The organism is Pseudoxanthomonas sp. J35 (assembly GCF_000513995.1).
Classification (GTDB): Bacteria; Pseudomonadota; Gammaproteobacteria; order Xanthomonadales; family Xanthomonadaceae; genus Pseudoxanthomonas.
Genome location: NZ_AZVB01000009.1, coordinates 55,469 through 112,300, shown reverse-complemented (window position 1 = coordinate 112,300; position 56,832 = coordinate 55,469). Strand labels below are relative to the sequence as shown.

Here is a 56,832-nt window from a genome sequence, read left to right as displayed (position 1 = left end):
GAAGGTCGGGTCGAGCTGGATGCCGGCGTCGGCGTCGAAGATCGAGGTGCGGGTGTCGCCGCGGAAGTCGGTCGCGACGACCTTGTCCTCGGTGTAACCGAGGATGCCCTTCAGCGCGCCTTCGCTCTGCGCCTTGATCTCGGCCTTGATCTCCTCGTAGGTCGCCGGGTTCTCGAGTTCGGCGGTCAGGTCGACCACCGACACGTCGGAGGTCGGCACGCGGAACGACATGCCGGTCAGCTTCTTGTTCAGCGACGGGATCACCACGCCCACGGCCTTCGCCGCGCCGGTGCTGGACGGGATGATGTTCTCGAGGATGCCGCGGCCACCGCGCCAGTCCTTGTTGGACGGGCCGTCGACGGTCTTCTGGGTGGCGGTGGCGGCGTGCACGGTGGTCATCAGGCCGCGCTTGATGCCCCACTTGTCGTGGATCACCTTGGCCAGCGGGGCCAGGCAGTTGGTGGTGCACGAGGCGTTGGAGATGATCGCCTGGCCGGCGTAGGTGTCGTGGTTGACGCCGTAGACGAACATCGGCGTGTCGTCCTTCGAGGGGGCCGACAGGATCACCTTCTTCGCACCGGCGTCCAGATGCTTCTGCGCGCTGGTCTTGTCGAGGAACAGGCCGGTGGATTCGATGACCACGTCGGCGCCGACCTCGTCCCACTTCAGGTTGGCCGGATCGCGCTCCTGGGTGAGGCGGATGCGCTTGCCGTTCACGACCAGGGTGTTGCCTTCGACCTTGACGTCGCCCTTGAAGCGGCCGTGCACCGAGTCGTACTGCAGCATGTAGGCCAGGTAGTCCGGCTCGAGCAGGTCGTTGATCGCGACGATCTCGATGTCGTCGCCGAAATTCTGCACGGCCGAACGCAGGACGTTGCGGCCGATGCGGCCGAACCCGTTGATGCCAACCTTGATCGCCATTGCGCGTGACTCCTGGCGGCCGCGCCGCTGCACGGCCATTGGTGGTGGAAAGGGGCGGCCATTCTAGCAGCCGGGCCCGCCGGAGGCTTCCGCCTTGACTGTGATCAAGGCGGGGCGCCGGGCAGGGGCGGAGACTGGCCGCAACCCCAAGCAGAGAGCACTGCACATGACGAACAAGCTGGTCCCCGCCCTCCTGGCCGCCGCCCTCGCCGCCGCCGCGCTGCCCGCCGCCGCCCAGTCGGCCGGCGACTGGACCGTCGCCATCGGCGTCCACCAGGTCGACCCGAAGTCGGACAACGGCAAGCTGGCCAATGGCACCCTGCCGCTGGCGATCGACAGCGACGCCAAGCCGAGCATCGCCTTCGAATACTTCCTCAAGGACAACCTGGGCCTGGAGGTGCTGGGCGCGCTGCCGTTCAAGCACGACATCGCGGTCAAGGGCGTGGGCAAGGTGGGCGACACCAAGCACCTGCCGCCGACCTTCACCCTGCAGTACCACTTCAACAGCAAGGGCAAGGTTTCGCCGCTGCTGGGCGTGGGCCTGAACTACACCACCTTCTTCAGCGAGAACACCACCGGCGCGCTCGAGGACGCCAGGCTGAAGCTGGGTGATTCGTGGGGCCTGTCGGCGCACGCCGGCCTGGACTTCAAGGTCAGCGACAAGTCGTCGATCCGCGTCGACGTGCGCTGGGCCGACATCGACACCAAGGTCAAGGTCGACGGCGCCAAGCTCGGCACCGCCAACATCGACCCGCTGGTGTACGGCGCGGCTTATGTCATGAAGTTCTGATGCGGTTTTCCCGGGAAAATTGACCCGGGCACGGGAGCGGCGGCGTCGAACCGGTTAAAGTGCCGGCATGACTGCCACCGCTCCCGTTCCGTTTTCCGCACCACGCGGGCGCCGCCTCGCGCTGCTGTGCCTGCCGCTCGCATTCGCCCTGACCCTTCCCGCGCACGCGTGGGGTCCGCTCGGCCACCGCCTGGTCGCGCGCCTGGCCGAGCCCGGACTCGATCCGCAGGCCCGCGCCGAAGTGGAACGGCTGCTGCAGGGCGAAGCCGACCCGAGCCTCGCCGGCATCGCCAACTGGGCCGACAACCTGCGTGGCTCGGACCCGGGCCTGGGCAAGCGCTCCGCGCGCTGGCACTACGTCAACATCGCCGATCCGGACTGCCGTTACGACGCCGCGCGCGACTGCCCCGGCGGCAACTGCGCGGTGGAGGCGCTTGAAGTGCACACCGCCATCCTTGCCGACCGCACGCAGGACGACGCCGCGCGCCGCCAGGCGCTGAAGTTCGTCGTCCACCTTGTCGGCGACCTGCACCAGCCGCTGCACGCCGGCCGTGGCGAGGACCGCGGTGGCAACGACTACCAGGTCAACTGGCGCGGCAAGGGCAGCAACATGCATTCGCTGTGGGACAGCGGCATGCTCAACAGCCGGCGCCTGGACGAGGAACGCTGGCTGGAACGGCTGCGGGCGCTTCCGGCCACGGCAGCGTCGCCGCTGCCGGACGGCGCGCCACGGCTGTGGGCGGAGCAGTCCTGCCGCATCGCCGCCGCGCCGGGGTTCTATCCGCCGGGCCATGCGGTCGACGATGCCTATGTGGAGCAGCACCTGCCCACCGCCGAACAGCAGCTGCGCCTGGGCGGCGAGCGCCTGGCGGCCACCCTCAACGCCGCGCTCGGCGGCAAGGACTGACCTTCGGGTCAACACGTGCGCGCCCAGCCCGGATCAAGCAGCATGTACCTGTCCCGGCCCCGCGTGGCCGCCCGACCGGGGAGCCCCATGCCAATCCTGGCCACCCTGCTCCGATTGCCGGTGCTGCTGTTTGCCGCGGTGACGGCATCCGTGCCCGTGGTCGCCCATGCCTCCGGGCCCGAACAGGTGACGGTGTTCGCCGCCGCCAGCCTCAAGGAATCGCTCGACGAGGCGGCGGCCGCCTACGGCAAGGCCAGCGGCACGCAGGTGCGCGTGTCCTACGCGGCCAGCTCGGCGCTGGCCAGGCAGATCGAGCAGGGTGCGCCGGCGCAGGTATTCGTGTCGGCGGACCGCGAGTGGATGGACTACCTGCAGCAGCGCGGCCGCGTCGACGCGGCCAGTCGCCGCGAGCTGCTCGGCAACCAGCTGGTGCTGGTGGCCCCTGCCGCGAGCACCGCGAAGATCGACCTCGCGCGCCCCGGCTCGGTCGCCGCCGCGCTCGGCGATCGCCGCCTCGCCGTGGGCCAGGTCGCGACCGTGCCCGCCGGCAGGTACGCGCGCGCCGCGCTGCAGTCGCTGGGCCAGTGGGATGCGGTGAAGCCGCGCCTGGCCGAGGCGGAAAGCGTGCGCGCGGCACTGATGCTGGTGGCGCGCGGCGAGGCGCCGCTGGGCATCGTCTACGCCTCTGACGCGAAGGCCGAGCCACGCGTGCGCGTGCTCGCCACCTTCCCCGCCTCCAGCCATCCGCCGATCGTGTATCCGGTGGCGGCGCTGCGCGGCTCCCCCGCCGCCGCGCGCGACTTCGTGCGCTGGCTGTCCTCGCCCGAGGCGCGCGCGATCTTCGTCCGCCGCGGCTTCAAAGCGCGCGACTGAGGTAGCTGCTTGGCCGCCTGGTTCACGCCCGAGGAACTGACCGCCATCGCCCTGAGCCTGAAGGTGGCCCTGGTCGCCGCCATGGGCAGCCTGCCGGTCGGCGTGGCCGTGGCCTGGCTGCTGGCGCGCCGGCGCTTCCCCGGCAAGGCCCTGCTCGACGCGCTGGTGCACCTGCCGCTGGTGCTGCCGCCGGTGGTGATGGGTTATGCCCTGCTGGTGATGCTGGGCACCGAGGGCCCGGTCGGACGCTGGCTGCACGACGTGCTGGGCATCACCCTCGCCTTCCGCTGGACCGGCGCGGCGCTGGCCTGCGCGGTGATGGGCTTCCCGTTGATGGTGCGCGCGATCCGGCTGTCGATCGAGAACGTCGACCGCCGCCTCGAGCAGGCCGCGGCGACGCTGGGCGCGGCGCCGTGGCGGGTGTTCCTCACCGTGACCCTGCCGCTGGCCTGGCCAGGCCTGGTCGCCGGCGCGGCGCTGGCCTTCGCCAAGGCGCTGGGCGAGTTCGGCGCCACCATCACCTTCGTCTCCGCGATCCCCGGCGAAACCCAGACCCTGTCCTCGGCGATCTACGGGCTGATGCAGGTGCCCGGCGGCGAGGCCGGGATCTGGCGCCTGGCGCTGGTGTCGCTGGCGATCTCGCTGGGCGCGCTGCTGCTGTCCGAATGGCTGGTGCGGCGGCCGCGCCGCGCGGAGGAGGACTGAGCCGTGCTCGACGTCGACGTGCAGCTGCGCCGCGGCGCCTTCCACCGCCACGTGCGGATCGGGGAGCAGGCGCGCGTGGTCGCGCTGGCCGGTCCGTCGGGCGCCGGCAAGACCACTGTGCTCAACGCGATCGCCGGGCTGGTGCGCCCGGAATCCGGGCATATCCGCATCGACGACCGCGTGCTGTACGACAGCGCGCGCGGCATCGACGTGCCCACCCATCGCCGCCGCATCGGCTACGTGTTCCAGGACGCGCGCCTGTTCCCGCACCTGGACGTGCGCCGCAACCTGCTCTACGGGCGCCATGGCGGCGCCGGCGCGCGCTTCGGCTTCGATTCCGTGGTCGGTCTGCTCGGCATCGACCACCTGCTCGGACGGCGTACCGCCAACCTCTCCGGCGGCGAGGCGCAGCGCGTGGCGATCGGCCGCGCCCTGCTCTCGCAGCCGGCCATCCTGCTGTTCGACGAACCGCTCAGCGCGCTGGACCAGGCGCGGCGCGAAGAACTCATCCCCTACCTGCAGCGGGTGCGCGACAAGGTGCGGCTGCCGATGCTCTACGTCAGCCACCACCCCGACGAGGTGCGGCGGCTGGCCGACGCGGTGCACGTGCTGGATTGACGGATCCTTGCCGCGGGTGCGCACAGGCTGGCGCCAGGCGCGCACCGGAACCGGCCATGGCCTTGCCCCGCAGGACCGCATTCCCCGTCGAACACACCCGGCGCTTGCTGGAGCCTGGCCCGCTGGTGCTGATCAGCACCGCATGGAAGGAGCGGCGCGCGATCATGACCTGCGGCTGGCACATGATGCTCGGCTACGACCTCGTCGGAACGTATATCTGGGAGGCCAACACCAGCCACGCGCTGGCGCGACGCAGCCGGCAATGCGTGATCAACCTGCCCACCGAACCGCTGCTGGACACCGTGGCTCGGATCGGCAACTGCAGCAGCGCCGAGGTCGACAAGTTCGAGCGCTTCGGCCTGACCGCGCAGCCGGCCGACGAGGTCGAGGCGCCACTGGTCGGCGAGTGCCATGCCAGCTTCGAATGCCGGCTGCGCCGCACCCATATCAACGACGACTACCCGCTGTTCGTGTGGCAGGTGGTGCGTGCGCACGTCGCGTCGCGGCCGAAGTGGCCGCGCACCGTGCACTACCGCGGCGAAGGCCGGTTCATGGCGTCCGGCGACGAGACCAGCCGCCGGCGGCTGTTCCGCCCGGAGATGCTCGAGTCCTGATCAGTTCGCCACGGCGCGGTTGCGGGTCACCCGCGCCTGTCCATCGCGCAGCTCGAAGGTGAACGCCCACGACAGGGTCACCGGGACAGGCCTGGCCTCGAGCACCGGCCCGGCGCAACCGTCGCCGGTCCAGGAGCGGTTGCGGGTGGCGGCATCCGCGTATTCGCACATCAGCGCCGGCCGGAACTGCCAGCTCGCCATCGCCCCGCGCACCGCTTCGGCCAGCGGCTCCGGCGCCTCGCTGGCAGGCACGCAGCCTGGCGCGTCGACCAGGCGCACGTCGCGTACCGCGCCGTCGTCGGAAACCACCAGCGATGCGCACACGGTGAGGTCGAACGGGCTGGCGGGCCGGTAATGCGCCGGGAACTCCGGCGCATCGGTGGCCAGGAACTGCGGCAGCGAGAAGCCCTGGTGCGGGGCGAGTTCATAGCGCGATGCACCTGCCGGCATGATCATGTGCTGGCCCACGCCGGTGCTGATGTCATCGGGAGAGGCGCCGGTATCGGCGGTGCTGGCGCAGCCCGCGAGGGACAGCGCCAGCAGGCATCCCCGCCATCCACGGAAGCCCGCCTCGCCCTTCCGGGCCAGGCCCCGCGCAGCGCGCGGGCCGTGCACCGGGATCACGCCTGGCCGCCCTCTTCGGCCGCCGGCTTGTCCAGCTCGAAGCTGATCGGCACCCGCACGCGGCTGGGCAGGACGACCCCATCCCTGCTCCCCGGATTGAAGCGCCACTGCAGCACCGCCTCCATCGCCGCCGCCTCGAACACGCCCGCGGGCTTGGCATCCTCCACTTCCACCCCGGTCACGCGGCCCTCGGCGTCAACGTCGAGCAGCAGCACCACCAGGCCGGCGACGCGGGCATCCGCGGCGTCCTTGGGATAGCGCGGGGCTGGCATGTGCGTGGACGGCAGCGGCGACGATTCATGGGGTACTTGCGCCTGCTGCTGCGCCGCGTTGCCGGCGGAAACGGAGGCTCGTGCGGGCTGCGCCGCCCAGGCCATGCAGGCGGTACCGAGGGCCAGCAGGGACACGGACAGCACGGCGGCGATGCGCTGCCGCGATGATTGGACCGGATGCTTCAGCATTTCGATGCGCTCCTTCAGTGGATGCTGGAACGGCCAGTGGCAGCCCAGCGGGACGGGGGACGACTGCAGCAACTGCGCCTTGAGCATGGCCTCGCCATAGACACGCCTCTGGCCGGGATGGCGCGCGACCACGCCGGCGTCGCAGGCCAGCTCCTGGTCGTGGCGGAAGCGCCGCAGCGCCAGCGGCAGCAGCGGGTGGAACCAGAACAGGCAGTGCAGCAGCGCGGCGAAGGCGTTGGCCAGCAGGTCGCCGCGCCGCACGTGCAGGTGTTCGTGCTGCAGGATCAGCGCGCGCTCGGATTCGCTGTAGCGCTGCTCGAAATCGGCCGGCAACAGGATCCGCGGCCGCAGCACGCCGACCACCGCCGGCAGCGCGGCCCCGTCGCCGCTGGCCTGGAACACGCCGGGCCGCCACTCCTGCAGCCGCCCCAGCGCACGCCGGAAACGCCACTGCTGCCACGCCATCAGCAGCGCGGTGGCGAGCGCGCCGGCCAGCCACGCCGGCAGCAGCCACGCCTGCCACGCCGACGCATTGGTCCCGGCGGCGACAACGCTGGCCTGCAGCGGCACCAGCCATGCGTCGGCCACCGGCAGCTGGATCGCAACGCCGCCCCGGGGCAGCAGGGCCGCGACGAGCACGACCGGGACGCAGGCCCATAGCAGGTAGGCGCCCTGCGCGCCCCACAGGCTGCGGGCGGGGCGGCGCAGGCACAGCACCAGCGCGCAGGCTGCGGTGAGGGCCAGGGTCGCGCGCAACAGCATCGAAAGCTCAGCGTCCATCGCCTTGTCCTTCGTCCAGCCGGGATACCAGCCGCTTGAGTTCGGCGATGTCCGCCGCCGAGAGCCGGCCGCGCTCGCTGAAATGCGCCACCAGCGGCGCCACCCGGCCGCCGAACAGGCGCGCCAGCAGGCCCTCGCTCTGCTGCTGCACCCAGGCCTCACGCGCCAGCACGGGCGAGTAGAGGTAGCGCCGGCCCTCGCGCTCGGCACTGATCGCGCCCTTGTTGAGCAGGCGGTTGAGCAGGGTCTTGATCGTGGGCTCGGCCCAGCCGGTGGCCGGCGCCAGCGCGGCCACGACCTCTTCCGAGCTGCGCGGGCTGGACTGCCACAACACCTCCATGACCGCGGCCTCGGCTTCGGTGACAGGAATCGGTTCGGACATGGGAGCTCCGTTTACACACGTAATCCAAATTGGATTACAAGCGTAAACGGAGGTCGCGTCAAGTCCCCTGGCGCAGCTGGCATGATCCGCACTTCCCGGGACTGGAGATGCGCATGCGCTGGAACCCCTGGCGGACCCTTCTGCCCGGCCTGCTCCTGCTTGCCTCGCATGGCAGCGCGGCAGCCGGTGCGTTCGTTTCCGCGGCGGAGAACGACGGTGGCGGTTGCCCGGTCGTCGCGCCCGCGGCGGGCCACAGTGCTGGACTGCCGGACCCGCTTCTCCTTCCGGACGGCATGCGCGCGACCGACCCGGCGCAGTGGCGCTGCCTGCGCCAGCAGACCCTGCGTGCGCTGCAAGCACAGGTATACGGGACGAAGGGACCAGCACCCGCCGCCGTGACCGGCACGGTCGGCACCGACCGCATCGAGGTGGAAGTACGGCACGCCGGACGCAGCGAGCGCTTCAGCGCGCGGCTGCACCTGCCGGAAGGCGCCGGGCCGTTCCCGGCAATGCTGGTGATGGCCGGGGTGGCCGGGGTGAGCCCGGAACTGCTGGCGGCCGAAGGCGTGGCCTGGATCGAGTTTCCCGGCACGGTGCTCGGTGCGGAGACCGGCGAAGGACGGCGCAAGGAAGGGGCCTTCTACCGGCTGTACGGCGAACAGGTGGCCGGCACCGGCACGCTGATGGCCTGGGCCTGGGGCGTGAGCCGGATCATCGACGTGATCGCCGCGTCGGACGGCCGCTTGTTGCGCGCGGATGCGGTCGGCGTCAGCGGCTGCTCGCGGCATGGCAAGGGCGCGCTCGCGGCTGGCGCCTTCGACCAGCGCGTGGCGCTGACCGTGCCTATCGAATCCGGCGCCGGCGGCGTGCCGACGTGGCGCGGCGCCCCCGAAGGCGCACAGCCGGCGTCCAGCGCCTTCGGCGAGCAACCGTGGCTGGGCGATGCCTTCGGCCGGTACATCGACGATCCGCGGCGTCTCGCGGTGGACCAGCACCAGGTCCTGGCCCTGGTCGCCCCCCGTGGCCTGCTGGTGCTGGACAACCCGCACGTGGCCTGGCTCGGCGCGCCAGCCGGCCATGCCAGTGCTCGCGCCGCCGTGCCGGTCTACGCGGCGCTGGGCGTCCCCGGCAACCTGGGCTACCACGCCGACGTCGCCGATCCCCGGCATTGCGCCTGGCGTCCGGAGTGGGACGCACCGGCGCGGGCGGCCATCCGCCGCCACCTGCTGCGCCAGCCGGCAGACGACCCGGGCTTCAGTGTCCCCGCGAACTGGCCAGGGCACTGATCGATCCGGCGTGGCGGCTTGAAGCCCGCCGTTGCGCCATCATCTCTGTCGTACGCCCCCACCCCGGATTGCCATGACCACCCGCGCCGACCAGATCCACCAGGCGATCTCCACCGCCCTGCAGCCGTCCCACCTGGAGGTGCTGGACGAAAGCCACATGCACAGCCGCGGGCTGGAGACACACTACAAGGCGGTGATCGTCAGTGATGCCTTCGAAGGCCGGCGCCTGATCCAGCGGCACCAGGCGGTGTACGCCGCCGTGGGCCCGCTCATGCAGCAGATCCACGCCCTCACCATGCACACGTACACGCCGGCCGAGTGGGGCGACGGCGCGCAGGTGCCGGATTCGCCACATTGCCGCGGCGGCAGCAAGCACGACCTCTGAGCCGGCCGGCTCCGGCCGCCGCAACGCGGCTCCCACTTCGCTGAACGACGACGGCGCGCCTTCACGCGCGGCGTGCACGGGCATCCGCAGCCTGACGGGCAACCCAGGAACGGACCTGCCCATGCCTCGCCCGCCATTCACGTGCCTCGCCCTTGCCATGCTGCTGGCCGCGTCCGCAGCCGCTTCCGCTGAAGACGCTCCGGGGTTGGTTGCCGCCACCGAAGACCGCGCCGTCCGCGAAGGCGAAGCCGCCCTGCTGCGCCTGCAGATACTGCTGGATCGGGCGCGGTTCTCGCCTGGCGAGATCGATGGCCTGGCCGGTTCCAACCAGGCCCGTGCACTCCGCGGCTACCAGGAGGCGCATGGACTGGCGGTCACCGGCGAGCCGGACGGGGCGACGTGGGAAGCGCTCGAGCGCGACGCTTCCCCGGTACTGGCCGACTACACCCTCACCGCGGCGGACATCGACGGTCCTTATGTCGAGCTGCCCGAGGACGCGATGGACAAGGCGAAGCTCGAGGCCCTCGGCTACACCTCGCTGGCGGAGGCCCTCGGCGAGCGCTTCCACGCCAGCCCGGCGCTGCTGCGCCGCCTCAACCCCGGACTCGGGACGGCGCGAGCGGGCGATGCGATCAAGGTCCCGGCCGTCGCCACAGGGACCGGATTGCCAGGGAAGCCCGCGCGCATCGTCGTCGACCGCAGCGAATCGGTGCTGCGCGTGGTCGATGGCGCAGAGCGCACGCTTGCGCAGTTCCCGGCCTCCACCGGCAGCGAGCACGATCCGCTGCCGATCGGCGACTGGAAGATCGTCGCCGTGGTCGAGGACCCGGTGTTCCACTACAACCCGGACCTGTTCTGGGACGCGGACCCTTCGCACAGCAAGGCGAAGCTCGCGCCCGGGCCGAACAATCCGGTAGGCACGGTGTGGATCGACCTGTCCAAGCCGCACTACGGCATCCACGGCACGCCGGAGCCGGCGACCGTCGGCAAGCACCAGTCGCATGGCTGCATCCGCCTGACCAACTGGGATGCGAAGGCGCTGGCGGCGCTGGTCGATGTCAGCGTGCCAGTGACGCTGCAGGAATGAGCCGGGACCGTAACGGACGCTGCCGATGAGAACGATGCTCGCATTGCTGGCCGGAGCGCTGCTGATCGCCCTGGTGCTCTTCCTGCTGGTGCGCCTGGATGGCGCCAGCGGCTCGCTGGTGGAGGTCAATCCGACCCGCACGCCGGCCCCCATGGCGGATGTCGCCAGTGCGCCGGCGCCCACCCCCGGCTACCCGCCGCAACCGGCCACGCCCCCGGTGACGCTCTCGCCGCGGTCCGTGCCGCCAGCTTCGCCATCGCCGCTGCTGGTGCCGGTGCAGGGCATCGAGGCCAGCGCGCTGCAGGACACCTTCGCCGGTGCGCGCAGCGCCGGTCGCCAGCATGATGCGATCGACATCATGGCGCCAGCCGGCACGCCGGTACTGGCGGTGGCCGACGGCACCGTCGAGAAGCTGTTCGACAGCAGGCAGGGCGGACTGACCCTGTACCAGTTCGAGCCCAGCGGGCGCCTGGCCTATTACTACGCGCACCTGCAGGGCTACGCCGATGGCATCGCCGAAGGCCAGGCCCTCCGCCGCGGCCAGGTCATCGGCTATGTCGGCTCCACCGGGAATGCCTCGCCCGATGCGCCGCACCTGCACTTCGCCATCTTCGTGCTCGGCCCGGAACGGCGCTGGTGGGAAGGCACGGCGGTGAACCCGTATCCGGTGCTGCGCGGCGAGGCGCCGCTGCCCTGAGCCGCATCGCGCGATCGCGCCACGCGGCGCGGAAAAGAAAAGGGACGCCTGCGCGTCCCCTTTTCCGTTGCAGCCATCGCGGTCGCGTCAGAGCGACTTCGCCGCCTCGACCACCGCCTCGGCGGTAATGCCGAAGTACTTGAACAGCTCGCCGGCCGGAGCGGAGGCGCCGAAGCGGTCCAGGCCCACGACCGCGCCGTCCAGGCCCACGTACTTGCGCCAGTAGTCGGTCACACCCGCCTCGACCGCCACGCGCTTGCGCACGGACTTCGGCAGCACCGACTCGCGGTAGGCCGCATCCTGGCGGTCGAACACCTCGGTCGACGGCATCGAGACCACGCGGGTCTTCAGGCCCGCCGCGTCCAGCGCCTTCTTCGCTTCCACCGCCAGGCCCACTTCCGAACCGGTGCCGATCAGGATCACGTCCGGGGCGCCGCCCTCGGCATCGGCCAGCACGTAGCCGCCACGCTCGATCAGCTTCACCTGGGCCTCGTCGCGCGGCTGGTGCGGCAGGTTCTGGCGGCTGAAGACCAGCACGCTCGGGCCGTCCTGGCGCAGGATCGCGGCCTTCCACGCCGCCGCCGACTCGACCGCGTCGCACGGACGCCACACGTCGTTGTTCGGGATGTAGCGCAGCGAAGCCAGGTGCTCGACCGGCTGGTGGGTCGGGCCGTCCTCGCCCAGGCCGATCGAGTCGTGGGTATAGACGTGGATCACGTGCGCCGGGATCAACGCGCTCATGCGCAGCGCATTGCGTGCGTAGTCGCTGAACACCAGGAAGGTGGCGTCGAACGGCAGGAAGCCGCCGTGCAAGGCGATGCCGTTGGCGATCGCGCTCATGCCGAACTCGCGCACGCCGTAGTGCACGTAGTTGGCGTCCGGATCGGCCCCGGTCACCGACTTGCTGGCCTTCCACTGGGTCAGGTTGGACGGGGTCAGGTCGGCCGAGCCGCCGATCAGTTCCGGCAGCAGCGGGGCGAAGGCGCCGATCGCGTTCTGCGAGGCCTTGCGCGAGGCGATGGTCGGGCCCTCGGCCTGCACCGCGGCGATGTAGGCGTCGGCCTTGCCGGCGAAGTCTTCCGGCAGCCTGCCCTGCATGCGGCGGGCGAACTCGGCGGCCGCCTCCGGGTCCTGCGCGGCATAGCGCTCGAACAGCGCCTGCCACTGCGCCTGACGCTGCGCGCCGTCGCCGCGGCGCCAGCCGGCATAGATCTCTTCCGGCACCTCGAACGGCGCATACGGCCAGTCCAGCGCCTTGCGTGCGCCTTCGATCTCGTCCTTGCCCAGCGGCGCGCCGTGCGACTCTTCCTTGCCGGCCTTGTTCGGGGCGCCGAAGCCGATCACGGTCTTGCAGCAGACCAGGCTGGGCCTGTCGGTGACCGCGATCGCGGCCTCGATCGCCGCCTTGATCGCCTCCGGGTCGTGGCCATCGACGCCGCGGACCACGTGCCAGCCGTAGGCCTCGAAGCGCGCCGGGGTGTCGTCGGTGAACCAGTCGTGGACTTCGCCGTCGATGGAGATGCCGTTGTCGTCCCAGAACGCAGTCAGCTTGCCCAAACCCCAGGTGCCGGCCAGCGAGGCGGCCTCGTGGGACACGCCTTCCATCATGCAGCCGTCGCCCATGAACACCCAGGTGCGGTGGTCGACCAGGTCCAGGCCGGGCTTGTTGTAGCGCTGCGCCAGCAGCTTCTCGGCCAGGGCGAAGCCGACGGCGTTGGCGAAGCCCTGCCCCAGCGGACCGGTGGTGGTCTCGACGCCGGGGGTCTCGTGGCGTTCGGGGTGGCCGGCGGTCCTGCTGTGCAGCTGGCGGAAGCGCTTGAGCTCTTCCAGCGGCAGGTCGTAGCCGCTCAGGTGCAGCAGCGCGTAGTGGAGCATCGAGCCGTGGCCGTTGGACAGCACGAAGCGGTCGCGATCGGCCCAATGCGGGTCGGCCGGGTTGTGCCGCAGGTAGTCGTTCCACAGCACTTCGGCGATGTCGGCCATGCCCATGGGCATGCCCGGATGGCCGGACTTGGCGGCCTCGACCGCGTCGGCGGCGAGGAAACGGATGGCGTTGGCGAGCTGTCGGCGGGTCGGCGTCGTCATGTCGGGGGCTGGAAGGGTCGGAGGCGCCCGCGGCGCTGCGGGCAGCCTATTGTCCCATCCTTGTCCACGCCTGTCCTGCACTGCAGCGAAGAACGCCGTCCCGCGGCCCTCCCGGGCACGGTTGGCCGCGAAACTATCGTGGGCCTGCGCGGCCGCGGCGTCTCATCCGGCGCTGCGGGTGCCCTCCACCGGCGCGGGATCGTCCTGCTCGCCGCGCGACACCAGGGTCGCCAGGGTCAGGTCGCCGCTGACGTTGAGCGTGGTCCGGCACATGTCGAGGAAGTGGTTCACGCCGAGGATCAGGCCGATGCCGATCGGATCCACGCCGGCCATCGCGCAGATCAGCGCCACCACCGGCAGCGAGCCGGAGGGCACGCCGGCGGTGCCGATGCCGCCGAGGATGCACACCAGCATCACCATGAACTGCTGGCCCACGCTCAGGTCCACGGCGAAGAACTGCGCCAGGAAGATCACCGTCACGCCCTCGAACAGGGCCGTGCCGTTCTGGTTGGCAGTGGCGCCGACGGTCAGCACGAAGCGCGAGACCTTGTGCGGCAGGCCCATCTGGTCGGCCACGCGCAGCGCGGTCGGCAGGGTGGCGTTGCTCGAGGCGGTGGAGAAGGCCATCACCGCCGCTTCCTGGATGTCGCGGAAGAAGGCCAGCGGCGAGCGCCCGGCCATCCGCACGGCGATACCGTAGGTCACGAACATGTGGATGGCCAGCGCCACCACCACCACGCCGACGTAGGCGCCCAACCGCACCAGCAGCTCGAAGCCGAAGATCGCCGCCAGGTTGAACATGAAGCAGAACACCGCGTACGGCGCCAGGCGGATGACCAGGCCGATCAGGGTCATCGACACCTCGAACACGCCCTCGATGCCGCGGCGCAGGGTGGCGACCTTGTCGTCGTCGGTCAGGACCATGCCCACGCCGAACATCACCGCGAAGAACATCAGCGCCAGGATCGAGCCGTTGTCCGAGGCGGCCTGGATCACGTTGCTCGGCACGATCGACAGGAGCACGTCCATGCCGCGCGGCTGGGTGTCGATGCTGGCCACGATCTCGCGGCTGCGCTCGACGTTCTGTGCCAGCAGCTGCTGCGCCAGCGCCGGATCCACGCCCGCGCCGGGCTTGAGCAGGTTGACCAGCACCAGGCCCAGCAGCACCGCCACGCCGGACAGCAGGATGGTGTAGGCCATCGTCTTCCAGCCGATCCGCCCCAGCGTGCGGATGTCGCCCATGTCGGCGATGCCCATGACCAGCGCCGAGAACAGCAGCGGCACGATCAGCATGAAGATCAGGTTGAGGAACAGCCGCGAAGCCGGTGTGGTCACGTAGTTCGTGAACGCCTGCACCCAGCCGGCATCGGCGCCGACGGCCACGTGTACGAGCAGGCCGAGCACCAGGCCCAGGCCGAAGCCCAGTCCCATCTTCCACGGCATCGGCCAGCTCTTGCGCGGCTTGTCGGACATCCGGTGTTCCCCCCTGAGAAACGAAATCCCGATCCTAGCAAACCGCCGTGCCCGGCTTCACCGCTCCGGATACAGGGGCGGCAGGGGTTCGCGCGCCGCCGCCGGCGTCGCCTTCCAGCGGGGGCCCTCGCGGAACGCCGAGCGCAGCGCGACGCGTGCGGCGGAGGCATCGCCATCGCCGGCCCACAGCGCCCGCCGCATCGCCTCCAGTGCCTCGCGCTGGCGTGGATCGTCCAGCCGCGCCAGCAGCGCATCGAGGTCCGCCGCCGGCGGGTCGGCCATGCGCTGCAGCATGCGCACCACCTCGTCGAAGCTGCCGGCATCGAGGAGGCGTCGAAGGTCCATCAGCACGGGCCGGGACCGGTACGCGCCAGCGGTCGCATCTTCGCTGGCCGCGCCACGCGCATGCCGGCGCCGCAGCGACCAGGCCCAGGCCAGCGTGGCCAGCCACAGCACCGCCAGCACCGCCGCGAGCCAGGGCCACAGCCGGTTGCCCGCGGAAGCCGGAGACGATGGCACGGCGTTCCCCGCCATCGCGTCGGACGGGGACGGCGCCACCGTGCCGCCACCCGCGGACGTGGCATCCGGGTTGCCGGGCGCCACTTCGAGCGCCAGGTCCGGAAGCGTCGCCGCCTCCGCGCGCCGCTCGCGCACGTTCCACCAGTCGATGCGCGGCCCGGCCACGCGCAATCGGCCCGGCGCCAATGGCACCACCGCGTAGCGGCGCACGACGGTCAGCTGCGGGCCGCCGTCGATGAAGCGCTCGGTGGTCTCGGCACGTTCGGGGAACACCTGGGCCCCGTCCACCCGCGGCACCGGGATGTCCGGAAACTGCGCCGCGGTGACCCCGCGCGCCACCGCTTCCACCGCGATCTCGACGGCTTCGCCGGCACGTCCGGCCGCCGGCGCCGCCAGGTAGCGCAGGCGCAGCTCGCGCAACGGCAGCCACGGCTGCGGCGCGTTGGCCGGTTGCGCGCGCACCTGCAAGGTCTGCGGGGGCGACTGCGCCGACAGTTCGCGGCGGCCGCCGCCACCACCGAAGAAATCCTCGAAGAACCCCGCCGCCGCGCGGCCACGGAAACGCGCCGGCGGCAGCAGCAGCGGGCCGCTGCGCTCGGGCACCAGCAGGTAGCGGCGCTCGACCACGTGGTAGCGGCGGCCGCCGACCTCACGGCTGCTCTGCACGTCGTCGCCGACGCGCTGCAGCGATGCCCCGTCCGGGGCATCCTGGACCAGTTCGCCGGACAGCAGCGGCGTGGCGTAGTGCAGCCGCACCACCAGGCCGACGCCCTGCTGCACATAGGGCGCCGGATCGTCGACCACGACCTCGACGAAGGCGTCGCCGCGCGGTACCTGCGCGCGCGCTTCGCTCACCTGCAGGCGCAGCGGCGCGGTGCGCTCGGCTCCGACCGCCAGCGCCGGCACGTCCAGCGCCCCGCTGCGCCGCGGCGTCAGGGCGATGCCGAACAGCGTGCGTCCATTGCGGTCGCTGCGGTAGGGCTGGCCAAGTTCGAATCCCGCCGCCAGCGGCCGGTAATCGGGCGCCACGCCGGCCTGGTCGGTCTCGATGTTGAGGGTCACCGCATCGCCCATCGCGGCGGTTTCGCGATCCAGCCACGCGCGCGTTTCGCCCAGCGCGGCGAACGCGGGCAGGCAGGCGAAGACCAGCACCGCGAGCCACGCCAGGCCGCGCCGCGCGGGCGGGCACGGCGCACCCGGGATGGCGGGTCGATAGCGCGACGGCTCATGCATTGTCATCGTCCCTCCCGCAGGCGGCGTTCGTATTCGAGGCGGAACCTGGCCCGGAGCAGTCCACCGGGATCGTCGGGAATGCGCCGCAGCCAGGCCTCGCGGGCCTGGCGCTCCTCGCGCGTCTGCGCGTCCTCCTGCGCCTCCGCCGGGACCTGTTCCTGCGGCTCTTCGCCACCCTGCTGCAGCGCCTCCTGCATGCGCTCGCGCTGCTCGCGGTCGGCCTGTTCCTGGCGCTGGCGCGCCTGTCCGTCTTCCGCCTGCGGCTCGGGGCCTTCGTCGGGCTTCCCGGCATCGCCACGATCCTGCGGCTGGCCGGGATCATCCGGAGGACGCTGCTGGCCCTGGGAATCCTGCGACGGGTCGTCGCCCTGTTCCGGTTCGCCGTCCTGCGCCGGCTGCGGTTCGCCACCCTGCCGTTTCCCGGACCGGCCCTGCCCTTCCTGCTGCTGGCGCCGCGCGGCTTCGACCACGCGCCGGTTGGCGATTGCATCCTCCATGCCCGGCGACCGCGCGAGGGCGCGGTCGTAGGCGGCAATGGCCTCGTCGTAGCGGCCCTGGCGCGCCAGCGCGTTGCCGAGGTTGTAATCGGCATCGGCGCCGCGTGCGCTGGCGCCGGCGAAAGCCTCTCCTGCCGTGGCGTAGTCACCCTGGCGGTAGGCCTCGACCCCGCGCTCGATGCGCTGCTGCGCCTGCTGGTCGGCGCGCCGCCACCAGCCGCCCTCGTCCTCCGCGCCGGCGGCGCGCGCCGGGCCCGGCATCGCCAGCAGCACGGCCAGCGGCAGCGCGGCCAGCACCCCGGCGCCGCGACGGAACACCAGCAGCGCCACCAGCACCAGCAGCGGCGGCAGCAGCCAATAGCCCTGGTCGAGCCAGACGCGCTGGCCGTCGCCACGCAGGCTTTCCTGCTCGGCGCGGGGCACCAGCACGCCCAGCGCGCGCAGGTCGGAATCGTCCGCGGCGAGCCTGGCGTAGCCGCCACCGCCCGCGGCGGCGAGGGCGCGCAGCGCGGCCTCGTCCAGCCGCGCCGGCCGCGTCGCGCCGGCACCGTCGCGGTACATCGCGCCGGCCGGCGTGCCCAGGCCGATGACCGATATCCGGTAGCCCTGCGTCGCGATCGCGCCCGCGATGGCCTGCGCCTCCGCTTCGGCCTCGCCGGTGAGCAGCAGGATGTCGCCATGCTCGAAGCCGGCCTGCCGCAGCAAGGTGGCGGCGTGGGTCAACGCGCGTTCGACGCGGTGCCCGTCGACCGGCATCAGGTCGGGGGCCAGCGCTTCGAGGAACAGCGCGACGTTGCCGGCATCGGCGGTCAGCGGCGCCACCGGGTACGCGTCCTCGGCCCAGGCCACCAGCCCGACCTCGCCGCCCTCGCGCTCCCGCAGCAGGGTCTCGATCTTGGCCCGCGCCTGCGCCAGGCGCGTCGGCGGCAGGTCGGGCGCGAGCATCGAAGCGGAGAGGTCCAGGGCGACGACCAGCGGCGTGCGCGATTCCTGGCGCGGCTGCGCCTCCTGGCGCCAACCCGGACCGGCCAGGGCGAGCACGGACAGGACCCACGCCAGCGAGATGCCGGCCAGCCGCCAGCCGCTGCGCCCGCGACCGGGTTCGATGAGGTGCGCGAGCAGGTGCGGGTCCACCGCGTCCCGCCAGGCCTCGCGGCGGTGGCGATGCCACAGCAGCCACAGCAGCGGCAGCGCGCACAGCGCCCACAGCCACAGCGGGCGCTGCAGGTGCACGGCGGGCAGCTGCTGCAGCCAGGCGATGCTCATGCGGCACGCCTCCGCAGCGGTACGGCGACGACCATCAGCAGCAGCGCTGCACCCAGCGGCCACGGATACAGCTCGATGCGCGGACGCACCGGCGCGGCGGCCACGTCCACCGGCTCGAGCCGGTCGAGCTCGGCATAGATGTCCGCCAGCTGGCCGGTATCGCGGGCGCGGAAGAAGCGGCCCCCGGTCATCGCCGCGATCTGGCGCAAGGTGTCCTCGTCGACTTCCTCGCCCTGCACCGGCAACGGCACGCCGAACAGCGAACGCATGCCGCCGCCTCCGAAGGCGATGGTGTACACGCGCACGCCTTCGGCCTGGGCCAGCGCGGCGGCGCGCAGCGGTTCGATCACGCCGGCGGTGTTGACGCCGTCGGTGAGCAGCACCAGCACGCGCTGGCCTTCGGGCTGCTCGCGCAGGCGCTTCACCCCCAGGCCGATGGCGTCGCCCAGCGCGGTCTCGCGACCGGCCAGGCCGGCGACACTGTCGCGCAGCTGCAGGCGCACCGATTCACGGTCGAGGGTGAGCGGGGCGAGCATGTAGGCGCGCTGGCCGAACACGAGCAGGCCGACGCGGTCGCCCGCGCGCCGTTCGAGGAAATCGGCGATCACCGCCTTGGCCGCGGTCAGGCGGTCGACCACCTGACCGCCCAGTTCCATGTCCGGATCGCTCATGCTGCCGGACAGGTCGACCGCCAGCAGCATCTGCCGCGCCTGGTGCGGCGGCAGCTGCGCCTCGCCCAGCTGCTGCGGGCGCGCGGCGGCGGCGCACAGCAGCAGCCAGGCCAGCAGCGGCAGCAGCCAGGCGACGGCGGCACTGCCCGCCTCGGCGCCCGCCACTTCCTCGAGCCGCGCGCCCCACGGGACGCGCAACGCGGCAACCGCAGGCTGCCGGGGCGGCAGCATCCAGGCCAGCAGCGGCAGCGCCAGCAGCGCCCAGGCCCACGGCCAGGCGAAGCCCGCGAACCCCTGCTGCCATGCAGGCCACCAGGCGCTCACCGGCGACCTTCCATCAGTTCGAGGAAACGCGCGCGGGCCAGCGCCCGCGCGGCGGCGAATGCATCGGCGTCGACGTCGCGGCGGAAACCGCCTTCAAGGAACAGGCGCCCCGGGCCGGCACTGAAACCGGTGCCGTCCGCCCCATCGAGGAAGCGCAGCCAGGCTTCGCCCTGCAGCAGTTCCGCACCGGGCTGGCGGCGTCGGGCGGCGCGGCGCAGCAGGGCGGACATGGCCGCCAGGCGTCCGGGCAGCGTGCCGGGTCCGGCGCTGGCGTGCTCGAACCAGCGCAGCCAGCGGCGCCGGCGCGCGCGTCGCCACGCCAGCCATCCGGCCCAGGCCAGCAGTGCCAGGGCGATCGCCGCGCCCAGCAGCCACCACCCCGGCGCCGGCGGCCACCACGATGGCGACCCGGGCAGGTGTACGTCGCGCAACGGGAGGTTGGCCGGATCCACTCAGCGCTCCCCGCCTGCCGCCGCGGACGCGTCCGCCGCGGCATCACCACGAGCCTCGCCTGCCGACCACAGCCAGTCGGCGCTGCCGGCGTCGCTCGACAGCGTACGCACCCGCCAGCCGAGCCCCGGCAGCGTGCCCGCCAGTTCGCGCGCGGGTGCGGTGAAGGCCTGTTCCCAGCGCTGGCGCACGCCGCCACGGTCCAGGGCCAGCTGCAGGCGCCGCACGCCGGCGAGGAAGACCAGCGGCCGGCGCGGCGGCGCGGTTTCCAGCGGATCCTGCAGCAGCACCAGGATGGCCTGGTGGTGGCGCGCCAGCGCGGTCCAGCGCAGCGCCGGCACTTGCGCGGCGCTGGCCGGGTCGGCCAGCACCACCAGCTGCGCGCCGGGGCGCAACAGGCGCTGGGCGTGTTCGAGGGCCAGGGCCAGGCCGACGTCGTCTTCCGGCGGGCGTTCGTACCAGCGCACCAGCGCATCGAGCACGCGCATCGCCCCGCGCAGGCCGGTGGCCGGCGGGATCGCCGGTTCGCCGGCGCGCAAGGCGGCGATGCGGTCGCCGGCCTGCAGCGCCGCCCACACCGCCACCGCGCCGGCACGTGCGGCCTGCACCGACTTGAAGCGGGTGCGGGTGCCGAAGTACAACGCCGGCGCGGTATCGGCGACCAGCAGGGTCAGGCGCTCGCGTTCGGCCTGGAACAGCTTGGTATGGGCGCGGCCGCTGCGCGCGGTGAGGCGCCAGTCCATGCGCCGCACGTCGTCGCCGGCCACGTATTCGCGCGATTCGGCGTATTCCATGCCGCGCCCGCGCAGGCTGGACGGCGCCGGGCCATGCACGCCATGGCGACCCTGGCGCGGCGGCGGCACGCGCAGGGCCTGCGCGCGCAGCGCGACCAGTTCGGCCAGCGTCGGCACGATGCCCGCGGCCGTGGCCTCGGCCACGGCCGGCGCCGGGCCGGGCGCGTTCACGGCGGCGGCACCTTCTCGAGCAGCGCCGCCACCAGGCGGTCGCCATCCCAGCCTTCGGCCAGGGCTTCGTAGCTGGGCAGCACGCGGTGACGCAGCACGTCCGGAGCCACAGCGCGCACGTCATCGGGTGTCACGTAGTCGCGCCCGGCCAGCCAGGCGCGGGCGCGGGCGCAGCGTTCCAGCGCGATAGAACCGCGCGGGCTGGCGCCCCAGGCGATGCGGCGGGCCAGCGCGGCGTCGTAGCGGCCGGCGTCGCGCGAGGCCAGCACCAGTTCGACCAGGTAGCGTTCCAGCGCCGGGGCCACGTGCAGGTCCAGCACCTGCTCGCGCGCGGCGAACACCTGCGCCTGCGGCATGCGCCGCACCGGCGCCGGCGGCACCTGCAGGTTCTGCTGCCGCGCGCGCTCGCGCGCCAGGCGCAGGATCTCCGTTTCCACGTCCGCGTCCGGATAGCCGATGCGCACGTGCATCAGGAAGCGGTCCAGCTGCGCCTCCGGCAGCGGGAAGGTGCCTTCCTGCTCGATCGGGTTCTGCGTGGCCATCACCAGGAACAGCGGCGGCAACGGGTAGGTGTGGCGGCCGACGGTGACCTGGCGTTCGCCCATCGCCTCCAGCAGCGCCGACTGCACCTTGGCCGGGGCACGGTTGATCTCGTCGGCCAGCAGCAGCGGATGGAACACCGGCCCGGGCTGGAACTCGAAACTGCCCTGCTGCGGGCGCCAGACCTCGGTGCCGGTGAGGTCGGCCGGCAGCAGGTCCGGGGTGAACTGGACGCGGGCGAAGTCCGCCTCCAGGTGCGCGGCCAGGGTGCGGATGGCGGTGGTCTTGGCCAGGCCGGGCGCGCCTTCGACCAGCAGGTGACCGTCGGCCAGCAGGGCGATCAGCAGGCGTTCGACCAGCGCCGACTGACCGACGATCGCGGCCGACAGGCGGTCGCGCAGGTGGGCGAAGGCGGCGTGCAGGCCGGCGTGGGAGAGCTGGTCGGGGGCGTTGTCCATGGTCGCATTGTGACCCAGCGCCGCGCGGCGAGTTCCCGCGGCAGGTGAACGGAAAAAGCGACGGGGCCCGCAGGCCCCGTCGTCGTCAGCTTCACCTGGCGGCCTTCCGGCCGGCCCGTCAGGCGCGCTTCTCGACGCGCATCACCTTCGGGGTCAGGAAGATCAGCAGCTCGGCCTTGTCCTTGCTGCGGCTCTTCTTCTTGAACAGGTTGCCGAGGAAGGGCACGTCGCCCAGGAACGGCACCTTGGCCACGCTGTTGGCGTCGGTGAACTCGTAGACGCCGCCGATGACCACGGTCTGGCCGTCGTCGACCAGCACCGCGGTGTTGATCTCGCGGGTGGCGATTTCCGGCACCTGGCCGATGCTGGTGTCGATGTAGCGCAGGACCTCGTCCTTGGTCACGTGCACGTCCATGAACACGCGGTCGTCGCTGGTGATGGTCGGGGTGACCTTCAGCTCGAGCACGACGTCCTTGAACTGCACGTTCGGGGTCACCGCACCGGTGGTGCCGCCGCCGGTCAGGGTCACGTAACCGACCTCGCGGCCCTGGCGGATCACCGCCTCGCGCTGGTTGGAGGTGACCACGCGCGGGTTGGACAGCACCTCGCCGCGGCCTTCCTGCTGCAGCGCCGACAGCTCGATGTCGATGGCGAAGTTGGCGCCCAGCAGGGTGTAGGCCAGCGCGCCCGGCGGCAGGCCGGTCGAGGTGGTCGCCGGCAGGTCGAAGTTCAGGCTGCCGGGCAGCTCGGTGACGCCGTTCTGGACGATCGTGGCGGTGTCCTCCAGCGAGCCGCTGATCGCGCCGGTGTTGTTGCCGGTGCGGCGGCCGACCACGCCGAAGCGGGCGCCGAGGTCGCGGGCGAAGGTGTCGGTGGCGATGACGATGCGGCTTTCGATCAGCACCTGGTCGACCGGGCGGTCGATCACGTCGATCAGCTCGCGCATCTGCGCGACCTTCTTCGGGATGTCGCTGATCATCAGGGTGTTGGTGCGCTCGTCGGCGACGATGCGGCCACGCTGCGACAGGAACCCGCTCTCCTGGTTGTTGCCGCCGCTACCCTGGTTGCCCACGCCCTTGGCCTCGGTCAGCGCCTTGAAGATGGCGGCGGCCGAGTGGTAGTTGACCTGGATGTAGTCGGTGACCAGGTCGACGCGGTTTTCCAGCTCGATGCGCGCGTCTTCCTTGGCCTTCTCGAACGAGGCCAGTTCCGGCTGCGGCGCGACCCAGATGACGTTGCCGTCGCGGCGCTTGTCCAGGCCCTTGGCGCGCAGGACGATGTCCATCGCCTGGTCCCACGGCACCTCGACCAGGCGCAGGGTCACGTTGCCCTGCACGGTGTCCGAGGCGACGATGTTGAGGTTCGATTCCTCGGCGATCAGCTGCAGGACGGTGCGCACCGGCACGTCCTGGAAGTTGAAGGTCACCGGGCGGCCGGAGTACGCCGGCTTGGCGACCTTGGCCTGGGCGCTGCTCACCGCCGCGCCGCTGACCGCGCCCACCGCCGCCGCGCCGCTGCGCGGGGCGATCTCGACCACGTACTCGCCGGCGGTCTGGTAGGCCAGCGAGGTGTAGTCGCCGCGGGTGCTCAGCACCACCTGGGTGCCGCCGGCGTATGGACGGGCCTCGATGCGCTGCACCGGGGTCGCGAAGTCGGTCACGTTGAGCGGCCGCTGCAGCTCCGCCGGCAGGGTGGCGTTGGCCACGTCCACCACGACGTTGCCGTCCTGCTTGCGCAGGTCCGGGGCCACCCCGTCGCCGTCGAAGCGCAGGATCAGGCGGCCTGCGCCCCCATCCCCGCGCTTGAAGTCGATCTGCGCCACCTTGGACTTGGCCGTCGCTGGCTGCTCCGCCGTGACGCCGGCAGTCGCGGCCATCGCCGGGACCGTCAGGGCCAGCGCGAGGCCCAGGCCGCAGGCCCGGAAGATCGCCGGGCACCGGCTGCTCAGGCGCTGGGCATTGGAAAAGGTCATCGTGCTATCCCCCAATCATTAGTCTTCAAGCGCGATGGCAGCCGGACGTTCCAGCCAACCGCCCGCTCCATCCGGCACCAGTTCAACCAGCTCGATCCTGTCTTCACGCACTGCGGTGACGCGGCCGTCGCTCTGCCCCAGATAGGCTCCCGGACGGATCCGGTGGGTCACCCGGTCCGGCGCCATGACCAGGGCCACCAGTCCGGCGCCCTCGCCGATGGACCCGACCATGTCGAGGCTGTCCAGCGGGTACTGCTCGAGCGGTTCCTTGGGCCGGTTCGGGTCCGGGCGCAGGCCCGCGCCACCGTCCGGATTGCTCCAGGCATCGCTGAAGGGATCGCGCAGGTCCTGCGCGGCGTATTCGAAGGTCTCGAACTGCTGCATCACCGGCAACGGTTCCAGCGGCGGCGCCGGGCGGGCGCGCACGTCGGCGACCCAGCGCTCCAGGTTCGGCGCGTCGCCGGGCGTGCTGGTGACGCCGCGACCGCAGGCGCCCAGCGCCAGGACCAGCATCGACGCACCCAGCCAGCGCAGCGCGACGGCGTTACGGTTCATGGCCATCATGCGCCGCCCCCCTTGTTCGCGCTGCCGGGCTGTGCCTGTTCCTGGATTTCCATTTCGTCGAGGTAACGGTAGGTCTTGACCGTGCCGGACAGCTCCAGCTGGCTGCCGCGGCCGATCGACTTGCCGCCCTTCGGCTGCAGCTGGATGTCGTGCATGGTCAGGATGACCACGCGCGGCAGCGAGGCCACGCCGCTGACGAAGGCGCCGAACTGGTGGTAGTTGCCGACCATGCGCAGCGCGATCGGCTTCTCCGCGTAGAACTCGCGGGGCGTCTCGGCGCCGGGCTTGAACAGCTCGCTGGTCAGGCCGCTGGACAGCGCGGTCTGCGAGATGTCGATGATCAGGTCCGGCATCTCGGTCTTGCTCGGCAGCTGCCGCAGCATCTGCTGCAGGACCTGCTCCATCTGCGCCAGCTGCTGGCGCAGCGGCTCCAGGTTGGCGGCCTTGCCCTGCTCGTCCTCGAACTGGCGGCGCAGGGTCGCTTCCTGGCTCTCCAGGCCTTCGAGTTCGTCAACCTTGCCGCGGATCAGCAGCAGGTAGGACATCACCAGGATGAAGGCCGCCAGCAGGATGCAGAACACCACCTTGGCCTGCTGCGGCCAGCCACCGATGTTGCTGAAATCGAGTTCGCTGACCTTGATCTTCTTCTTCTGGCTCATGACGCCGGCCTCCCCTGGGTCTGCGCGGCCGGTTGTTCGACGGGCTGGTTCGGAGCCGGCGCGGCCGTGGCATCCGCCGGGGCGCTGGCCGGGACCGGATCAGTCGCGGGCGCCGCGGCATCCACCGGCGCGGCGGCCGCGGCCGGGTCTTCCACCGGAGGCAGCGCGCCCTCGCCCTCGGCGGTCGCGTTGGGGTTGGCCAGCAGCACCTTCAGCGAGAACGCGTAAGGCAGGGCCGGGGCGCCGGCCACCGCCGGGCCGCCGTTCTTCTTGACCTCGATGACCGAAAGGTCCGGCTTGGTCATCCAGCCCGACACCTCGAGGTTGCGCATGTAGGCGCTGACCCGGGCGTTGGACTGGGCGCTGCCCTCGAGGGTCAGCAGGTCCCCTTCCTGCTTGATCGAGGTCAGGGTGACGCCGTCGGGAATGGTGCGCACCAGCGAATCGAACAGGTGGACCATCTGCGAGCGGTTGGCCTGCAGCTGCTCGATCACCTTCTTGCGGGCGAGCAGGCGGTCCTTCTTGGCGTCGAGTTCCTTGATCTCCTCGTTCTGCTTCTGGACCTTGGCGATCTCCGCCTGCAGGAACGCGTTGCGCTCGTGCTGGCCGGCGATCTGCCGGTCGAAGTGGAACCAGACCAGGAACGAGAGCAGCACGCCACCGAGCGCGGCGACGCCCAGCATCCCCTGGAACTCGCGCTGGCGCTGCTTGCGGCGCTCGACGCGCCACGGCAACAAATTGATCCGTGCCATCAGTCGAAGCTCCTCAGGGCCAGGCCGGTGGCGATCATCAGCGCCGGGGCGTCCTGGGCCAGGGCGTGCGCCTGCACGCGCGGGCCGAGGGTCATCTGCGCCAGCGGGTTGGCGACCTGGGTCGGGACGCCGAGCTGCTCCTCGACCATCTCCGGCAGGCCGGCGATCGCGGCGCAGCCGCCGGCCAGGACCACCTGGTCGACGCGGTTGAACTCGCTGCCGGCGTAGAAGAACTGCAGCAGGCGGCTGATCTGCTGGACGGTGGCCTCCTTGAACGGCTCCAGGACCTCGATCTCGTAGGTCTCCGGCAGGCCGCCCTGGCGCTTGGCCTGCCCGGCTTCCTCGTAGGTCAGGCCGTAGCGGCGCATGACCTCGTCGGTCAGCTGCTTGCCGCCGAACAGCTGTTCGCGGCTGTACAGGCTGCGGCCACCGCGCAGGACGTTGAGCGTGGTCATCGAGGCGCCGATGTCGACCAGCGCGACCACGCCGTCGCGGCCGACCGGCAGCTCGTCGGCGATCAGCGCGAAGGCGTTCTCGACCGCGAAGGCCTCCACGTCCATCACCTTGGCCGTGAGCCCGCCCAGCTCCAGCGCCGACTGGCGCAGCTCGACGTTCTCCGAACGCGAGGCCGCCAGCAGGACCTGGACCATCTCGGGGTTGCTGGGCATCGGCCCGAGCACCTCGAAGTCGAGGTTCACTTCCTCGATCGGGTACGGGATGTAGTTGACCGCCTCGAGCTCGACCTGGGCTTCCATGTCGTTCTCGTCCAGGTCGGCGGGCATCGGGATGATCTTGGTGATCACCGCCGAACCGGCCACCGCGGCGGCGGCGTACCTGGCCCGGGTTCCGGAGCGGTTGACGGCGCGGCGGATGGCCTCACCCACGGCCTCCACCTCGACGATGTTCTTCTCGACGACCGCATTGGGCGGCAGCGGTTCGACCGCGTAATGCTCCACGCGGTAGCGGTTGCCGCTGCGGGAAAGCTGCAGCAGCTTGACCGCAGTCGAACTGATGTCGACGCCGATCAGCGGCGACTGACTTTTCGGGATGAGCCCCACAGTTTCCCCCCAGCCGACAGGCACTTGGCTGAACAACCTGCGCCCAGGCATTAAATAATGGTTTTTTCAGGCTTGGCAACACTCCGGCACGCAGGCTGCGATGCCTGTCACGCGCGGTATACGCTGCCTGCCCCCTACGGCGTCCCCCTGGGCACCCCCCTGTCGGTGCCCGCGCGTCATCTATACTCTGCGGCCGCGAAATCTGCAATCGGACCCCCAGATGCCCCCATTCCGCCGCCTGCTGCGCTGGGCGCTGATCGCGTCCGCCGGCCTGGCCCTGCTGGCCGCGATCGGCCTGGGGACCCTGTATTTCGTGCTGTCCTCCCGGCTGCCGGACGTGGAGTCCCTGCGCGAGCTGGAGATGCAGGAGCCCCTCTACGTCTACGCCGCCGACGGCCGGCTGATGGCCGTGTTCGGCGAGACCCGCCGTTACCCGGTGGCCATCGAGGACGTCCCCGAGCGGCTGCGCCAGGCCTTCATCGCCATCGAGGACGCCCGCTTCTACGAGCACGGCGGCGTGGACTACAAGGGCGTGGCCCGGGCCATCTGGCTGCTGGCCACCACCGACGACAAGCGCGTCCCGGGCGGCTCCACCATCACCCAGCAGGTCGCGCGCCAGTTCTACCTGAGCTCCGAGTACAGCTACCAGCGCAAGCTCGCCGAGATGCTGCTGGCGATGAAGATGGAGCGGGCGCTGAGCAAGGACGAGATCCTGGCGCTGTATCTCAACAAGAGCTTCTTCGGCAACCGCGCCTACGGCGTGGCCGCGGCCGCCGAGTACTACTACGGCAAGAAGCTGGACGAACTGGACCTGGACGAGATGGCCTCGCTGGCCGGCATCCCCAAGTTCCCCTCCAGCGGCAACCCGATCAGCAATCCCGAGCGCGCCCGCATCCGCCGCGACTACATCCTCGACCGCATGGCCGAGCTGGGGTTCGTCAGCGCCGCCGAGGCCGCCGCCGCCAAGGCGGTGCCGATGCACGCCAGCCCGCACGAGCCGCCGGTGAAGGTTTCGGCGCCGTACGTGGCCGAGATGGTCCGCCAGGAGATGATCGCCCGCTACGGGCCGGAAGCAGTGACCCGCGGCTACCAGGTCACCACCACGATCCTGCCGGACCTGCAGGCCGCCGCCGAGAAGGCGGTGCGCGACGGCCTGCACCTGTACGACCACCGCCACGGCTGGCACGGCGTCGAGCGCCGCGCCGAGGTGGCCGCCGACGCCGACGATGCGACTCTGGCCAAGGCCCTGTCCGGGACCTCGCCGCAAGGCCCGCTGCTGCCGGCGATCGTGGCCGCCACCACGCCCGACGGCGGCGCCCGCGTGGTGCTGGCCGACGGCAGCAGCGTGGCCCTGCCCGCCTCGGCCGCGCGCTGGACCGGCAAGAACCCCGCCGCCCTGCTCAAGCGCGGCGACGTGGTCCGCATCCGCCCGGGCGAGAAGGAAGGCCAATACCTACTCGACCAGGTGCCGCGCGGCCAGGCCAGCCTGGTCTCGCTGGACGCCAACAACGGCGCCCTGCGCGCCCTGGTCGGCGGCTACAGCTTTGCCGGCAACAAGTTCAACCGCGCCACCCAGGCCCGGCGCCAGCCCGGCTCCAGCTTCAAGCCGTTCCTCTACGCGGCCTCGTTCGAGAAGGGCTTCAACCCGGCCTCGATCGTGCTCGACGCCCCGGTGGTGTTCCGCGACCGCCGCGGCAACACCTGGCAGCCGCAGAACGACGACGGCGAGTTCCGCGGCCCGATGCGCCTGCGCGAGGCGCTGGTGCAGTCGCGCAACCTGGTCTCGGTGCGCCTGCTGGACGCGATCGGCGTGGACTTCGCCCGCACCTACATCTCCCAGTTCGGCTTCGAGGAGGCCGAGCTGCCGCCGAACCTGTCGATGTCACTGGGCACCGCCTCGCTGACCCCGCTGTCGGTGGCGCGCGGCTACGCGGTATTCGCCAACGGCGGCTCGCGCGTGGACGTGTGGTACATCGACGAGATCCGCGACCGCGCCGGCCAGGTGCTGTTCAAGGAGTCGCCGGCGGTGGCCTGCCGCGGCTGCGGCGTGGTGCCGGGCAGCGGCGGCACCCAGGTCGCCTCGCAGGTGGTGGACGGCTTCAACTTCGGCGCGCCGGCACCGGCGACCCCGCCGCCGGCGCAGGCCACGGGCGAGGCCGGCCAGCAGGCGGCAATGCCTGCCCCGCCGCCGGTAGACGGCAAGGTCGCCCCGCGCGCGATCGACGAGCGCACCGCCTACCAGCTGGTGTCGATGATGCGCGACGTGGTCCAGCGCGGCACCGGTACCGCGGCCAAGGTGCTCGGCCGCGAGGACGTCGGCGGCAAGACCGGTTCGACCAACGACCACCGCGACGCCTGGTTCTCCGGCTTCGGTGGCCCGTTTGCCACCACCGTGTGGGTCGGCCGCGACGACTTCCAGTCGCTGGGCTACCGGGAGTACGGCGGCAAGGCCGCGCTGCCGATCTGGATCGAGTACATGCGCGTGGCCCTGGAAGGCCAGCCGCTGGCCCCGAACGAACCGCCGCCGGGCATGGTCCAGGTCTACGTCGACAACAGCGGGCGCATGTCCACCGTGGGCGGCGGCCTGGTCGAGTACGTGAAGGTCGAGGACCTCGACCGCATGCGCAACAGCCTCGACCTGCTCGGCCCCGAGCAGAGCGACGAGGAAGCGTTCGACATCTTCTGAGGCCGCACGCCGCAAGGCGTGCAGGCCTCGTGATTGACCGCGCGCGGCGATACGCTACAGTCCCTTGGGCTCACCGGGGGACTGTAGCCATGCATCGCGCCCGCCAGCATGCCGAGACGCGCACCCGCGAACGCCGGCGGCGCCTGGCCCACGAAGCCGCGCGGCTGATGGCCGAAGGCGGCATCCGCGACTACCACCAGGCCAAGCTCAAGGCCGCCGCGCGGCTGGGCATCCACGACGACGCCTCGCTGCCGCGCAACCGCGAGATCGAGGAGGCGCTGCGCGAATACCAGCGCATCTTCCTCGGCGAAAGCCAGGCGCAGGCGCTGCGCCAGCGCCGCGAGGCCGCCGCCCGCGCCCTGGAATTCCTCTCCCGGTTCGAGCCGCGCCTGGTCGGGGCAGTGCTGGACGGCACCGCCGACGCGGCCTCGCCGGTCCAGCTGCACGCCTACAGCGACGACGCCGAGGCGGTGGCGCGCTTCCTCGACGAGCACGGCATCCCCGCCGAATCGCGCACGCGGCGGTTGCGCCTGGATCGCGAACGCAGCCTCGACGTGCCGGTGTGGCTGTTCAGCGCCGAGGAACTGGCCTTCGACGTGGCGGTGCTGCCGCTGCAGGCGCTGCGCCAGGCACCGCTGTCGGCGGTGGACGAGAAACCGATGCGCCGCGCCTCGCTGCCGCAGCTGCGCCAGCTGCTGGCCGAGGATGAGATCGCCGGTTACGAGGGATCCCTGGCCAGCGGGCGGGCCCGGGCCTAGCCCTGGACCCAGCGGCAGCGTTCGCACCCATCGAAAGAAAACGCCCCGCGATGCGGGGCGTTTCCGGTCACGCGGACGTCGGTCCAGGCGCTCAGCGCTGGTCGGCGGCCTTGTAGTCGCGCACGTCGTAGCCGGTGTAGATCTGGCGCGGACGGCCGATCTTGGCTTCCGGGTCGACCTGCTGTTCCAGCCAGTGCGCCACCCAGCCGGCGGTGCGGCCGATGGCGAACATGACGGTGAACATCTCGGTCGGGATCTTCAGCGCCTTGTAGATGATGCCGCTGTAGAAGTCGACGTTCGGGTAGAGCTTGCGCTGGATGAAGTACTCGTCCTTCAGCGCGGCCTCTTCCAGCTTCATCGCCACTTCCAGCAGCGGATCGTCCACGCCCAGCTCGCCCAGCACCTTGTGGGTCATCTCGCGGATGATCTTGGCGCGCGGGTCGAAGTTCTTGTAGACGCGGTGGCCGAAGCCCATCAGGCGGAAGCCGGAGTTCTTGTCCTTGGCCTTGGCCACGGCCGAATCGACGTTGTCCGGGGTGCCGATCTCTTCCAGCATCTTCAGCACCGCCTCGTTGGCACCGCCGTGCGCAGGGCCCCACAGCGCGGTGATGCCGGCGGCGACCGAGGCGTACGGGTTGGCGCCGGTGGAACCGACCAGGCGGACGGTCGAGGTCGAGGCGTTCTGCTCGTGGTCGGCGTGCAGGATGAACAGCAGGTCCAGGGCCTTGGCCACGACCGGGTTCAGTTCCAGCGGCTCGCTCGGCACCTCGAACATCATGTGCAGGAAGCGGTCGACGTACTCGAGGTTGTTGCGCGGATAGCGGATCGGCCAGCCGATCGAGTAGCGGTAGGCGGCGGCGGCCAGGGTCGGCATCTTCGCCAGCAGGCGGATGGCGGCCAGGCGGCGCTGCTCCGGATCGTTGAGATCCAGGGTGTCGTGGTAGAACGCCGAGAGCGAGGCGACGCTGCCGGCCAGCATGGCCATCGGGTGCGCGTCGTAGTTGAAGCCCTGCAGGAAGTTCTTCAGCGACTCATGCATCATCGTGTGATGCGTGACCTCGTGCTCGAACCTGGCGAACTCGGCCTTGGTCGGCAGTTCGCCGTTCATCAGCAGGTAGGCCACCTCGAGGAAGCTCGACTTCTCGGCCAGCTGCTCGATCGGGTAGCCGCGATACAGCAGCACGCCGTTGTCGCCGTCGATGTAGGTGATGGCCGACTTGCAGCTGGCCGTGGCGGTGAAACCGGAGTCGTAGGTGAAAAGGCCGGTTTCCTTGGTCAGCTTCGAAATGTCGATGCAGTCGTTGCCCAGGGTCGGCTTGAGAACCGGCAGGGACACCGACTTGTCGCCGGCATTCAACGTGACCTGGTCGAGATTGGACACGGTGTGCACTCCTCTTATGGGGTAGGCTTCGCACGTTCGCGCAGGGGATGCGCTCGGCGTGGTTTGCGAGGGAGTCCGCGGCCACGGCCGCGAAGCCTTGGAATTATCGCATACCCCACCGTCCAGATACCCGGTACGGAAGTCGTATTGCACCGTCCTGCAAACGCGCACGGCAAAACGGCCGCGCAGGCGCGGCCGTTCCGGTGCATCAGCGTCGCCACGGTGCGCCTTGCGGCGCGCCGGCCGGCCTCAGCGCGCGTAGCGGCGCTGGAACTTGTCGATGCGGCCGCTGGTGTCGACCACCTTGTGCTTGCCGGTGTAGAACGGGTGCGAAGCCGAGGAGATTTCGATCTTCACCAGCGGGTACTCGTTGCCGTCTTCCCACTTCACGGTTTCCTTGGCGCTGCCGGCCAGGGTCGAGCGGGTCAGGAACTTGAAATCGGAGGTGACGTCGTGGAAGACGACTTCGCGGTAGTCGGGATGGATGCCGGCCTTCATGGCGTACACCGTACAGGTAAGGGGAACAGAGCCCGGCATTTTAGCCGGCCATGCGGCCCCGGCGCAAGGCCGGGGTCGTTCCGCGGTCAGGCGGCCGCCAGCGCGGCCTGGACCCGGGCCTCGAAGCGGGCCTGGTCGTAGCGCAGCAGGATCCGGGCGTTGTCGGCGGCGCCGGTCTGCCGGTTCCAGTCCACCGCGGTCAGGCCGCGGGCCAGGCCGAAGCCGGTTTCCACGGCCAGCGGCCGCTCCGCCATCTCCACCGCGCCGTCCGGCTCCAGCGCCCAGGCCATGGCCAGCGAGTCGGCCGAATGCCAGTACTGGCCGCGCCGGTCCTCCGACCACAGCCGGGTCTGGCGCGAGATGGCGTCGTAGAAGGCCGCCCGCGGCGACGGCGCGGCCAGCCACTTCTCCACCTCGCGATGGTGGAAGCCATGGGCCAGGGTCGCCTCCCAGTCGGCCAGGTCGTACTTCGGGAAGCCGGACAGGACCACGTGCGCTGCTTCCGGATCGAAGCCGACGTTGAACTCGGCCACCGGGGTGATGTTGCCGTGGGCGGTCACCGCCCCGCCCATCACCACCAGCCGCGCCACGCGCTGCGGCAGGGTCGGGTCCAGGCGCAGGGCCAGGGCCAGGTTGGTCAGCGGACCGAGCGCGACCAGCAGCAGGCGGCCGGCGTGCTCGTGCGACAGGCGCAGGATCGCCAGCGCGGCGTGCTCGGCCTCGGCGCGGCCGGACGGATCGGGGTAGCCGACGTCACCGAAGCCGTCGCGGCCGTGCACGTGCGCCGCGTCCTCGCGCGGCGCGTGGACCAGCGGCCCCCCGCAGCCGGCGAATACCGGGACGTGTCCGCAGCCGGCCACCTCGCGCAGCTTCAGCGCGTTGCGCACGGTGTGGGCCAGGCCGACGTTGCCGGCGGCGATGGTCAGGCCGACCACCTCGTGGGCGTCGGAGTTGAAGGCCATCAGCAGGGCCAGGGCGTCGTCGACACCCGGATCGGTGTCGATCAGCAGCGGAATCTTCTCGCTCATGCGTGACTCGTGACGATTGGCCGGCCAGTTTGGCCGCTGCAAGCGCACACGGCAAACCCCGGAAGTACCGGGCGCGGGCGGGATCAGGCAGCGGCGTAGCGCGCGGCCCCGCCCACCCAGCGCGCGACGATGCGCTCGGCCACCTCCGGCGCATGCTCCAGCAGGTGCGCGGCCAGCGCATGCACCTGCGGCAGCAGGCCGGCGTCGCGGCCCAGCTCGGCGATGCGGAAACCGGCCAGGCCGGTCTGGCGCGTGCCCAGCAGTTCGCCCGGACCGCGCAGCTCCAGGTCCTTCTCGGCGATGACGAAGCCGTCGCTGGTGTTGCGCAGCGTGTCCAGGCGCTGCCGCGCCATCTGCGACAGCGGCGGCTGGTACAGCAGCACGCAGCTGGACGCCGCCGCGCCGCGCCCCACCCGTCCGCGCAGCTGGTGCAGCTGGGCCAGGCCCAGGCGCTCGGCGTTCTCGATGATCATCAGCGAGGCGCGCGGCACGTCGACGCCGACCTCGATCACCGTGGTGGCGACCAGCAGGTCCAGCTCGCCGTCCTTGAACGCGCACATCGTCGCCTGCTTCTGCGCCGCCTTCATGCGCCCGTGGACCAGGCCCACGCGCAGCCCCGGCAACTGCGCCGACAGCTGCTCGAAGGTGCGCTCGGCGGCCTGCGCCTGCAGGCGCAGGCCCTGCCCCGGCTGGCCGTCGTCCTCCTGCTCCTCGATCAGCGTGCAGACCCAGTACGCCTGCCGGCCCTCGGCGCAGGCGGCGCGGATGCGTTCGACCAGCTCCGGCCGGCGCTCGCCGCTGAGCACCACCGTGGTCACCGGCGTGCGCCCCGGCGGCAGCTCGTCGATTGCCGACACGTCCAGGTCCGCATACGCGGTCATCGCCAGGGTGCGCGGGATCGGCGTGGCCGTCATCACCAGCTGGTGCGGCACGTAGCCGTGGGCCGGGCCCTTGTCGCGCAGCGCCAGGCGCTGCTGCACGCCGAAGCGGTGCTGCTCGTCGACGATCACCAGGGCCAGGTCGTGGAAGGCCACGCCCTCCTGCATCAGCGCGTGGGTACCGACCACCACCTGCGCCTCGCCCGAAGCCACCTCGGCCAGCGCCTTCGCCCGCGCCCTGCCGGTGACCTTGCCGGCCAGCCAGGCCACGCGGATACCCAGCGGCTCCAGCCAGGCGCGCAGGTTGGACAGGTGCTGTTCGGCCAGCAGCTCGGTCGGTGCGGCCAGCGCGACCTGGCAGCCCTGCTCCACCGCCAGCGTCGCCGCCAGCGCCGCGACCACGGTCTTGCCCGAGCCGACGTCGCCCTGCACCAGGCGCTGCATCGGCACCGGCCTGGCCAGGTCGGCCCGCACCTGCAGGAACACCCGCCGCTGCGCGCCGGTGAGCTTGAACGGCAGGCTTTCCAGCAGGCGCCGCGCCAGCGCTCCGGGACCGTCCAGCGCGCGCGCCGGCAGCTGCTGCTGGGCCAGGCGCTGCCGCCGCAGGCTCAGGTGGTGGGCGAGCAGCTCCTCCAGCGCCAGCCGTCGCTGCGCCGGATGCGTGCCGGCCGCCAGCGCCGCCAGGTCCTCGTCCGGCGAAGGACGGTGCAGGGTCAGCAGCGATTCGCGCAGGCCCGGCAGGCCTTCCATCTGCGGCAGCGAAGGCGGCAGCAGTTCCAGCGCCGCGGCCTCCGGCAACCGGTCCAGCGCCTGGCCGATAAGACGGCGCAGCACCGCCGGCCCCACGCCCTCCACCGCCGGATAGACCGGGTCGAGCGCCTCGCCCAGCGCCGGATCCTCGCCATCGCCCAGGACCCGGTAGCTGGGATGCACGAACTCCAGCCCGTGCTGGCCGGGCCGCGGCGTGCCGTAGCAGCGCAGCCGCACGCCCGGCCGGAACTGCGCCACCTGCGCCGCGCGGAAGTGGAAGAAGCGCAGCACCACGGTGGCGCGCGAACCGTCGCCGAGCGCCACGCGCAGCATCGGCCGGTAGCGGAAACCGCGCTCCACGGCCTCCACCGTGCCTTCCACCTGCGCCGGCACGCCCGGCTGCAGCTGGCGGATCGGGGTCAGGCGGGTGCGGTCCTCGTAGTGCAGCGGCAGGTGCAGCCACAGGTCCTGCAGCGTGACCAGGCCGCGCGCGGCCAGCTTCCCGGCCACGCTGGCGCCCACGCCGCGCAACACGGTCAGCGGCGCATCGCCGCCGGCCAGCACGGGCGGCGCGGGCCGGGACGCCTTCACCGGCGCCCCTCCGCCACGCGGAAGCGACGACCCGTGGCCAGCCCCGCGTTACCCACTCAGTCCAGGACCATGATGGCGTCGGCCTCGAAGCCCACGCCCTTCGGCAGGCCGGAGACCTCGATGGTCGAACGCGCCGGGAACGGCGCCGAGAAGTATTCCTGCATCACCGCGTTGACCGCGGCGAACTGCGACAGGTCGGTCAGGTACAGGCCCAGGCGCACGATCCGGTCCAGCGAACCGCCGGCCGCCTCGGCCACCGCGCGCAGGTTGTCGAACACCTGCCGCGCCTGCGCGGTGATGTCGCCTTCCACGACCTCGCCGGTCGCCGGGACCAGCGGGATCTGCCCGGAGAAATACACCGTGTTGCCGCTGCGCACGGCCTGCGAATACGGGCCGATCGCCGCCGGCGCCTTGTCGGTCTGGATGATCTGGGACATGCGTGTCTCCGAAGGGGGAATGCGTCGGCGGATTCTACCGGGTTGGACCGTTGGCCTCTGGCGTCGTCGCAAGTCGGCACCTGGTCGGCACCCGCCCTCCCCCCCTACCCCTCACATGAAGGGCGAGGGGAGCAAAGAACGAAGCCACGACTTCAAAGCTCCCGAAGACGCGGTGCTCCGGGGGGATATGGCGCAAGCAGGCCATGGATGGCCTGCGGTCGGCTGTTGGAGCCATGGATGGCGGCACCAGCCGATGCGCCATGCCCCGGAGTGCCGCGGCTCCGTCCGAAGCCGATCCCCTCCACCCATCAGACTGCAGCGCAGCGGCCAGGTAGTTGGCGCGTGGCGACGCGACGGACGTCGCCAACGTCCGTGTTCATTCCCGGCGCGGCCTGCGCTCGCGCGTGGAGCCATGGACGGCGGAACCGCGCGATGCGCCATACCCCCGCGCTGCCGCGGCTCCATCCGGAGCCAGCGACCAGAACGCAGTTGCCGGTGCTCTTGCTGCGCTTTCGCTGTTGCTGCCGGCTGTTGCGCCGCCGCAACCCGTGCGCCCCTTACTGCCGGCGCACCGCCTGCACCACGTTGAGCCGGCGCAGCCGGCGGATCACCTCGGCCAGGTGGTTGCGGTCGCGGACCTGGATGGCGAAGCGCAGCTGCGCCGCGTTCATGTCGCGGTCCAGGTAGTCGACGCGCTCGATGTTCGACTGGCTCTGCGCCACCGCCGCCGCCAGCTGCGCCAGCACGCCGGTGTGGTTCTCCACGTCCACGATCAGCGACGTGTCGTAGTCGCCCGTCACGTTCGGATCCCAGTCGATCGGCACCCAGCGCTCCGGCGACTTGCGGAACTCCGCCAGGTTCGGGCAATCCAGCCGGTGCACCACCACGCCCTTGCCCGAGGTGTGGTACCCCATGATCTCGTCGCCCGGGATCGGCTGGCAGCAGTTGGCGAAGCTCACGACCCCGCCCTCCGTGCCGTTGATCAGGATCTTTTCCTGCGAATGCTTCGAATGCCCGCCGCCACGCAGCTCCGCGTAGGCCATCAGCGCCTGCGCCGCCTGGCTCGGCATCCAGTTGCCCAGCGCCACTTCCGCCAGGAACGCCTCCAGCCGCGGGAAACGGTGCTCGACCAGGAACGACTCCAGGCGCTTGGCCGGCAACCGCTCCAGCGAACTGCCCATCGCCTCCAGCGCACGGTCGAGCATGCGGTGGCCCAGCTGCACCGCGTCCTCGTGCTCCAGCTGCTTGAGCTGGTGGCGGATCGAGGTGCGCGCCTTGCTGGTGACCACGAACTCCAGCCACTGCGGCTTCGGCGCGGCCGACTTGGCGGTGATGATCTCCACCGTCTGCCCGCTGGACAGCTTGGTCTTCAGCGGCACCAGCTTCTTGTCCACGCGCGCCGCCACTGCCTGGTTGCCCACGTCGGTGTGCACCGCGTAGGCGAAGTCCAGCGCCGTCGAATTGCGCGGCAGCGCCAGGATCCGCCCCTTCGGCGTGAACAGGTAGACCTCGTCCGGGAACAGGTCGACCTTGACGTTCTCCAGGAACTCCAGCGACGAACCGGCCGCCCGCTGCGACTCGATCAGCTCCACGATCCAGGCGTGGGCCCGGCTCTGCGCGCTGTTGGGGCTGTCGCCGCCGTGCTTGTAGGTCCAGTGCGCGGCGATGCCGCGCTCGGCGATCAGGTCCATCTCCTCGGTGCGGATCTGCACCTCGATCGGCGACCCGTAAGGCCCGAACAGCACCGTGTGCAGCGACTGGTAGCCGTTGGCCTTGGGGATGGCGATGAAGTCGCGGAAGCGCCCGTCCAGCGGCTTGAACTGCGCATGGACCACGCCCAGCGCGCGGTAGCAGTCGGCCACCGACCGCACCACCACGCGGAAGCCGAACACGTCCATCACCTGGTCGAAGCTCTTACCCTCGCCCTGCATCTTGTTGTAGATGCTCCAGGGCGTCTTGATCCGGCTGACCAGGCGGTGCTCGAGGCCGTCGCGGGCCAGGCCCTGCGACAGCTTCACCTCGACCTGCGCCATCGCCTCGCGGCGCACCACCGGCTGGCTGCGGATGTGCTTCTCGATGATCGCGTGGCGCCACGGGTGCAGCGCGCGGAAGCCGAGGTTCTGCAGCTCCGACTTGACCAGGCTCATGCCCAGCCGCTGCGCGATCGGCGCGTAGATCTCCAGCGTCTCGCGGGCAATGCGGACACGCGCCTCGCGGCTCTGCGCGCCGAGCGTGCGCATGTTGTGCAGGCGGTCGGCCAGCTTGATCATGATCACGCGCAGGTCGCGCGACATGGCCAGCAGCATCTTGCGGAAGCTCTCGGCGGCCGCCTCCTGGCGGTCGCGGAACTTCAGCTTGTCCAGCTTGGTGACGCCGTCGACCAGCTCGGCCACGTCCTCGCCGAACTGCGCCGCCAGCTCCTCGCGGGTCAGCGGCGTGTCCTCGATGGTGTCGTGCAGGATCGCCGCGATCAGCGTCTCCACGTCCAGGCCCAGCTCGGCCAGCACGCCGGCCACCGCCACCGGGTGGGTGATGTACGGCTCGCCGGACTTGCGGGTCTGCCCGGCGTGGGCGATCGCGCCCACCCGCCAGGCCTCGCGCAGCAGCGGCAGCTGCTCGCGCGGCAGGTAGGAGGCCGCCCGTTCCAGCTCCAGGACGTAGTCGGGCAGGGGCTCGCCGGCGGACGGCGGAGCGCTGTCGACTGCGTGGGCGGAAAGGCCGGTATTCATGTGCAGAGGTTATGCCAGCCACCGGTGAACGGCAAACCGGAAATGCCACGTCGACATGCGCCGTTCGCCGCCATTCCATTGACTCCGTTCAGCCGAGCCGGTACGCGCGCTCCACACCCGGCAGCGCATCGAGCTTGCCCAGCAGGGTCGACAGCTGGCCGTAGTCGGTCACGCGCAGCCGCAGGCGCAGGCGGACCCGGCCGCTGTCGCCCAGTTCGCTGCGGATGTCGGACACGTGCGCGTCCTCCTGGGCGATCAGCGTGGTCACATCCTTGAGCAGCCACTTGCGGTCGACGCCGTCCACTTCCACGTCGACTTCGTAGCCGCCCCCGCCGTGGCCCCACTCCACCGGCAGCACCCGCTGCGGCTGCGCGGCGGCCAGGCGCGCGAAGGCGGCGCAGTCGGCGCGGTGCACGGTGACGCCCCGGGTGCGGGTCAGGTAGCCGGCGATCGGCTCGCCCGGCAGCGGCTGGCAGCAGCGCGCCAGCTGCACCAGCAGGTTGCCGACACCCTGCACGGTGAAGCCGGCCTCGGCCTTCTTCCTCCGCACCTGGCGCGGCACCCGCGGCGGCGGCACGGCCGCCGGCGCCGGCTCGACGGCGCGCGACAGCTCGTGCAGGGCGCGGCCGATCTGGTGCGGGCCGACGTCGCCCAGCGCCACCTGGATGTACAGGTCGTCCACGGTCTCGGCGTGGAACTTCTTCGCCACCGCCACCAGGTCGGCCTGGTGCAGGCCCAGGCGCTTGAGTTCGCGCTCGAGCATTTCCCTGCCGGCGGCGACGTTGCGTGAACGGTCCAGCTTGTGGAACCAGGCGCGGACCTTGTCGCGCGAGCGGCCGCTGGCCAGGTAGCCGTTGGCCGGCAGCAGCCAGTCGCGCTTGGGGTCCGGCTCCTTGCCGGTGAGGATCTCGACCCGGTCGCCGCTGCGCAGGCGGTAGCCCAGCGGGACGATGCGGCCGTTGACCTTGGCCCCGCGGTAGCGGTGCCCGACCATGGTGTGCACGTGGTAGGCGAAGTCCAGCGGCGTGGCGCCCTGCGGCAGGTCGACCACCTCGCCCTTCGGGGTCAGCGCGTACACGCGTTCCTCGACCAGCTCGGCGTCCAGCGCACCGGCCAGGCCCTCGTCGCGGCCATCGCCGGCCTGCTCCAGCAGCTGGCGCATCCAGGCGATCTTGCGTTCGAACGCGCGGCCGGCGCCCTTGCCCGCGGCGCTGCCGCCGGTCTCCTTGTAGCGCCAGTGCGCGGCCACGCCCAGCTCGGCCTGCTCGTGCATCTCGCGGGTGCGGATCTGCACTTCCAGGGTGCGCCCTTCCGGGCCGACCACCGCGGTGTGCAGCGAGCTGTAGCCGTTGGGCTTGGGCCGGGCGATGTAGTCGTCGAACTCGCCGGGCACCGGCGCCCACAGGGCGTGGACCACGCCCAGCGCGGCATAGCAGGCGGCGACGTCGTCGACCATCACCCGCACCGCGCGCAGGTCGTAGAGGCGGTCCAGCGGCAGGTTCTTCTTCTGCATCTTCCGCCAGATGCTGTAGATGTGCTTCGGGCGGCCGCTGATCTCGGCGCGGATGCCGTGTCCGGCCAGGGTGCGGCCGAGCTCCTTCTTCACCGCCTCGATGTAGCGCTCGCGCGCGGTGCGGCTCTCGTCCAGCTCGCGCGCCAGGTGCCGGTAGGTGTCCGCTTCAAGGAAGCGGAACGCCAGGTCCTCCAGCTCCCACTTCAGCTGCCAGATGCCCAGGCGGTTGGCCAGCGGCGCGTGGATGTCGCGGGTCAGCTGCGCGAGCGCACGGCGTTCGACGTCGGGCAGGCGGTCGGCCACCCGCATCTTCGCCAGCTGCCGCGACAGCAGGATCGGCACCACCCGCAGGTCCTGGACGATGGCCAGCAACAGCCGGCGCAGGCCCTCGCCATTGCGCCCGGCCTCGCGGCCGGCGTGCAGCGCCCAGACCTGGTCGGCCGCGTCCTGGCCGTCGAGCAGGCCGGCCACCGCCGGATGGCTGGCGGCGACGCGCGCGGCCACCGCCGCGCGCAGGCCGGGCAGCTCGAACAGCAGCGCGGCCAGCAGCGCCGACTCGTCCGCGTCGAGGCGTTCGAGCGTCTGCAGGGTATCGGCGATCACCGGCCACGACGAACGCTGCGTGCGGTCGGCGACGGCTTCCCAGGCGTCCAGCAACAGCGCGCGCAGCGCGGCGGACAGCGGGTCCGCAACCGGACCCCGCAGCAGGGCAGGCAGACCGTCGATGGCAGGGCGAGACAAGGCCGTTCCGGCGCGTGGGGTTGCGACTACACTAGCGGCCAACGTACCGGAGGAACAAGCATGAAACGTCGTCCGCTGCCGCTGTGGTCCACCCTGCCGCTCGCGCTCGCGCTGGCCGCCTGCGCGCCCGCCGCGCTGGCCCAGTCCGACGGTGCCGCCACGCTGGAACAGCAGATGAGCGCGGAGGAATTCCGTGCCGCCGGCCTGCACAAGCTGAGCGCCGAAGAACTGGCCGCGCTGCAGGACTGGATCCGCCGCCAGCAGGCCGGCGTCGCCACCCAGGGACAGCCGGCTCCGGGCGCCGCCACGGCGGCCCCCGCGGTCGCCGGCGCCGCCTCGCTGGACACAGCGGAGATCGAGCGGATCCGCGAGCAGGCCCGCGAGGAAGGCCGTCGCGAGGTTAAGGAGGAGAGCCGCGGCTTCTTCGACTTCGGTTCCGACGAGCCGATCCGCAGCACCCTCGTCGGCGAGTTCCGCGGCTTCGCCAAGGGCCGCACCTACACCCTCGCCAACGGCCAGGTCTGGGAACAGATCGAGCCGGCGCGCCTGGACGGGGTCAAGCGCACCGACCCGGCGGTGACGATCAAGCCGGGCCTGTTCAACGTCTGGTACCTGCGCATCGACGGCTACAACACTCCCGCCAAGGTGCGCCGGGTCAAGTGAGCCGCCGCGCCGGCGGCGGGACACCGCCGCCGTACCGGTGCGTCGTCAGCCCAGCGCTGCCAGGCGCTGGGCCAGCTTCTTCGGCGAGATCCCGCCGCGCGAGCCCAGCTCCTGCGCGAACAGCGAGATCCGCAGCTCCTCCAGGTCCCAGCGCAGCGCCTGCCATTCCGGCGAATCGCCGTTGCCGGCGGCGCGGGCGCGTTCCAGCGCGTCGGTGAAAGGCTTCATCTCCAGCATCCGCGCCTGGTCGCGGGCCGGGTCGCGCAGCGCGCGTTCGGCGCGCAGGGCCATGCCCTTGAGCCAGCGCGGGAACTGCGCCAGCGCCGCGGCGGGCGTGTGGCGGAGGAAGCCGGGGTGCACCAGGCCATCGAGCTGCGCGCGCAGGTCGTCGAGGTTGGCACCGGCCCAGCCCATGAGTGGCGCCTCGAGCTTCGGCTTCAGTTCGGCCACCGCGCCGAGGATCTGCTCGGCCAGCTGCAGCCGCGCCATCGCCTCGCCGAACAGCGCGCGGCCGGCGGCCTCGGCGCGTTTCTGGAACGCGGCGCGGTCGCGGATGTCTTCCAGGCCTTCGGCCAGCACCGCGTTGAGCGCGGCCTCGACCAGGTCGGTGCGCAGCTGTTCCTTCTCCCTCGCCTTCGCTTCCGGGCCCTGGCCGAACTGCTCGATCGCCGCGTACAGGAGGCCCAGCCGCGGCGACACCGGCAGCTGCTTGCGCGCCTGCCGGGCCTTGTCGGCCAGGGCGATGCGCAGCAGGCGCTCGACCCCGCGCGGATGCGCGGCGGCGGCCTCGGTCCGGTCGGCGAACACGCGCATGACCGCGTGCTCGCCCTCGTCGACCAGCGCCGGGTAGCCGGGCACGCCGGCGTCGCCGGTGACCTGCGGCGGCAGCGGCTCGTCCGGGAACTCGCGCAGCTCGCGCGGGCCGCTGGCCAGCGCCTTCGCCGCGCGCGCCGCGAAGGCGCGGCTGGCGTGTTCGCCGAAGCGGGCGCGCAGCCCGTCGAGGTCGCGCGACTCGGCCAGCACCTTGCCGTTGCGGCCTTCTTCGCGCAGGCGCAGGTTCATGCGCAGGTGCGGCTCCAGCGCGGCCTCGTCGAAGTCCAGGGCGCTTACCTGCGCGCCGGTGGTCCTGCTGAGGAAACGCGCCAGCTCGCCAGTGATCGCGTCGGCGGACGGCTGCGGGAAGGCCTCGAAGAAGGCACGACCGAAGTCCGGCGCCGGCACGTAGTTGCGGCGCATCGCCTTGGGCAGGCTGCGGATCAGACCGGCGGCCTTGTCGGCGACGAAGCCAGGCGCCAGCCACGACAGCCGCGCCGGATCCAGCGCGTTGAGCAGCGGCAGCGGCACTTCCAGGGTGACGCCGTCGTCCGCGGCACCCGGTTCGAACCTGTAGTGCAGCGGCAGGCGCGCATCGCCCAGCGGGAAGTACTTCGGGTACAGGTCCTGCTGGCTGCCTTCGCCGGGCAACAGGTCGACCGTCGACCAGCGCAAGCCCTGCTGCTTCTCGCACGCCAGCTTCTGGTACCAGGCGTCCAGGCCGGCGGCCGAGTGGATCTCCGCCGGCACGCGGTCCAGGTACCAGCGCGCCTGCCAGTCCTCGTCGGCGACCAGGCCGGCGCGGCGCAGCTTGGCTTCCTCCTCGCGCGCCTGTTCCAGGGTCTTGAGGTTGGCGGCGAGGAACGCGGCTTTCGTGTCGATCTCGCCGGTGACCAGCGCCTGGCGCACGAACAGGTCGTGCGCACCGGCCGGGTCGATGCGGCCGTAGTGCACCGGGCGCCTGGGCGCCAGCACCAGGCCGAACAGGCTGATCTGTTCGGAGGCCAGCACGTTGCCCTGCGCGCGCGACCAGCGCGGGTCGTAGTGCTTGCGTGCCAGCAGGTGCGGCAGCTCGGCGATGGCCCAGTCCGGTTCGATCGCCGCGGCGGTCAGGCCCCAGACCTTCTGCGTGTCCAGCAGGGTCGCGACCAGCACCCACGGCGGCGGCTTCTTCGCCAGCGGCGAGGCCGGGAACAGCTGGAAGCGGCGCTGCCGCGGCGCCTGGAAGTCGCCCTTCTCGGTGCGGTGGCCAAGCTGCGTCGGCAAGCCGGCGATCAGCGCGCGGTGCAGCGACTGGTAGGCGGAGGCACGCTCGCGGGCGCTGATGCGGGGGCCAGGAACGGGGTCAGGTTCACTTTTCCCCGATCGCCTCCTCCCGCCTTCGCCCGCCTGGGGGACAAGTGGCTCCGACCCCGTATTTCCCCCGGCGCCGGCCGGCGCGGCGACCGCCGCGGCCTTGCCCTCGCGCGCCAGGCGCGCGGCGCGGTGCAGCTCGCCCCGGGTCGGCCGCTCGCCGGAAGCGCCACGGCCCTCGTCCGCCACTGGCGCGCCGGCCAGCAGCGGCGCCAGCGCCTGTTCCTGCGGTTCCTCGCGCCAGCCCAGTTCCTCGCACAGCAGCTTGAGCTGGCGGTGCAGCTCGCGCCATTCGCGCATGCGCAGGAAGCCGAGGAAGCGCTTGCCGCACCAGTCGCGCAGCTTCGACTGGGTCAGCTCGCCGTGGGCGTCGTCGTAGGCCTGCCACAGGCGCAGGATGCCGACGAACTCCGAGCGCGGGTCGGCGAACTGCGCATGGGCGTTGTCGGCCGCCTCGCGCGCCTCGGGCGGGCGTTCGCGTGGGTCCTGCACGCCGAGGAAGGCGGCGATCGGCAGCATGGCGCGCAGCACGCCATGCGCCTGCGCCGCCACCAGCATCCGCGACAGTTTCACGTCCACCGGCAGGCGCGCCATCTGCCGGCCGATCGCGGTCAGGCGGCGCTGGCCGTCGGCCGCCTCCTCCACCGCGCCCAGCTCGAGCAGCTGCTGCCAGCCATCGGCGATGGCGCGCTCGTCCGGCGGTTCGAGGAACGGGAAATCCTCGATCCGGCCCAGGCCCAGGTGGAGCATGCGCAGGATCACGCCGGCCAGGCTGGAGCGGCGGATCTCCGGGTCGGTGAACTCCGGGCGCGAGAGGAAATCCGCCTCCGAGTACAGGCGGTAGCACACGCCTTCGGAGACGCGGCCGCAGCGGCCCTTGCGCTGGTTGGCGCTGGCCTGGCTGACCGGTTCCACGTGCAGGCGGTCGATCTTCGAGCGCGGGCTGTAGCGCTTGATCCGCGCCTCGCCCGGGTCGATGACGTAGCGGATCCGCGGCACCGTCAGCGAGGTCTCGGCGACGTTGGTCGCCAGGACGATGCGCCGCTGCGGGCCGGGGTTGAACACCCGGTCCTGGTCCCTGGCCGACAGCCGCGCGTACAGCGGCAGCACCTCGGTGGAGCGGTACTGGCGCTTCTCCAGCAGCCGGTGCAGGTCGCGGATCTCGCGCTCGCCGGGCAGGAACACCAGCACGTCGCCGCGCGGGTCCTCGGCGGTGATCTCGTCCACCGCGGCGCCGATCGCGGCCAGCGGGTCCAGCTCGCGTCCCGGGTCCGGTTCACGACGCGGGCGACCTCCGCGCGCGCCGCGGCCGGGCGCGGCCGGTACCGGCTCCGGCGCGTCGCCACCCCCGCCGCCCGGCGGCCGGTAGCGGACCTCGACCGGGTAGGTGCGGCCGGCCACCTCGACCACCGGCGCGTCGCCGAAGTGCCTGGCGAAGCGGGCGGTGTCGATGGTCGCCGAGGTGACGATGACCTTGAGGTCGCGGCGCCTGCGCAGCAGCTGCTTGAGGTAGCCGAGCAGGAAGTCGATGTTGAGGCTGCGCTCGTGGGCCTCGTCGACGATGATCGTGTCGTACGCCGACAGCCAGCGGTCCGATGCGATCTCGGCCAGCAGGATGCCGTCGGTCATGAACTTGATCCGGGTGTCCTCGCCGACGTTGTCGGTGAAGCGCACCTGGTAGCCGACCTGGCCTCCCAGCGGGGTCTTCAGCTCCTCGGCCACGCGCGCGGCCACCGCGCGGGCGGCGATGCGGCGCGGCTGGGTGCAGCCGATGGTGCCGGCCACGCCGCGGCCGGCGGCCAGGCACAGCTTGGGCAGCTGGGTGGTCTTGCCCGAGCCGGTCTCGCCGGCCACCACCGCCACGGGGTGCTCGCGGATCAGGGCGACGATGCGCTCGGCCTCGGCGGCGATCGGCAGCGCAGCGTCCACCTGCACCGCCGGGACGCTGTCAGCGCGCGCCTGGCGGGCCGCCACCGAGCCGGCCAGGGCCTGCTCGAAGCGTTCGCGCAGGGCGGCATCGGCCGGACGCCCACGCCAGCGCGACCAGGCGCCGTGCAGGCGCCCGCGGTCGCGGCTCAGGGCCTGGTCGATGCCGCGCCGGCCGGCTTCCAGGGCTGCTCGAAATTCGGCGGGGATCGCTTCCATCTATCGGGCCGTGTGAAACTTTGCATAACGCTGCGGGGTTTAACATCTATTGTGACAGCCCCATCTGCACCCTGTAGACCCCAGCCAAGGAGCCCGTTCATGGCCAAGACCAAGACCACCATCAAGGACAAGGCAGCCGCCCCGAAGGGCAAGGGCAAGGTCCTGGACCAGGTCGCCTCGCCTTCGAGGATCAACATCGGCATCGCCGACGACGACCGCAAGGAGATCGCCGAGGGCCTCGCCCACTTCCTGTCCGATGCCTTCACCCTGTACCTGAAGACCCACAACTTCCACTGGAACGTCACCGGTTCGATGTTCAATTCGCTGCACGCGATGTTCATGGACCAGTACACCGAGCAGTGGAACGCGCTGGACGACGTCGCCGAGCGCATCCGCGCGCTGGGTTACAACGCGCCCGGTTCGTACGCGGAATTCATCCGCCTGACCTCGATCCGCGAGGAGGAAGGCGCGGACGGCGTGCCCGACTGGAAGGGCATGGTCCAGCAGCTGGTCGCCGGCAACGAGGCGGTGTGCCGCACCGCGCGCACCGTGCTGAAGACCGCCGACGACGCCGGCGACGACCCGACCGTCGACCTGCTGACCCAGCGCCTGCAGACCCACGAGAAGTACGCGTGGATGCTGCGTTCGCTGCTGGAGTGAAGCAGGCTCTCCCGTGACACCACGACGGCCGCCGCAGGGCGGCCGTTTCTTTGGGCGCTCCCGCGAGCTGGTTCCGAGAGCAACGGCCCAGGGCGTGGCGCGCTTCGGGCGGAGCCGCGGCAGCGCAAGGTTCGGCGCATCCGTGAAGGTGGGCGGCATTGCCCCCGATGCGTCCTTGCGTCTTACGCGGGCTCCGGCGGATGGCCGCCCTCCTCTCTACCCCTTCCGGGGAAGGACCGATCGAAGCCACGTCCTTGACGTGCTGGAAGACGTGGCGCTCCGGGGGCATGGCGCAAGCGGCACATGGATGTGCCGCGCTCGCGCGTTGGAGCAGGACGCGGAACCGCGCGATGCGCCATACCCCCGGAGTGCCGCGGCTCCTTCCGGAGCGAGCCGCGCTGAAGCTCCAGCTTCTTGGGCAGGGTTTCAATGAACGTGATCCCGCCCGGCCCGGAGAAAGGCCCGCGCTGGTAGCGCGGGCATCGTCAGCTCACTCGTGGGCAAACACCAGCTGCCCGCCGGAGGCATCGACCTTCACCGTGTCGCCGTTGGCGAACTCGCCGGCGAGGATCTTCTGCGCCAGCGGGTTCTCGACCTGGGCCTGGATCGCGCGCTTGAGCGGGCGCGCGCCGTAGACCGGGTCGAAGCCGACGTTGGCCAGCAGCTCCAGCGCCGCATCGGACAGCTCCAGCTTCAGGCCGCGCTCGGCCAGGCGCTTCTCCAGGCCGCGCAGCTGGATCCTGGCGATCGACTTGATCTGCGCCTTGTCCAGCGGGTGGAACACGACGATGTCGTCCAGCCGGTTGATGAACTCCGGGCGGAAGTGGGCCTGCACGACGCCCATCACCGCGGCCTTCATCTGCACGTAGGCCTCCGGCGAGTCGTCGCCCGACAGCTCCTGGATCTGGTGCGAGCCCAGGTTCGAAGTCATCACGATGACGGTGTTGCGGAAGTCCACCGTGCGGCCCTGGCCGTCGGTCAGGCGGCCGTCGTCCAGCACCTGCAGCAGGATGTTGAACACGTCCGGGTGCGCCTTCTCCACCTCGTCCAGCAGGATCAGCGAGTACGGCCGGCGGCGCACCGCCTCGGTCAGGTAGCCGCCCTCCTCGTAGCCGACGTAGCCCGGGGGCGCGCCGATCAGGCGGGCCACGGAGTGCTTCTCCATGAACTCGCTCATGTCGATGCGCACCATGGCGTCGGCGCTGTCGAACAGGAACTCGGCCAGTGCCTTGCACAGCTCGGTCTTGCCAACGCCGGTCGGGCCCAGGAACAGGAACGAGCCGATCGGGCGGTTCGGGTCCGACAGGCCGGCGCGCGAGCGGCGCACCGCGTCGGACACCACGCGGATCGCCTCTTCCTGGCCGACCACGCGCTGGCCCAGCTCGCTCTCCATGCGCAGCAGCTTCTCGCGCTCGCCTTCCAGCATCTTGCTGACCGGGATGCCGGTCCAGCGGCTGACCACCTCGGCGATCTCCTCGGCGGTCACCTTGTCCTGGACCAGCCTGAACTCCTTCTGCTCGGCCTCCTGCGCAGCGGCCAGCTGCTTCTCCAGCGCCGGGATGCGGCCGTACTGGATCTCGCTCATCTTCGCGAAGTCCTGGGCGCGCTGGGCGGCCTCCAGCTCCAGCCTGGCCTGCTCGATCTGCTCCTTGATCCTGGTGGCGCCCTGCAGCGCCGCCTTCTCCGACTTCCACACCTCGTTGAGGTCGGAGAATTCACGCTCGAGCTTGTCGATGTCGTTCTCCAGGTCGGCCAGGCGCTGCTTCGAGGCGTCGTCCTTCTCCTTCTTCAGCATCTCGCGCTGGATCTTCAGCTGGATCAGGCGGCGCTCGAGGCGGTCAAGCTCCTCCGGCTTGGAGTCGATCTCCATGCGGATGCGCGAGGCGGCCTCGTCCATCAGGTCGATGGCCTTGTCCGGCAGCTGGCGGTCGGTGATGTAGCGGTTGGACAGGGTCGCCGCGGCCACGATCGCCGGGTCGGTGATCTCCACGCCATGGTGCACCGCGTAGCGCTCCTTGAGGCCGCGCAGGATGGCGATGGTGTCCTCGACGCTCGGCTCGCCCACGAACACCTTCTGGAAGCGGCGCTCCAGCGCGGCGTCCTTCTCGATGTACTGGCGGTACTCGTCCAGGGTGGTGGCGCCGATGCAGTGCAGCTCGCCGCGCGCCAGCGCCGGCTTGAGCATGTTGCCCGCGTCCATGGCACCCTCGGCCTTGCCGGCGCCGACCATGGTGTGCAGTTCGTCGATGAACAGGATGATCTGGCCTTCGTTCTTGGCCAGGTCGTTGAGCACGGCCTTGAGCCGCTCCTCGAACTCGCCGCGGAACTTGGCGCCGGCGATCAGCGCGCCCATGTCCAGGCTCAGCACGCGCTTGCCCTTGAGCTGCTCGGGCACCTCGCCCTTGACGATGCGCTGGGCCAGGCCTTCGACGATCGCGGTCTTGCCCACGCCCGGTTCGCCGATCAGCACCGGGTTGTTCTTGGTGCGGCGCTGCAGGACCTGGATGGTGCGGCGGATCTCCTCGTCGCGGCCGATCACCGGGTCCAGCTTGCCGGACTCGGCACGGGCGGTCAGGTCGATGGTGTACTTCTCCAGCGCCTGGCGCTGGTCTTCTGCATTCTCCGACTGCACGGTCTCGCCTCCACGGATCTTCGCGATCGCCGCCTCCAGCTTCGCCTTGTCGGCGCCGGCGGCCTTCAGTGCCCGCGCGGTCTCGCCGCCGCCTTCCAGCGCGGCCAGCACGAACCACTCGCTGGCGATGAACTGGTCGCCATGCTGCTGGGCCAGCTTGTCGGTGAGGTTGAGCAGGCGGGTCAGGTCGTTGCCGACGGAGAGGTTGCCGGCCTGGCCGGATACCTTCGGCAGCTTTTCCAGGGCCTCGCCCAGGCGCTCGCGCAGCAGCGGCACGTTGACGCCGGCCTGGGCCAGCAGCGGCCGGGTGCTGCCGCCGGCCTGGTCCAGCAGGGCCACGAGCACGTGCACCGGCTCGAGCAGGTTGTGGTCGCGGCCCACGGCCAGCGACTGCGCGTCGGCCAGCGCCTGCTGGAAACGCGAGGTGAGCTTGTCCATCCGCATCGATTGGTCCCCCGAAGGTGGTGGCCGGCCACGCCGGCGATATCCTCCAGATGCGGTTGTCGGCGGGGGTTTCAAGCCCGGATGCGACGGCCGTTCAAGCGCGGGAAAGTCCTCCGCCGGCGGATAATCCCGCCATGACCGCCCCGCGCCCCTGGTTCCTGTACCTGCTCGAATGCCGCAACGGCGCCTGGTACGCCGGCATCAGCACCGACGTGGACGCCCGTTTCCAGGCCCATCTGGCCGGCAAGGGCGCGCGCTACACCCGTGCCAACCCGCCGCTGCGCCTGCTCGGCAGCCGCGCCTTTCCGGACCGGGCCGCGGCTTCGCGGGCCGAGTGGGAGATCAAGCGCCTGCCGCGCGAACACAAGCTGGCGTTCCTGCTGGAAGGCCCGCCGGACGGGCCGGGCATGGCCTCTCAGGCCGGCTCCAGCCAGCCCTCGTAGCGGACCAGGCGGCCGACCAGGGGCAGCCGGGCCTCGACCTGGAACTCGTAGCGCCCGGCCTGTTCGCGCTCGCGGCACTGCACGCCGGCGAACAACCGCGCCGGCAACGGCAGGATGCCCAGCAGGCGCACACCGACCACGTTCCAGTAGATCGCGCCGCCGGCGGTATGCAGGGCGAAGCGGAACTGCAGCGGCCCCATCCGTTCCCGCAGCAGGCCCTTGCGGCAGCGCAGGCGCGAGACCAGGCGGTGCCCGCCGAAGTCGCGGCGCCAGGTCTCCATGCGCGGACTGGCCTCGAATTCCACCCGCAGTGGCGCGTCGCGCATCGATGGCGGCAGGCCGGCGATGGCGCCGCACAGCCGCGCCGGCAGCCCTGCGCCGCGCTCGATCTCCACCCGCCCCGCATACGCGCCGTGGCCGCGGATCGAATGCAGCGCGCGCAGGCTGTCGGGCAGCTTGAAGAACGGCGCGCCCAGCACCTGCTGGAACACGGTGGGCTCGGCGGCGGTGGACAGGGGCAGCGGACGCGGGACGCCGGTCATCGGGCGAGGCAGGCACGGGAGGGCGCGCAGGATACTCCCGCAACGCCCCCGCGTGGACCACTCAGGGCCGGGCCAGCGCCCGCCGCAGCGCACGCAGCTGCTGCTTGACCGCAGTCTGCTGCCCGGGCGACAGCCGCATCAACGCCTTGTGCCCGACCGAGGCCGACTCCAGCGCCGGATCGACGTGGCGCCAGCGACCGCGCTCGTCGCGCACCAGGGCGGCGGCGGACGGCGGAGGCGGCGCCTGCAGGAGGTGGTCGATCACCTGCACCAGGCGGTCGTTGAAGTAGGCATCCGGACCGCCGATCTCGGCATAGGCCTGCTGGAACAGCGGATACAGCCGGCGGTAGGTATTGGCCAGGCGCTGCGGCTCGGCACCGGTGAACGCGGCCACGTACGGCGCATAGCGCGCCGTGTTGGCCTGCATGTCGTCCACGGCCGCCCCCTCGCCTTCGACCACCGCGTACTGCCCCGGCGGACTGCGCAGGGCCATCACCGAGGTTTGCACGCGCGGTTCGGTGAGGTTGTCGACCATCACCACCAGCCGCTGCACCAGGTGCTCGCGGATCAGCAGGCCCAGCAGCGAAGGATCGCCGGACAGGGCTTCCAGCTCCCCGAACACGAGCGCATCGCTGTCGGCCAGCGCGGGGATCGCTTCGTCGGCGGCGTCCGGCAGCGGCTCCAGCGGATGCTGGATGCGGGGGGCATCGCTGCCCGTCGCGACCGGCGGCGGCGGCGCGCCCCCGGGCGCGGCTGTTTCCGCCGACGCCGGCGCCTGGTGCACCGGCATCGCCGGCCGCAACAGCCACCAGCCGGCCGCCCCTGCCACCACGGCAACCACCAGCCAGGGCCATCGTGCCGGCGGCTTGCGTACCTGCTGCATGTCGTCTCCTTCTGCTCCGGACATGCAGCTGTGACAGCCGGGTGCGCCGGGGGTTCCCCGGCCTCCGTGCTCAATGCGGATCGCGCGCTTCCGTTTCTTCCGCGACGGGACGCTGCAGCGAGAGCAGGCCCAGCAGCAGCGCCAGCACGGCATAGCCGGCGGCGAACTGCCAGGCGATGGTCGCGCGTACGCCTTCCAGCATCCACGGCAGGTAGATGCCGCCACGCGGATCGACCGAATGGATCACGCCGAAGAGGGTGAGCACGCCCGCCAGCAGCAGGACCGCCGCGGCCCGGCGCGGGTGCCGGTCGATGATCGCCACCAGCGCGGTGCCCCACAGCATCGCGGTGATGATGAAGCCGTTGCCCAGGCTCACGATCGCGGCCAGGTCGGACAGGCCGTGCGCATCGATACCCGCGTACAGTGCGGCGAAGCTGTCCGGCGCGATCCACGCCGGGTTGCCCAGCTTGATCACCAGCAGGTAGGCCAGCGCCGGCAGGAACGCCAGCGCCACCGCCGGCGCGTGCTGGCGGGGACTGGCCTGGAAGGCCTGTACGGTGATGCCCAGGCCGACGTAGACGATGATCGGCGCCAGCACCGGCACCGGCAGCCACTGCACCAGCAGCGAGACGTAGCCGAGCATGCCGCCCAGGCCGATGAACAGTCCCGTCAGCAGCGTATAGCCGTGGCGCGCGCCCATGTGCTTGTACGCCGGCTGGCCGATGTACGGCGTGGTCTGCGCCACGCCTCCGCAGATCCCGGCCAGCAACGTCGCCACCGCCTCCACCAGCAGCACGTCACGGGTGCGGTAGTCGTCGCCGGCCGCACGCGCGCTTTCGGCCACATTGATCCCGCCGATCACCATCAGCAGCCCGAACGGCAGCAGCAGCGGCAGGTAGGGTACGGTGTAGGGCAGCCCGGTGATGAAGCCGGCGTCCGGCAACGGCAGCACCGCCTGCAGCGGCTGCGGCTGCGGCACGGCGAAGCCGGGCAGGCCCAGGCCGGCCAGGCCCAGGCCGTAGTACAGCGCGGTGCCGACGACGAACGCGGCGAGCACGCCGGGTACCCGCCAGGGCAGCCGGCCCCGGCCGAGCAGCACGTACAGCAGCACGCCGAAGCTGGCCATGCCGACCACCGGGTTGCGCAAGGTCTCCAGCAGCGGCAGGAAGCCCAGCAGCGCCAGCGCCGCGCCGCCGATCGAGCCCAGCAGGGCCGCCCGTGGCAGCATCCGGGTGATCCAGTCGCCGGCGAAGGACAGCGCCAGCTTCAGCAGCCCCATCACCACCAGCGAGGCCATGCCCAGCTGCCAGGTCGCCAACGCCGCGGCCTGTTCGTCCATGCCCTGCTGGCGGAAGCCGGCGAAAGCCGGGCCCAGCACCAGCAGGGCCATGCCGATGCTGGTCGGCGCGTCCAGGCCCAGCGGCATCGCGGTCACGTCGTCGCGACCGCTGCGCATGGCCAGGCGCCGCGCCATCACCGTGTACATCAGGTTGCCCAGCAGCACGCCCAGCGCGGTGCCGGGGAACATGCGCAGGAACACCACCTCCGCCGGGAACCCGAAGATCCCGACCAGCGCCGCGGCAATGAAGCCGAGGATGGACAGGTTGTCGACCACCAGGCCGAAGAAGCCGTTGAGGTCGCCGGCGACGAACCAGGGCAGGCGGCGGGAAGACTGCGTGGATATCGGCATGTCAGGTCCTGGTAACGGGCTTCGGGCAGGCGCTGGCCGGCCCGCGCATGGGCCGGCACGAAGCGGGCAATTGTGGACGAACGCGACGGCGGGGCGCCCCGGTGGCGCCCCGCCTCGCCCCATCAGAACCCGTAGCGGAACTCCACGCCCCAGGTGCGCGGCTCGTTGATGAAGCCGGTGAGGTTGTTGAAGTCGATGCCGCCGACGATCCGGGTCTGGTCGGTGATGTTGCGGCCGAACACCGCCAGGTCGTAGGCGCCATCGCCCCAGCCGTAACCCACGCGCAGGCCGCCTTCCAGCGAGGAGCGGCCGCGGAACTCCGGCGACTCGTACAGGAAGAAGTTGACCGCGCTGCGGTAGGCCCAGTCGGTGAAGGCGTAGAACTCGCCGTCGCCCACCGGCACGCCGTAGCGCAGGGTCAGGTTGTGGATCCACTCCGGCGCCTGCGGCAGCGGGTTGCCGTCGATCAGCGCATAGGTCGCACCGGCGATCACCGTGGTCGGGTCGGTAATGGTGCAGCCGCCGCCGCAGATCGCCACCGCCAGGCCCGGGTCGTCGATGCGGGTGTCGTTGTAGCTGGTGCCCCAGGTGAGCAGCAGGCCTTCAGCCAGCCACGCCTGCAGGTCCAGCTCCACCCCCTGGCCGCGGGTCTTGTCGGCGTTGAGCAGGGTGGCGATGTTGGAGCCGCCGCCGACCGCGATCAGCTGCTGGTCGCTGACCTCGTAGCGGAACACGTTGAACCCCACCCGCGCGCGGCGGTCCCACAGGTCCGCCTTCACGCCGATCTCGTACGAGATCACCTTCTCCGAATCGGCGGTGGACACGCCTCCATTGGGCGCGCCCGGCGCGGCGAACAGCAACCGCCCCTGGATCGACGGGGCGCGGAAGCCCTTCGCGACGCGCGCATAGAGGTTGACATCGTCGTTGGCCGAATAGACCGCGCTGGCATCCCAGCTGACGTCGTCGACGCTGGTGTCCACCGTGTACGGGCCGCCGGCCGGCGCGCCGAACGGCGCCGGCTCCAGCACGCTGGCCGAGAAGTCCTTCTCGTCCTTGGTGTAGCGCACACCGGCGCGCAACTTCAGCTGCTCGGTGGCCGCGTACTCGCCGGAAGCGAACACCGCCCAAGCGGTGTTCTCCTGCTCCTGCACGGCGTGGCCGGCCAGCGGATTGCCCGGAGCCAGCGAGTCGTAGTTGAAGCTGTCGATGGTCAGCTCCTCGCGGTACCAGAACAGGCCGGCCTGCCAGTCGAAGCGGCCGCCGTAGTCGGACTCGAGGCGGAACTCCTGGCTCACCTGCTTGTGGTCGGGGATGCCGTCGGCGGACTCGGAGGCGAACGGGATCAGGCCCGGGCCGGAATCGGGCAGGAACACCGCGCCGTAACCGCCATCGATGTCGCCGCGGTTGAGCGATTCCAGGGTCTCGTAGCCGGTGATCGAATGCAGGCTCAGGTCGCCGAAGTCCCAGCGCAGGCGTGCGCTGCCGCCCCAGGTCTCCAGGTCGGAGAAGTTGACGCCGTCCAGCGCGACCTTGTCGCGGTCGAAGCCGGGGACGAAGCGGTTGCTGCCCGGCTGGATGATGTTTGCGCGGAACAGCCGCGCGGTGCCATTGAGGTCGCGCCGGTGCAGGTTGAACAGCGCCTCGAACCCGTCGCCTTCGTACAGCATCTGCACGCGTGCGGCGGACTCGTCGTAACCCTCGAATCCGTCGTTCGGGCCGGGATAGGTATTGCTGACCCAGTCGTCGCGACGCTGGTACAGCGCCGACACGCGCCCGGACCACCCTGCGCCCAGCGGCCCGCCCACCGCGCCCTCGAAGTTGACCATGGCATCGTTGCCGACGGCCAGCTGCGCGTAGCCGCCGAACTCCTGCGACGGCCGCACCGAGTCGAACTTGACCACGCCGGCCGGGGTGTTGCGGCCGAACAGCGTCCCCTGAGGCCCGCGCAGCACTTCCACCCGCTCGATGTCGAACAGCGGGAAGCCCTTGAGCAGCGGGTTCTCCTGGACCACGTCGTCGTATACCAGCGACACCGGCTGCGAGGCATTGAGGTCGAAGTCGGTATTGCCGAGGCCGCGGATGTAGAAGCGCGGGAAGGCGCGGCCGTACGAGGATTCGATGTTGAGGCTGGGCACGCGCCCGGACAGGAAGCGGATGTCGTTGCCGCCGGAGCCGAGCACGTGCAGCTTTTCCGGGTCGATGCTGGTGATCGACACCGGCACGTCCTGGATGTTCTCGACCTTGCGCTGGGCGGTGACCTGCACCGCGTCGAGGGTGGTGGGACTGTCCTGCGCCGCGGCGGCCAGCGGCAGGAGGGCGGCGAGCGTGGTGGCCAGCGCACGGCGGCGTGGCAAGGGGCGGTGGAATACGGTAGACCTCGGGTTCATCGGCATGTCCTCGGGGTGGGGAGCGGACGGCACAACGATGGTGCAAAGCTGCCCGACAGCGCCGGGTCAGAAGGAAACCTCCACGGGGTGCCTCGACCACAGCACCGATTCGTGCCCGGTGGCGCGCAGCCAGGCCTGGCGGATGGCCTCGATGTCGGCCAGGCGCGGCGCGCTGTCTTCGTGCAGGATCACCAGCACGCGCGTGCGCAGCCGCTCCGGCGCCTCGCCATCGCGGAAGCGCCACTGGCCGTAGGCATCGAACACGGTCAGGCCGTCGGGGAAACGCGGCGTCACCTCGCGGTCGAGGAACTCGCGCCAGCCGGCCTCGTCGATCCGCGCGGTGCGCGCGTCGGCGGCCCCGCCCTCTTCGCTGCCGAGCCCGAAATACAGCTCGCTGCGCACCCATCCGGACGCGGATGCGGCGACCGGCGCCGCGCCCTGCCCCGTGGCATGGCCGCCGGCGACGACAGGCGGTCCACCCGCGCAGGCGGCGAGCACCAGTACGGACAGCAGGGCGGATCGGATGCACATGGCGCGGTTCCAGGGGCTCCGCAGGGTGTCGGTCCGGGTTGCATGGCGGCAAACAACGCCGCGTAATGAGCATATGCCACGGCGCGGTCGCGCCGGACGCAGGCGGATGATAGCCTGCCACGGAGCTGCCGCCGCACCGGCCATCGCCGATCCCTGCTCATCGCCCGCCGCGGCGCACGCACCCGTATAACCCGGACATCATGGCACGCCATGCACAATCCCCCCATGGTCGACGCGACCCCCCGGCGCATGCCGCCGCCCCCCATCGACGACGCCTGCGCCCTGTTCCTCGACGTCGACGGCACCCTGGTCGGCTTCACCACCGATCCGGCCGCCGTACGCGTGCCCCCGACAGTGCTCGAGGCCATCGGCGCGGTCAGCGACCGCCTGCATGGCGCGGTTGCGCTGGTCAGCGGCCGCCCGCTGGAACAGCTCGACGCGCTGTTCGCGCCGCTGCGGCTGCCCGCCGCCGGCCTGCATGGCCACCAGATCCGTGGCGATGCGGAGGCCGCGGCGGCGATCCCCGACGACACCTCCGCTTTCCTGCACGAGCTGCATCGCGCCGCCGCGCACCTGGCCGCCGCCCATCCAGGCGTGCTGGTGGAGGACAAGGGCAGCAGCCTGGCCCTGCACTGGCGGGCAGCACCGCATGCGGCCGAGGTCGTGACCGGTTTTGCCCGCGAGCGCATCGATGGCCTGCCCGGCTACCGCCTGCAGCCGGGCGACCATGTGGTCGAGTTCGTCCCGGAAGGCAGCGACAAGGGCCGCGCGGTCGAGCGGCTGATGGCGCGCCCGCCCTTCGCCGGCCGCGTGCCGGTGTTCGTCGGCGACGACCTGACCGACGAATTCGGCTTCGCCGCGGCCCATCGCGCCGGCGGCTGGAGCGTGCTGGTCGGCGGGCGCGCCGCCAGCGTTGCCCGCCACGCGCTGCCGGACATTCACGCGGTGCACGCCTGGCTGCGCGCCAGCGCGGCGCTGCCGCTCGCCGGCGCCGGATAGCCGCGCACCTGCACCAGGGACGAGGAGCACGCATGCAAGTA

48 protein-coding genes (2 of these 48 only partly in view) are annotated in these 56,832 nt (G+C 71.4%); 17 read left to right on the top strand and 31 right to left on the bottom strand.

All coding sequences use genetic code 11. The annotated features are described in order from the left end of the window. Positions 1-921, bottom strand: partial view of a type I glyceraldehyde-3-phosphate dehydrogenase gene (gene gap / locus PSEJ35_RS0107490; RefSeq protein ID WP_028917245.1) — the 5' portion only. 84 nt of this gene lie to the left of the window's left edge; only the first 921 of its 1,005 coding nucleotides appear in the window; it begins with the start codon at positions 919-921; its stop codon lies off the left edge, out of view. Between the two features lie 160 nt (positions 922-1,081). Here gap and PSEJ35_RS0107485 point away from each other — a divergent pair, with 160 nt between their 5' ends. The 6 genes from PSEJ35_RS0107485 (at position 1,082) to PSEJ35_RS0107460 (ending at position 5,428) form a co-directional block, all read left to right on the top strand. Further along, entirely contained in the window at positions 1,082-1,711 is a 630-nt protein-coding gene (locus PSEJ35_RS0107485; RefSeq protein WP_028917244.1) for an OmpW family outer membrane protein, read from the top strand. Positions 1,712-1,778: 67 nt separating this feature from the next. After that, positions 1,779-2,618, top strand: a complete 840-nt coding sequence (locus tag PSEJ35_RS0107480) for a S1/P1 nuclease (RefSeq protein WP_051412575.1) — start codon at positions 1,779-1,781, stop codon at positions 2,616-2,618. Positions 2,619-2,705: 87 nt separating this feature from the next. Beyond that, a complete protein-coding gene (gene modA, locus PSEJ35_RS0107475) occupies positions 2,706-3,491 on the top strand; it encodes a molybdate ABC transporter substrate-binding protein (RefSeq protein ID WP_051412574.1) in 786 nt (261 codons plus the stop codon). A gap of 9 nt (positions 3,492-3,500) precedes the next feature. Then, complete coding sequence (modB, locus tag PSEJ35_RS0107470) at positions 3,501-4,196, top strand: molybdate ABC transporter permease subunit (protein ID WP_028917241.1); 696 nt, start codon at positions 3,501-3,503, stop codon at positions 4,194-4,196. 3 nt (positions 4,197-4,199) lie between these two features. Next, entirely contained in the window at positions 4,200-4,814 is a 615-nt protein-coding gene (gene modC, locus PSEJ35_RS0107465; protein ID WP_028917240.1) for a molybdenum ABC transporter ATP-binding protein, read from the top strand. Between the two features lie 56 nt (positions 4,815-4,870). Next, positions 4,871-5,428, top strand: a complete 558-nt coding sequence (locus PSEJ35_RS0107460; protein ID WP_028917239.1) for a flavin reductase family protein — start codon at positions 4,871-4,873, stop codon at positions 5,426-5,428. Here the strand turns inward: PSEJ35_RS0107460 and PSEJ35_RS0107455 are convergent, their stop codons facing one another. The 3 genes from PSEJ35_RS0107455 to PSEJ35_RS15710 form a co-directional block, all read right to left on the bottom strand. Then, a complete protein-coding gene (locus PSEJ35_RS0107455) occupies positions 5,429-5,878 on the bottom strand; it encodes a hypothetical protein (protein WP_232207599.1) in 450 nt (149 codons plus the stop codon). It lies immediately after the preceding gene. A 170-nt stretch (positions 5,879-6,048) separates the two neighbouring features. Next, positions 6,049-7,293, bottom strand: coding sequence for a TonB family protein (locus tag PSEJ35_RS15715; protein ID WP_037082713.1), 1,245 nt, complete (start codon positions 7,291-7,293; stop codon positions 6,049-6,051). Further along, entirely contained in the window at positions 7,283-7,663 is a 381-nt protein-coding gene (locus PSEJ35_RS15710; protein WP_037082745.1) for a BlaI/MecI/CopY family transcriptional regulator, read from the bottom strand. Before PSEJ35_RS15710 ends, PSEJ35_RS15715 begins: the two co-directional genes overlap by 11 nt. A gap of 305 nt (positions 7,664-7,968) precedes the next feature. Here PSEJ35_RS15710 and PSEJ35_RS15705 point away from each other — a divergent pair, with 305 nt between their 5' ends. The 4 genes from PSEJ35_RS15705 (at position 7,969) to PSEJ35_RS0107425 (ending at position 11,130) form a co-directional block, all read left to right on the top strand. Then, complete coding sequence (locus PSEJ35_RS15705; protein WP_232207598.1) at positions 7,969-8,961, top strand: topoisomerase; 993 nt, start codon at positions 7,969-7,971, stop codon at positions 8,959-8,961. Between the two features lie 73 nt (positions 8,962-9,034). Continuing rightward, a complete protein-coding gene (locus tag PSEJ35_RS0107435; RefSeq protein ID WP_028917237.1) occupies positions 9,035-9,346 on the top strand; it encodes a BolA family protein in 312 nt (103 codons plus the stop codon). 121 nt (positions 9,347-9,467) lie between these two features. Continuing rightward, the gene (locus tag PSEJ35_RS0107430; RefSeq protein ID WP_037082711.1) at positions 9,468-10,433 is read left to right on the top strand and encodes a L,D-transpeptidase; all 966 of its coding nucleotides are present in this window, start codon (positions 9,468-9,470) and stop codon (positions 10,431-10,433) included. A gap of 25 nt (positions 10,434-10,458) precedes the next feature. Next, complete coding sequence (locus PSEJ35_RS0107425) at positions 10,459-11,130, top strand: M23 family metallopeptidase (RefSeq protein WP_028917235.1); 672 nt, start codon at positions 10,459-10,461, stop codon at positions 11,128-11,130. An 87-nt stretch (positions 11,131-11,217) separates the two neighbouring features. Here PSEJ35_RS0107425 and tkt read toward each other — a convergent pair whose 3' ends face one another. The 13 genes from tkt to PSEJ35_RS0107360 all read right to left on the bottom strand — a co-directional run bounded on the left by tkt (position 11,218) and on the right by PSEJ35_RS0107360 (position 26,616). Then, a complete protein-coding gene (tkt, locus tag PSEJ35_RS0107420) occupies positions 11,218-13,215 on the bottom strand; it encodes a transketolase (RefSeq protein ID WP_028917234.1) in 1,998 nt (665 codons plus the stop codon). Between the two features lie 162 nt (positions 13,216-13,377). Beyond that, the gene (locus PSEJ35_RS15700) at positions 13,378-14,688 is read right to left on the bottom strand and encodes a dicarboxylate/amino acid:cation symporter (protein ID WP_037082709.1); all 1,311 of its coding nucleotides are present in this window, start codon (positions 14,686-14,688) and stop codon (positions 13,378-13,380) included. 57 nt (positions 14,689-14,745) lie between these two features. Continuing rightward, positions 14,746-16,446: a BatD family protein gene (locus PSEJ35_RS0107410; protein WP_232207597.1), complete on the bottom strand. Its 1,701-nt coding sequence runs from the start codon at positions 16,444-16,446 to the stop codon at positions 14,746-14,748. Continuing rightward, positions 16,443-18,203, bottom strand: coding sequence for a VWA domain-containing protein (locus tag PSEJ35_RS0107405; protein WP_028917232.1), 1,761 nt, complete (start codon positions 18,201-18,203; stop codon positions 16,443-16,445). The genes PSEJ35_RS0107410 and PSEJ35_RS0107405 overlap by 4 nt, the downstream gene beginning before the upstream one ends. Continuing rightward, a complete protein-coding gene (locus tag PSEJ35_RS0107400; protein WP_084635482.1) occupies positions 18,200-19,105 on the bottom strand; it encodes a VWA domain-containing protein in 906 nt (301 codons plus the stop codon). The genes PSEJ35_RS0107405 and PSEJ35_RS0107400 overlap by 4 nt, the downstream gene beginning before the upstream one ends. Before the next feature lie 89 nt (positions 19,106-19,194). Further along, positions 19,195-19,650, bottom strand: a complete 456-nt coding sequence (locus PSEJ35_RS0107395) for a DUF4381 family protein (RefSeq protein WP_028917230.1) — start codon at positions 19,648-19,650, stop codon at positions 19,195-19,197. Continuing rightward, on the bottom strand, positions 19,651-20,613 hold the full coding sequence (locus PSEJ35_RS15695; protein WP_051412571.1) for a DUF58 domain-containing protein: 963 nt from the start codon (positions 20,611-20,613) through the stop codon (positions 19,651-19,653). Further along, positions 20,610-21,611 (bottom strand): MoxR family ATPase, encoded by a 1,002-nt coding sequence (locus tag PSEJ35_RS0107385; protein ID WP_028917229.1) that lies wholly within the window; start codon positions 21,609-21,611, stop codon positions 20,610-20,612. The genes PSEJ35_RS15695 and PSEJ35_RS0107385 overlap by 4 nt, the downstream gene beginning before the upstream one ends. A gap of 118 nt (positions 21,612-21,729) precedes the next feature. After that, positions 21,730-23,583, bottom strand: a complete 1,854-nt coding sequence (locus PSEJ35_RS0107380) for a type IV pilus secretin PilQ family protein (RefSeq protein WP_028917228.1) — start codon at positions 23,581-23,583, stop codon at positions 21,730-21,732. An 18-nt stretch (positions 23,584-23,601) separates the two neighbouring features. Further along, the gene (locus PSEJ35_RS0107375; RefSeq protein ID WP_155951982.1) at positions 23,602-24,096 is read right to left on the bottom strand and encodes a pilus assembly protein PilP; all 495 of its coding nucleotides are present in this window, start codon (positions 24,094-24,096) and stop codon (positions 23,602-23,604) included. A 47-nt stretch (positions 24,097-24,143) separates the two neighbouring features. Beyond that, on the bottom strand, positions 24,144-24,806 hold the full coding sequence (pilO, locus tag PSEJ35_RS0107370; protein WP_028917226.1) for a type 4a pilus biogenesis protein PilO: 663 nt from the start codon (positions 24,804-24,806) through the stop codon (positions 24,144-24,146). Then, positions 24,803-25,558, bottom strand: a complete 756-nt coding sequence (locus tag PSEJ35_RS0107365) for a PilN domain-containing protein (RefSeq protein WP_028917225.1) — start codon at positions 25,556-25,558, stop codon at positions 24,803-24,805. Before PSEJ35_RS0107365 ends, pilO begins: the two co-directional genes overlap by 4 nt. After that, positions 25,558-26,616 carry a pilus assembly protein PilM gene (locus PSEJ35_RS0107360; protein ID WP_037073589.1) on the bottom strand — a complete coding sequence of 353 codons (1,059 nt, stop codon included), beginning with the start codon at positions 26,614-26,616 and terminating at the stop codon, positions 25,558-25,560. The genes PSEJ35_RS0107365 and PSEJ35_RS0107360 overlap by 1 nt, the downstream gene beginning before the upstream one ends. Before the next feature lie 220 nt (positions 26,617-26,836). Here PSEJ35_RS0107360 and PSEJ35_RS0107355 point away from each other — a divergent pair, with 220 nt between their 5' ends. Continuing rightward, positions 26,837-29,302, top strand: coding sequence for a penicillin-binding protein 1A (locus PSEJ35_RS0107355; RefSeq protein ID WP_028917224.1), 2,466 nt, complete (start codon positions 26,837-26,839; stop codon positions 29,300-29,302). Between the two features lie 89 nt (positions 29,303-29,391). Further along, the gene (locus PSEJ35_RS0107350) at positions 29,392-30,060 is read left to right on the top strand and encodes a hypothetical protein (protein WP_028917223.1); all 669 of its coding nucleotides are present in this window, start codon (positions 29,392-29,394) and stop codon (positions 30,058-30,060) included. 91 nt (positions 30,061-30,151) lie between these two features. Here the strand turns inward: PSEJ35_RS0107350 and PSEJ35_RS0107345 are convergent, their stop codons facing one another. The 7 genes from PSEJ35_RS0107345 to PSEJ35_RS0107315 all read right to left on the bottom strand — a co-directional run bounded on the left by PSEJ35_RS0107345 (position 30,152) and on the right by PSEJ35_RS0107315 (position 40,606). Next, positions 30,152-31,441 carry a citrate synthase gene (locus PSEJ35_RS0107345; RefSeq protein WP_028917222.1) on the bottom strand — a complete coding sequence of 430 codons (1,290 nt, stop codon included), beginning with the start codon at positions 31,439-31,441 and terminating at the stop codon, positions 30,152-30,154. A 249-nt stretch (positions 31,442-31,690) separates the two neighbouring features. Continuing rightward, complete coding sequence (locus PSEJ35_RS0107340) at positions 31,691-31,939, bottom strand: type B 50S ribosomal protein L31 (protein ID WP_028917221.1); 249 nt, start codon at positions 31,937-31,939, stop codon at positions 31,691-31,693. A gap of 86 nt (positions 31,940-32,025) precedes the next feature. Next, positions 32,026-32,967, bottom strand: coding sequence for a nucleoside hydrolase (locus tag PSEJ35_RS0107335; RefSeq protein ID WP_028917220.1), 942 nt, complete (start codon positions 32,965-32,967; stop codon positions 32,026-32,028). Positions 32,968-33,050: 83 nt separating this feature from the next. Further along, a complete protein-coding gene (recG, locus tag PSEJ35_RS0107330) occupies positions 33,051-35,186 on the bottom strand; it encodes an ATP-dependent DNA helicase RecG (protein ID WP_037082704.1) in 2,136 nt (711 codons plus the stop codon). 56 nt (positions 35,187-35,242) lie between these two features. Next, complete coding sequence (locus tag PSEJ35_RS0107325) at positions 35,243-35,623, bottom strand: RidA family protein (RefSeq protein WP_028917218.1); 381 nt, start codon at positions 35,621-35,623, stop codon at positions 35,243-35,245. A 557-nt stretch (positions 35,624-36,180) separates the two neighbouring features. Continuing rightward, complete coding sequence (locus tag PSEJ35_RS0107320; RefSeq protein WP_028917217.1) at positions 36,181-38,352, bottom strand: bifunctional (p)ppGpp synthetase/guanosine-3',5'-bis(diphosphate) 3'-pyrophosphohydrolase; 2,172 nt, start codon at positions 38,350-38,352, stop codon at positions 36,181-36,183. A gap of 88 nt (positions 38,353-38,440) precedes the next feature. Continuing rightward, positions 38,441-40,606 (bottom strand): bifunctional (p)ppGpp synthetase/guanosine-3',5'-bis(diphosphate) 3'-pyrophosphohydrolase, encoded by a 2,166-nt coding sequence (locus tag PSEJ35_RS0107315; RefSeq protein WP_028917216.1) that lies wholly within the window; start codon positions 40,604-40,606, stop codon positions 38,441-38,443. Positions 40,607-40,666: 60 nt separating this feature from the next. Here PSEJ35_RS0107315 and PSEJ35_RS0107310 point away from each other — a divergent pair, with 60 nt between their 5' ends. Further along, positions 40,667-41,269, top strand: coding sequence for a hypothetical protein (locus PSEJ35_RS0107310; protein WP_028917215.1), 603 nt, complete (start codon positions 40,667-40,669; stop codon positions 41,267-41,269). A gap of 45 nt (positions 41,270-41,314) precedes the next feature. Here PSEJ35_RS0107310 and hrpA read toward each other — a convergent pair whose 3' ends face one another. Beyond that, positions 41,315-45,580, bottom strand: coding sequence for an ATP-dependent RNA helicase HrpA (gene hrpA / locus PSEJ35_RS0107305; protein WP_028917214.1), 4,266 nt, complete (start codon positions 45,578-45,580; stop codon positions 41,315-41,317). Positions 45,581-45,742: 162 nt separating this feature from the next. Here hrpA and PSEJ35_RS0107300 point away from each other — a divergent pair, with 162 nt between their 5' ends. Then, positions 45,743-46,240 (top strand): Dps family protein, encoded by a 498-nt coding sequence (locus PSEJ35_RS0107300; protein WP_232207604.1) that lies wholly within the window; start codon positions 45,743-45,745, stop codon positions 46,238-46,240. A gap of 490 nt (positions 46,241-46,730) precedes the next feature. Here PSEJ35_RS0107300 and clpB read toward each other — a convergent pair whose 3' ends face one another. Beyond that, entirely contained in the window at positions 46,731-49,316 is a 2,586-nt protein-coding gene (gene clpB / locus PSEJ35_RS0107295; protein WP_028917212.1) for an ATP-dependent chaperone ClpB, read from the bottom strand. Between the two features lie 134 nt (positions 49,317-49,450). On the opposite strand from clpB, the gene PSEJ35_RS0107290 reads away from it, so the two are divergent. Continuing rightward, the gene (locus PSEJ35_RS0107290) at positions 49,451-49,759 is read left to right on the top strand and encodes a GIY-YIG nuclease family protein (RefSeq protein ID WP_028917211.1); all 309 of its coding nucleotides are present in this window, start codon (positions 49,451-49,453) and stop codon (positions 49,757-49,759) included. On the opposite strand, the gene PSEJ35_RS0107285 is transcribed toward PSEJ35_RS0107290, so the two are convergent. From PSEJ35_RS0107285 to PSEJ35_RS0107265, 5 genes are all read right to left on the bottom strand, one after another. Further along, complete coding sequence (locus PSEJ35_RS0107285) at positions 49,732-50,301, bottom strand: DUF4166 domain-containing protein (RefSeq protein ID WP_051412570.1); 570 nt, start codon at positions 50,299-50,301, stop codon at positions 49,732-49,734. The genes PSEJ35_RS0107290 and PSEJ35_RS0107285 overlap by 28 nt on opposite strands. A gap of 61 nt (positions 50,302-50,362) precedes the next feature. After that, positions 50,363-51,184, bottom strand: coding sequence for a DUF3014 domain-containing protein (locus PSEJ35_RS0107280; RefSeq protein WP_028917209.1), 822 nt, complete (start codon positions 51,182-51,184; stop codon positions 50,363-50,365). Positions 51,185-51,254: 70 nt separating this feature from the next. Beyond that, positions 51,255-52,874: a hypothetical protein gene (locus PSEJ35_RS0107275; protein WP_051412569.1), complete on the bottom strand. Its 1,620-nt coding sequence runs from the start codon at positions 52,872-52,874 to the stop codon at positions 51,255-51,257. Positions 52,875-52,996: 122 nt separating this feature from the next. Continuing rightward, the gene (locus tag PSEJ35_RS0107270; protein WP_028917207.1) at positions 52,997-55,261 is read right to left on the bottom strand and encodes a TonB-dependent receptor; all 2,265 of its coding nucleotides are present in this window, start codon (positions 55,259-55,261) and stop codon (positions 52,997-52,999) included. Positions 55,262-55,327: 66 nt separating this feature from the next. After that, the gene (locus tag PSEJ35_RS0107265; RefSeq protein ID WP_028917206.1) at positions 55,328-55,792 is read right to left on the bottom strand and encodes a DUF3574 domain-containing protein; all 465 of its coding nucleotides are present in this window, start codon (positions 55,790-55,792) and stop codon (positions 55,328-55,330) included. A 225-nt stretch (positions 55,793-56,017) separates the two neighbouring features. Between PSEJ35_RS0107265 and otsB the strand changes: the two genes are divergently transcribed. Then, a complete protein-coding gene (gene otsB / locus PSEJ35_RS0107260; RefSeq protein WP_028917205.1) occupies positions 56,018-56,791 on the top strand; it encodes a trehalose-phosphatase in 774 nt (257 codons plus the stop codon). Positions 56,792-56,823: 32 nt separating this feature from the next. Then, positions 56,824-56,832: the 5' portion of a glycoside hydrolase family 15 protein gene (locus tag PSEJ35_RS0107255; RefSeq protein WP_028917204.1), read on the top strand. 1,782 nt of this gene lie beyond the right edge of the window; the window shows 9 of its 1,791 coding nt (coding positions 1-9); the start codon lies at positions 56,824-56,826; its stop codon lies off the right edge, out of view.

Excerpts from the sequence above, each read along its gene's own strand:
- PSEJ35_RS0107480 (WP_051412575.1), top strand. The coding sequence starts at position 1,779 with ATGACTGCCACCGCTCCCGTTCCGTTTTCCGCACCACGCGGGCGCCGC.
- PSEJ35_RS0107435 (WP_028917237.1), top strand. The coding sequence starts at position 9,035 with ATGACCACCCGCGCCGACCAGATCCACCAGGCGATCTCCACCGCCCTG.
- PSEJ35_RS0107425 (WP_028917235.1), top strand. The coding sequence starts at position 10,459 with ATGAGAACGATGCTCGCATTGCTGGCCGGAGCGCTGCTGATCGCCCTG.
- PSEJ35_RS0107455 (WP_232207599.1), bottom strand. The coding sequence starts at position 5,878 with ATGCCGGCAGGTGCATCGCGCTATGAACTCGCCCCGCACCAGGGCTTC.
- PSEJ35_RS0107340 (WP_028917221.1), bottom strand. The coding sequence starts at position 31,939 with ATGAAGGCCGGCATCCATCCCGACTACCGCGAAGTCGTCTTCCACGAC.
- PSEJ35_RS0107410 (WP_232207597.1), bottom strand. The coding sequence starts at position 16,446 with ATGACAATGCATGAGCCGTCGCGCTATCGACCCGCCATCCCGGGTGCG.
- PSEJ35_RS15705 (WP_232207598.1), top strand. The coding sequence starts at position 7,969 with ATGCGCGCGACCGACCCGGCGCAGTGGCGCTGCCTGCGCCAGCAGACC.
- PSEJ35_RS0107310 (WP_028917215.1), top strand. The coding sequence starts at position 40,667 with ATGAAACGTCGTCCGCTGCCGCTGTGGTCCACCCTGCCGCTCGCGCTC.
- PSEJ35_RS0107400 (WP_084635482.1), bottom strand. The coding sequence starts at position 19,105 with ATGCTGCCGCCCCGGCAGCCTGCGGTTGCCGCGTTGCGCGTCCCGTGG.
- tkt (WP_028917234.1), bottom strand. The coding sequence starts at position 13,215 with ATGACGACGCCGACCCGCCGACAGCTCGCCAACGCCATCCGTTTCCTC.
- PSEJ35_RS0107285 (WP_051412570.1), bottom strand. The coding sequence starts at position 50,301 with ATGACCGGCGTCCCGCGTCCGCTGCCCCTGTCCACCGCCGCCGAGCCC.
- PSEJ35_RS0107380 (WP_028917228.1), bottom strand. The coding sequence starts at position 23,583 with ATGACCTTTTCCAATGCCCAGCGCCTGAGCAGCCGGTGCCCGGCGATC.
- PSEJ35_RS0107275 (WP_051412569.1), bottom strand. The coding sequence starts at position 52,874 with ATGCCGATATCCACGCAGTCTTCCCGCCGCCTGCCCTGGTTCGTCGCC.
- PSEJ35_RS0107335 (WP_028917220.1), bottom strand. The coding sequence starts at position 32,967 with ATGAGCGAGAAGATTCCGCTGCTGATCGACACCGATCCGGGTGTCGAC.
- PSEJ35_RS0107430 (WP_037082711.1), top strand. The coding sequence starts at position 9,468 with ATGCCTCGCCCGCCATTCACGTGCCTCGCCCTTGCCATGCTGCTGGCC.
- PSEJ35_RS15700 (WP_037082709.1), bottom strand. The coding sequence starts at position 14,688 with ATGTCCGACAAGCCGCGCAAGAGCTGGCCGATGCCGTGGAAGATGGGA.
- PSEJ35_RS0107270 (WP_028917207.1), bottom strand. The coding sequence starts at position 55,261 with ATGAACCCGAGGTCTACCGTATTCCACCGCCCCTTGCCACGCCGCCGT.
- PSEJ35_RS0107350 (WP_028917223.1), top strand. The coding sequence starts at position 29,392 with ATGCATCGCGCCCGCCAGCATGCCGAGACGCGCACCCGCGAACGCCGG.
- PSEJ35_RS0107265 (WP_028917206.1), bottom strand. The coding sequence starts at position 55,792 with ATGTGCATCCGATCCGCCCTGCTGTCCGTACTGGTGCTCGCCGCCTGC.
- PSEJ35_RS0107460 (WP_028917239.1), top strand. The coding sequence starts at position 4,871 with ATGGCCTTGCCCCGCAGGACCGCATTCCCCGTCGAACACACCCGGCGC.
- PSEJ35_RS0107365 (WP_028917225.1), bottom strand. The coding sequence starts at position 25,558 with ATGGCACGGATCAATTTGTTGCCGTGGCGCGTCGAGCGCCGCAAGCAG.
- PSEJ35_RS15715 (WP_037082713.1), bottom strand. The coding sequence starts at position 7,293 with ATGGACGCTGAGCTTTCGATGCTGTTGCGCGCGACCCTGGCCCTCACC.
- PSEJ35_RS0107385 (WP_028917229.1), bottom strand. The coding sequence starts at position 21,611 with ATGGACAACGCCCCCGACCAGCTCTCCCACGCCGGCCTGCACGCCGCC.
- PSEJ35_RS0107355 (WP_028917224.1), top strand. The coding sequence starts at position 26,837 with ATGCCCCCATTCCGCCGCCTGCTGCGCTGGGCGCTGATCGCGTCCGCC.
- PSEJ35_RS0107325 (WP_028917218.1), bottom strand. The coding sequence starts at position 35,623 with ATGTCCCAGATCATCCAGACCGACAAGGCGCCGGCGGCGATCGGCCCG.
- PSEJ35_RS0107405 (WP_028917232.1), bottom strand. The coding sequence starts at position 18,203 with ATGAGCATCGCCTGGCTGCAGCAGCTGCCCGCCGTGCACCTGCAGCGC.
- clpB (WP_028917212.1), bottom strand. The coding sequence starts at position 49,316 with ATGCGGATGGACAAGCTCACCTCGCGTTTCCAGCAGGCGCTGGCCGAC.
- PSEJ35_RS0107290 (WP_028917211.1), top strand. The coding sequence starts at position 49,451 with ATGACCGCCCCGCGCCCCTGGTTCCTGTACCTGCTCGAATGCCGCAAC.
- PSEJ35_RS0107280 (WP_028917209.1), bottom strand. The coding sequence starts at position 51,184 with ATGCAGCAGGTACGCAAGCCGCCGGCACGATGGCCCTGGCTGGTGGTT.
- modA (WP_051412574.1), top strand. The coding sequence starts at position 2,706 with ATGCCAATCCTGGCCACCCTGCTCCGATTGCCGGTGCTGCTGTTTGCC.
- hrpA (WP_028917214.1), bottom strand. The coding sequence starts at position 45,580 with ATGGAAGCGATCCCCGCCGAATTTCGAGCAGCCCTGGAAGCCGGCCGG.
- pilO (WP_028917226.1), bottom strand. The coding sequence starts at position 24,806 with ATGAGCCAGAAGAAGAAGATCAAGGTCAGCGAACTCGATTTCAGCAAC.
- PSEJ35_RS0107320 (WP_028917217.1), bottom strand. The coding sequence starts at position 38,352 with ATGAATACCGGCCTTTCCGCCCACGCAGTCGACAGCGCTCCGCCGTCC.
- PSEJ35_RS0107375 (WP_155951982.1), bottom strand. The coding sequence starts at position 24,096 with ATGCTGGTCCTGGCGCTGGGCGCCTGCGGTCGCGGCGTCACCAGCACG.
- otsB (WP_028917205.1), top strand. The coding sequence starts at position 56,018 with ATGGTCGACGCGACCCCCCGGCGCATGCCGCCGCCCCCCATCGACGAC.